Here is a 57221-nt window from a genome sequence, read left to right on the forward strand (position 1 = left end):
GGGTCGGGGGCGTGCGTTTGGGGCCGAGTGGGCCGAAACGCAGCGTGGGCGCGGGTCGGGGTGGCCGTTTGGGGACGAGCGGGCCGAAACGGCCTCCGCCGCGGTCAGCGGGTGCCGAGGGCCTCGTCCAGGCCGGTGATCGCCTGCTCCAGCAGCGTCGCCAGCCTCGCGCGCTCGGTGGTGTCGAGCCGGTCCAGTACGTCGGACTCCATCACGTCCGACTCCTGAATGACCTGCTTGAACAACTCCCACCCCGTCTCGGTGAGGGCGACCAGGATCCGGGTCCGGTTCTCCTTGTCCGGTGTCCGTTCGAGCAGCCCCCGCTCGCTCATCCGATCCAGCCGGTGCGTCATCGAGGACGGCGCGATGGCGGTCGCGTGCGCCAGGTACGACGGGGTCGTCAGCTGGCCGTCGGGCGCCGTCGCCAGGATCGAGATAACCGACCACTCGCCGGAGGAGAGCCCGACATCCTGCAGCTGGCGGGTGTACCACTGAGCGAGGCGACGGGACATCCCGTGCACCGCCGTGATGACACGCTGGACCTGTTCGTTGCCACCGGCCGCGACGTACGCCGCGACCTCCGCCTCGTACCGGGCGCGTTCACTGGGTCGATCACTCTGCACTGATCGGCTCATGAGCGACCAGTCTGCCACTGCCGGCCTGCCACGATGACCGGATGCGCACGCACCCCACGGCCACCGGCCTGCTCGATGTCGGCGAAGGACACCGCGTCTACTGGGAGGAATCCGGAAACCCCGACGGTGTGCCGCTGGTCTATCTGCACGGCGGGCCCGGCGGCAGCCTCAACACGGGTGGCTACCGGGACTGGTTCGACACGAGCCGTTTCCGGGTCGTCGGGCTCGACCAGCGCGGCTGCGGCCGGTCGACACCGCACGCGTCCGACCCGGCCTACGACCTGAGGGTCAACACGACGGCGCACCTGATCGGCGACCTCGAAGCGTTGCGCACCCACCTCGACATCGAGCGCTGGGTCGTGGCCGGGGTGTCCTGGGGCTCGACGCTCGGCCTCGCCTACGGCCGCGCGCACCCCGAGCGCACCATCGCCGTCAGTGTCATGGCCGTGACCACCACCGGTCGCGCCGAGGTGGACTGGATCACCGAGCAGGTCGGGCGGATCTTCCCCGAAGCGTGGGAGGAGTACGCCGGGTACGCCGAGCGCGCCGGGATCGGGTACCGCCGCGAGCTGGAGCGGGTGGTGACGGCGTACGCGCAGCTGCTCGCCGATCCCGACCCGCTGGTGCACCGCCCGGCGGCGCAGGCATGGATGCGTTGGGAGGACGCGCACGTCGGTCTGCTGCAGCCCACGACCCGCCACAGCGACCGGCCGATCGACTACCAGCTCGCGTTCACCAAGCTGACCGCCCACTACTGGAGCCACGACGGTTTCCTCCATCCGGCCTTGCTCACCGACCCGGGGGCCCTGCGCGAGATCCCGGTCGCGCTGATCCACGGGCGCACCGACATCAGCGGGCCGGCGGTGACGGCGTACGAGCTGCACCGCATGCTGCCGCGATCACGGCTGATCGTCGAGGAGACCGAGGGGCATGGCGGCCCGCTGATGGTCGCGGCCTGGCGCCAGGCGACCCTCGACCTGTCGCTCGATTGAGCGACAGGTCGAGGGTCGGGTCACTGCTAGTACGGCGTGGGCTGCCAGGCGACGTTCAGACCGGCGGTCTCGTCGCCGTCGACCTCGGCAGGCATGTCGCGCAGCCGGACGCCGGTGCTCTCCAGCGCCGCCCGGGCCTGCTCGTCGTACGGCGCGGCACGCCACTGGTCCACCATGTACTTGCGGGTCTTGAGGTAGTCGTAATAGCGCCGGCTGTGCTCGTCGTCGAGTCCGATGGCCGCGAAGATCGCCATCCTCTCCTCGACCTTCGGCGCGAGCTTCCACTTGGAGATCTTCTCCGGAAGGTGCGCCGGATCGGTGGTGCCCCCGCGGGGCCACCGCAGCAGGTCGCCGTTGGCGGAGTGGGTGATGCGCATGCTCCACACGCCGATGTCACCGGGCCTGTTCTTCAGGTAGAGGATCTCGCCCTTGGAGTGGTCCACGGTGTTCTGCGAGGCCTTGCGCAGGTTGAGTCCACCGGAGTACTTGGTGTGGTCCTGCAGATAGATGCCGAATCGCAGCTGGGTGTAGTCCGACTTCCAGTCCGGCCCGTTGCCGTCCTGCCGGTCGGTGTTGTCCTTGTGCCACCCGCGGAGCGTGGGGTTGATCGTGAACGCGCTGTCCCCGCCGTACATGAGGTTGTCGCTGCGCAGGATCTTCCGGGCGATCTCCGCCATCGCGCCGTCGGTGATGGCCGACCGCAGTCCCGGGCGGGCGAGCAGATCCCCCTTGCCGCCACCCCCGGCGCGGCACTGCTCGCGGAACTGCTCGATCTCCTCGTCGCTGTAGACGTTGCGGACGATCGTGAAACCGTCCCGCCAGAATCCGTCGACATCGACGGGTTGATTCAGTTTCGGCATCCGACTTCCCTCCTGAGACTGCAGATGTACGGTCCGATCCACGCTCCGGCCACGGTAGGACACGTCGCCAGCCGGCACACCGGGAAACGCCGTACTCGTCCCAGCCGTTTCCCAGGCCCGCCCCCGCCCATGCCCGGCCATGGCACCGCCGCGGGCACCTCCGTCACGTCTACCCTCAGCAGGAACCGCCCCGCCGTCAGCACCAGTGAGAGAGACGCCATGACCAGTTCGAATCTGTGGAACGACGTCGGCGCCATCGCCGCGTACGCCGGGGTGGGCGTGGGCATGATGCTCGTCGGCTACGCGCTCATCGACCTGCTCACTCCTGGCAAGCTGCACGAGCTGATCTGGGAGCAGCGCAACACCAACGCCTCGATCCTCGTATCGGTCAACGTGGTCTCGGTCGGCGCGATCATCGTGGCGGCGATCCGCAGCGCCCACGGCGACCTCACCGACGGCCTCATCCGCACCGCGGTCTTCAGCATCCTCGGCATGGCGATCATGGCGGTGTTCTTCGTCATCCTCGACCTCCTGACGCCCGGAAAACTCGGCGCGATGATGGTCGCCGCAGAGCGGCACCCCGCGGTGTGGGTCACCGCGGCCAGCCACCTGGCCATCGCCGCCGTCATCACTGCCGCGATCACCTGACGCGGCAGCGTGCAGGCGGCTCTCAGCCGATTAGGGCGCCCCCTGCCGCGCTGCTATTCTGGGGGTCGCCGTATACCGGCCGCGGATCGACAGCGCCCTGGTGGATATGCCCAGGAGCACCGCGCAACGAGTCACAGAAACGGAGTCATCCTCACGATGCCCCTGGAAACCGCCGTCAAGGCACAGATCATGTCCGAGTACGCAACGACCGAGGGTGACACCGGGTCCCCCGAGGTGCAGGTCGCGATGCTGACCCAGCGCATCAAGGACCTCACCGAGCACTCGCGTCAGCACCCGCACGACCACCACAGCCGCCGCGGGCTGCTCCTCCTGGTCGGCCAGCGCAAGCGTCTGCTGCGCTACCTCGAGGACATCGACGTCGAGCGTTACCGCTCGCTCATCAAGCGACTGGGTCTACGTCGCTGATCACCCACTTCACGCCAGCAGGCGGTCACCTTCGCGGTGGCCGCCTTCTGGCGTGTTCGGGGGTATGTCGACCCCGCCGGCCGCAGCCTGCGCGCTGCCGCCCGCGGGCCACATCGCCGTACGCCCCGAGATGAAGAAAACGGCCGCGGGCAACGACGATCCGACGGCCGGTCAGTAGAGAACAGAAGAGGAGACCCAATGGAGGGTCCAGAGATCACTTTCGCCGAAGCCACGATCGACAACGGCAGCTTCGGCACCCGCACCGTCCGGTTCGAGACCGGACGCCTCGCCAAGCAGGCAGGCGGCTCCGTGCTGTGCTACCTCGACGACGAGACCACCCTGCTGTCCACCACGGCCGCAGGCAAGCAACCGAAGGACCAGTTCGACTTCTTCCCCCTGACGGTCGACGTCGAGGAGCGCATGTACGCCGCGGGCAAGATCCCCGGCAGCTTCTTCCGCCGCGAAGGACGCCCGTCCACGGACGCCATCCTGACCTGCCGCCTCATCGACCGCCCGCTGCGCCCGACCTTCAAGAAGGGTCTGCGCAACGAGGTCCAGGTCGTCATCACGGTGCTGTCGCTCAACCCCGACCACCAGTACGACGTGCTCGCCATCAACGGCGCGTCCGCCTCCACGCAGATCTCCGGCCTGCCGTTCTCCGGCCCGGTCGGCGCCACCCGCGTCTCCCTCATCGACGGCCATTGGGTCGCCTTCCCCAACTTCTCCGACGCGCAGCGCTCGACCTTCGACATGGTCGTCGCCGGTCGCGTCGCCGGTGATGACGTCGCGATCATGATGGTCGAGGCCGAGTCCACCGAAGCGACCTGGGACCTGGTGAAGAACCAGGGCAAGACCGCTCCGACCGAGGAGATCGTCGCCGAGGGTCTGGAAGCGGCCAAGAAGTTCATCCGCGTCCTGTGCGACGCGCAGTCCGAGCTCGCCTCGCAGGCCGCGAAGCCGGTGCAGGACTTCCCGATCTTCCTGGACTACCAGGACGACGTCTACGAGGCCGTCGAGAAGGACGCCGCCGAGCAGGTCGCCGCCGCGTTCACGATCGTGGACAAGCAGGACCGCGAGGACAAGATCGAGGAGCTCAAGGGCGCCCTCAAGGCCGAACTGGCCGGCGAGGGCAAGCGCTTCGAGGGTCGCGAGAAGGAGGTGTCCGCGGCGTACCGCGCCTTGCAGAAGGCTCAGGTCCGCCAGCGGATCCTGCGCGACAAGGTGCGCATCGACGGCCGCGGTCTGGCCGACATCCGTGCGCTCTCCGCCGAGGTCGAGGTGCTCCCGCGGGTGCACGGCTCGGCGATCTTCGAGCGTGGCGAGACCCAGATCATGGGCGTCACCACCCTCAACATGCTGCGCATGGAGCAGCAGCTCGACACGCTCGGCCCGGTGTCGCGCAAGCGCTACATGCACAACTACAACTTCCCGCCGTACAGCACCGGTGAGACCGGCCGTGTCGGTTCGCCGAAGCGTCGCGAGATCGGCCACGGTGCGCTCGCCGAGCGCGCTCTGATGCCGGTGCTGCCGACCCGCGAGGAGTTCCCGTACGCGATCCGTCAGGTCTCCGAGGCGCTGAGCTCCAACGGCTCGACGTCGATGGGCTCGGTCTGCGCGTCCACCCTCGCCCTGCTGAACGCCGGTGTGCCGCTGCGCGCTCCGGTCGCCGGCATCGCGATGGGTCTGGTCTCCGCCGAGGTCGACGGACAGACCCAGTACGCCGCGCTGACCGACATCCTGGGAGCCGAGGACGCCTTCGGCGACATGGACTTCAAGGTCGCCGGCACGCGGGAGTTCGTCACCGCGATCCAGCTGGACACCAAGCTCGACGGCATCCCCGCCGACGTGCTCGGCCGTGCACTCACCCAGGCACGCGACGCCCGGCTCTACATCCTGGACGTCATGCACGAGGCCATCGACGGCCCCGACGAGATGAGCCCCTTCGCACCGCGTGTCATCACGGTGAAGGTGCCCGTCGACAAGATCGGTGAGGTCATCGGCCCGAAGGGCAAGATGATCAACCAGATCCAGGAGGACACCGGCGCGGACCTGTCGATCGAGGACGACGGCACGGTCTACATCGGCGCGACCGACGGTGCGTCGGCCGAGGCCGCGCGGGCCGCGGTCAACGCGATCGCCAACCCGCAGATGCCGGAGGTCGGCGAGCGTTTCCTGGGCACCGTGGTCAAGACCACGACGTTCGGCGCGTTCGTCTCCCTGCTGCCCGGCAAGGACGGTCTGCTGCACATCTCCGAGGTGCGCAAGCTCGTCGGCGGCAAGCGGATCGACAACGTCGAGGACGTGCTGAAGATCGGTCAGAAGGTGCAGGTCGAGCTCAAGGAGGTCGACCCGCGCGGCAAGCTCTCGCTCGCCGTCGTCGAGGACGCGTCGGCTGCTGCCGAGGCCGCCCCCGTCGCTGCCGCGGAGCCGGCCCCCGTGGCCGATGTCGCGCCGGCCGCCGGCGCCGTCGCCGAGCCCGTCGCCGAGGACACCACCCTGGCGGCCGAGGACGACGGTTCCGCGCAGGGCACCGGGTCCGAGGACACCGGTGGCCAGAGCGAGGGTGGCGAACGCCGTCCCCGCAGCCGCCGTCGTGGCGGCCGCGGTCGTGGCAACAGCGGTGGCGGACAGGGTGGCTCCAACGAGTCGAACCAGCCCGCCGGCGCCACGCCGACGGACGCCTGAGCCTCACCAGTCCCACACGCACGACCGGACGCCCGGTGCCCCCGAGGGGGTGCCGGGCGTCCGTGCGTCTGCGTCCGGTTGTCAGCATCGTGGTGGTGCCGGCGCCACTAATCCGCTGACAACCGAACGCCGCGTCCGCGCTTGTCAGCGTCGTGGTGGTGCCGGCGCCAGGAATCCGCTGACAACCGAACGCCGCGTCCGCGCTTGTCAGCGTCGTGGTGGTGCCGGCGCCAGGAATCCGCTGACAACCGAGGGGGACTCGGCCTGAGAGGATCTCCGGTATGCCCGTGGACCTGATCGTGACGTGCGCGGTCGGGTTCGAGGATCTGGTCCGCGGAGACCTGTTGCAGGAGCACGGCATCCGCAGCAGGTCTCTCGCACCGGGGGAGATCCTGCTGCAGGACGTCGCGGAGTCCGGCCTCGGCTTCCTCTCGTCGACCACCGCACTGGACCGGGTGGCCGTGCCGTGGGATCCGGCTGCCGCGCCCCAGAGCGTCGTCGACGTCGTACGACGGCTCGCGGAGTCGGTCGGCGTCGAGGCACCGGTGCGGTTCCGGGTGCAGGCCGCGGCCGACGTCCGCGAGCAGGTGATCGCCCGGTTCACCGACGTGGCCGGCTGGGTGAATGCACCCTCCGACTGGCAGGTCAATCTCGACGTCGAGCAGGGCGTGGCCCAGCTGGGGCCACTGGCGTGGGCGGCCCGCTTCGGCACGCTGCGACGCCTGCCGGCCGCGACCCCGGTCGCGGTGGTCGCGGGTCTACTGCGGCTGGCCAAGTGCGCGCCCCACGACCTCCTGCTCGATCCCTGCGCGGGAGTCGCCACCGTGTCGATCGTCGACTCGATCGACCGTCCGGATGGTCGGGGGATCGCGGTGGACCTGGACGTCGAGGCCGTCGACCTGGCCCGCCAAAACCTCATCGACCGCGGCCTGCAGGGACGCGTCGAGGTGTCTGCTGGCGATGCCACCCACCTGGCGGTGGAGGACCACAGCGTGGACAGGGTCGTCACCGACCTTCCGTTCGGGAAGCGGATCGGTAGCAACAGCAACAACATCGAGCTCTACCCGCGGGTGATGCGCGAGATCGAACGAGTGCTGACCCCGGGCGGCCGGTGCGTCCTGCTCACCGACGACAAGCGGGTCTTCAAGGACGCGCTGGCGCGCACTCGCGGACTGAAGATCGTGCGCGAGCAGGTCGTGCGGTACCACGGCGTCAACCCCTCGGCGTACGTCGTGACCCGCAGCCGCGCGCCGGGCCGCCGCGCGCGCTGAAGCGCCGTTTGCTAGGACTGTCCTATGCCTCCACCGCTGGTCCTCGGTCCGCTGCTGCGCCATGTCGGGGAGACGACGGCGACGGTCTGGGTCGAGACGGCCGCGGCCGGACAGGTCGAGGTACGGACCGAGGGAGGTGCATGGTCCGCGCCGACCTTCGCCGCGCACGACCACCACTACGCGATCGTGCTGGTCGAGGGACTGCAGCCCGGGTCGGTGCAGGACTATCGGGTGGCCGTGGACGGCGACGTGGTGTGGCCCGTGCCGGACGACGTCTACCCACAGTGTCGGATCGCCACCCTCGACCGCGACAGGCCGTCGCACTTCCTCTACGGGTCGTGCCGCACGAGCGTGCCGCACGACGAGGAGGGCACCAAGACGCACGGGGTCGACGCCCTACGCGCGTACGCCCTGGACATGGTCCGCGACCCCGCTCACTGGCCGGACTTCGTGCTCTTCCTCGGCGATCAGCTCTACGCCGACGAGACATCGCGTGCGATGCGCGAGTTCATCGAACGCAGAAGGGGACTGGACGAGCCGCCGGGACCTGAGGTGAAGGACTTCGTGGAGTACGCCGAGCTCTACCGGCTCGCGTGGTCCGACCCGGCGAACCGATGGCTGCTCTCGACGCTGTCCAGCGCGATGATCTTCGACGACCACGACGTGCGCGACGACTGGAACACCTCCGAGGCCTGGCACGAGGAGATGAACAAGCTGCCGTGGTGGCGCGATCGGATCACGGGTGCGCTCGCGTCGTACTGGATCTATCAGCACGCGGGCAATCTGGCGCCCGAGGAGCTGCGGCAGGACGAGATCTGGCAGCAGATCGCCGCCCACGACCCGGCCGAGGGGGAGCTGGACATCACCAAGGTGATCGACGCGTTCGGCGACCGGGTCGACCGCGATCCGGACAGCTATCGCTTCTCCTTCACCCGCGACCTGGGCGAGAGCCGACTGGTGGTCATCGACTCACGCAATGCGCGGGTACTGCGGCCCGGGGAGCGCGCGATGCTCGATCAGAAGGAGAGCGACTGGTTCGACGAGCAGCTGCGCGGCGACACCTCGCACCTGTTCGTGGGCACGTCGCTGCCGTTCTTCCTGCCGCCGGCGATCCACGACCTGGAGTCGATCGACGAGACGATGGCCGGCGGAGCGTGGGGCGGCCGACGGACGGCCCGGCTCGGCGAGAAGCTGCGCGAGGCAGTCGATCTGGAGCACTGGGCGGCGTTCGAGCGGTCGTTCGCGCACGTGCTGCAGCGCGTGGTGGAGGTGGCGCGCGGGCAGCACGGGAAGGCCCCGTCGACAATCACCTTCCTGTCCGGCGACGTACACAACTCCTACATCACGCAGGTGCAGCACGAGCGCTACCAGCTGGATTCGAGGATCCTGCAGGCGGTCTGCTCGCCCATCCGGAACCCGCTGCCCCGGCACGTGCGGATGCTGCAGGGCGCCCTGGCGAACTGGACGAAGTCCCCGATGCGACGTCTCGCCCGGCGACTGCCGCAGGTGCGGCTGCCGGCGTACGAGTGGGACCTCACGCACGGGCCGTGGTTCGACAACAACATGGGCGGGGTCGAGGTGCTCGGTGACCGGTTGCTCTTCACCTGGGCGCGCGGCGTGGTGTCGGATGGTCGGTACGACCAGCCTCGCCTGGACCGTGTCTCCACAGTGCTGATCGGCTGAGTGAGACTGTGCCAGAGGGGCATACGATCCACCGGCTCGCCTCGGCGATCGACGACGCCTTCGGCGGGAGCCGGCCGGCGGTGAGCAGCCCGCAGGGGCGATTCGCCGAGAGCGCCGCGATGATCGACGGCACGTATCTCGACAGCGCGGAGGCCTGGGGCAAGCACCTCTTCGTGGACTTCTCGGCCGAGCGGGTGCTGCACGTGCACCTGGGACTGATCGGCAAGTTCAGCGTGCTGCCGTACGACGACGTGCTGCCGCCGCCGCGCGGCGCCGTCCGGCTGCGGCTGGCGACCGACACGACGGTCGCCGACCTGCGCGGTCCGATCATCTGCGCGCTGCGCACTCCGCAGGAGGTGTCCGAGGTCATCGCGCGCACAGGTCCGGACCCGCTGCGTCCGGACGCGGATCCGGACCGCGCATGGGAGCGGATCCACCGCAGTCGCAAGGCCATCGGCCAGTTGCTGATGGACCAGGACGTGGTCGCGGGCATCGGCAACCTCTACCGCTGCGAGTTGCTGTGGCGTCACCGCGTCGATCCGTTCAAACCGGGGAACAAGCTGCGGGCGACGGTCTGGGACGCCCTGTGGGCCGACCTCGTGCGACTGATGAAGGTCGGTGTCGTCACCGGTCGGATCGTGACGGACGAGGCGCAGGTGGAGAAGGCGGAGGCGACGTACGCCAGCACCGGCGTGGCCGTCGTACGCCGCCCGAAGCACGCGGTCTACAAACGCACCGACGAACCGTGCCCGAGGTGCGGCACGAAGGTGCGCACCCAGGTGATGGCTGGGCGCAACCTCTTCTGGTGCCCGCGGTGCCAGCGTCACCGCACGGCCTGAGGCGCTCCCGACGCGGGACGTCCGCGTGTCCCGAGCTCGTGCGGGATGAGAATCCGCCGTCGTGGGCGGGAAGGACTCGTCACGCCCTCCTGCGCGATCAGAGCCGATAGGTTCCTGGAATGCCCCTGACCATCCGAGTGCACGAGACCGCGACCACGCTCTGCCCTGCCGAGCGAGCCGACCTGCAGCTACGGATCGAGGCGGAAGGCACGGACAAGCACGCGGTCGCCGAACGCGTGCGCACGGTGTTGCGCCTGCTGACCGACGAGCTCGCCGACCTCGAAAGCACCGGAGCGGTGCGCCGCTGGAGCAACGAGCAAGTGACCACCTGGTCCGATCGGCCCTACGGCCACGACGGGCTTCGGCGCCCGCTCACGCACCAGACCTCTGCCGATGTGCAGGCGCGGTTCGCAGACTTCGAACAGCTCGGGCACGCCGTGGAGCAGTGGTGTGAGATCGAGGAGGTGCGTGTCGAGCACGTGCAGTGGGAGTTGACGACCGCCACGCGCAACGACGCCAGCAACTCGCTGCGGGCTCAGGCGGTGCGGTCCGCCGACGAGCATGCCCACCAGTACGCGCGAGCGGCCGGCAAGCAGGCGATCGAGGCAGTCACCATCGCCGACAGCGGACCGACCCAGGGCGGGCCCGACTTCGCCAGGGCGGCGATGGCCGTGGCCGAGAGCGGCGGAGGAGCAGAGTTGAGGTTCGCCCCGCGGCGGATCGCGGTCACTATCGCGATCGACGTGGAGTTTCTGGCGCACTGAAGCACGCCCATCGAGAAGCATCCCGACGTCTCGCGCGGCGCGGTGAGCGCCGCCGGCGCGGCCGCCCGGGTCAGTCGCCCGCTGAGTCGCGCTTGTGGAATCGGTCGGCCAGCCGGGGGTCGTCCAACCACCACGGCCGGTCCGTCTGCGCCTCGGGCTCCTCGACCGACGTCCTGGGTGACGGCGCGGGATCGGTGCGCTCCTGGGCATCCAGTCGCGCGTCGACCTGCGCGGCCTCCACGGCATCGCTGCGCATCCACTGCACGAAGACCGCCGCGAGCAGAGGCACTCCGATGGCCTCGGCCACCCCGAGCAGGGCGCCGCCGGTGAACTTCTGGTCCAGAGACTTGCTGAAACCTGCGTGCGCGGGTGTGCCCCACCCGGGGAAGTCGGGCACGAGCAGCGAGGACGCCGTCATCACCAGGATCCCGGGAATCGCGTCGAGCAGCCCATCGACGAAGGCGAACAACGCGCGCACCGGTGCGGTCGCCCACCCGGGCAGCAGCTCCTCGGTGAGCAGCGGCAGCACCACGAGGACGCCCACCGCGAGCAGGTGCACCAGAAGCACGAATTCGCCGATCCCGGACGTGATCGCCCACTGCGCGTACCCCGTGAAGAACACCAGCACGATGCTGACGGCTGCCAGCACCGAGGCCAGGAGCGGGAACATCAGCACCCGCGCGACGCGTCCCTGCAACACGGCCACGGCGTCGGGGCGCACCCGGCGCACCAGCCCGACCGGGTCGCCGATCGCCAGGGCCAGCGGCGTCACCGAGGCGACCACCCCGACCTGACCTCCGAAGCACCACAGCAGGCTCGTGCGGTAGGCCCCGATCGGCCCGCAGGTCACGTAGATCAGCGAGCCCACGCCCGCCACCAGGTAGACCGCCGTGCGCCACCACGCCCAGCGCTCACCGCGCCGCGCCGCGAGCCCGACCATGGCGAGGTAGGGCGCCGCAAGCACCAGCGCCGCGACGACACCGGGCCACGACCAGGTCCAGGCGGTCAGCCACGAGCTCGGAGTGAAGGCAGGCACCCACCCATCCTCCCCGACGCTGCTGGGCGCGCGCCTACTGTGTCCCGTATGACGTCTCGCATCGCCCTCGTCACGGGAGCCACCGGATACATCGGTGGACTGCTCGTGCCGAAGCTGCTCGAAAGTGGTTGGCAGGTAAGGGTGCTCAGTCGCCACCCCGAAGCGCTCAAGACCCGGGAGTGGGCCGACCGGGTCGAGGTCGCGCAGGGGAGCGCGTCGGACCCCGACGACATGAGGGAGGCGCTCGACGGCGTCGAGGTCGCCTACTACCTGCTGCACTCGATGGACGGCGGGGGCGACTTCGTACGTCGCGACCGGGAGATGGCCCACGTCGTGGCGCAGGCGGCGCACAGTGCGGGCGTACGACGACTGGTCTACCTCTCGGGACTGCACCCGACCGGTGTCCTGTCGCCGCATCTGGGCTCCCGGGTCGAGGTCGGGGACATCCTGCTGGCGAGCGGCGTGCCGACCGCAGTGCTGCAGGCCGGTGTCGTCCTCGGGGACGGTTCGGCGTCGTTCGACATGCTGCGGCACCTGACTGAGCGGTTGCCGGCGGTGGTCGCACCGCGGTGGCTGCGCAATCGGATCCAGCCGGTGGCGATCGACGACGTGCTGCACTACCTCGTGGGCGCCGCTGACATGGCACCCGACGTCAACCGCACGTTCGACGTCGGCGGGCCCGACGTGCTCACCTACGCGGAGATGATGCGTGAGTACGCGCGCGTCACAGGCCTCGGATCACCCCTGATCGCAACGGTGCCCGTGCTCACTCCGCAGCTGGCGAGTCACTGGGTCGGTGCGGTCACGCCAGTGTCGGCGGGCATCGCGCGGCCGCTGGTCGGCAGCCTGGTGCACGAGGCGGTCTGCCACGAGGACGACATCCTGGACGTGGTCGGTCCGCCACTCGGCGGACGGACGTCGTACGACGACGCGATCCGGGCGGCGACCGCCGGATTCGATCCGCAGGGGTGGCGCCACCACGCGTACCAGGTGCTGGGCGGTGCCATCGGCATCGCGGGCGTCGGCGCCATCGCCGCCGGTCTCGCGCGCCGCAGGAGCTGACTTCGGACATGCACGGCGGGGCACAGGTGCCCCGCCGTGCATGTCCGAAAGTCGAGATCAGGCCGGCTGGCTGACCTCTTCATCGCGAACGGTGTCCGACTCCGCGGGGGAGTCGTCGTCATCGTCGTCGTGCACGTAGTGGCCGCCACGCAGCAGGCTCGCCACTGCCGCGATCAGCATCATCGCCGCGGCCGTGAGGAAGACGATCACCAGGCCGTCGTGGAACGGCCCGCTCAGCAGGTGCGGGAAGAACTCCTGACCCGTCAGGGTCTTGGCGTTCGCGGCCGGCACCTGCTTCAGCACCCCTGTGGGGCCGAGCAGTGACTGGATCGGATTGAAGCCGAGGAACGCCGCGAAGAGCGATCCGACCGGCGGCAGACCGGCGACCTGGTCGGCGACACCCGCCGGCACGTGCTGGGCGGCCAGGCCCGCGCGCATCTGGTCCGGCAGGTGCGAGGCCAGGCCCACGATCATGAGCGAGAAGAAGATGCCGATCGACAGGGACGTCCCGGAATTGAAGAACGTCGCCCGCATCCCCGACGCGGCTCCGCGCTGATTCGCCGGCACGCTGTTCATGATCGCGGTGGTGTTGGGAGCCGAGAACATCCCGGACCCGATGCCGTTGAGGAAGAGCAGCAGCGCGAAGACCGGGTAGCTGAAGTTCACCGGGATGAGGATCAGCCCGACGAACGTCGCCGCGGTCAGCACCAGGCCGCCGCTGGCGAAGGCGCGCGCACCGACCCGGTCGGACATGAAGCCCGACGCGGGTCCGGCGATCAGGAAGCCCACGGTGAGGGGCAGCAGGTAGATGCCGGCCCAGAGGGGCGTGCTCTCGTAGTTGTACCCGTGCAGCGGGAGCCAGATCCCCTGCAGCCAGATGATCAGCATGAACTGCATGCCACCGCGGCCGATCGAGGCGAGCAGCCCGGCGAAGTTGCCGGCCGCGAACGCCTTGATCTTGAACAGGCCCATCGAGAACATCGGGTCCTTCACCTTGGACTCGATGACGGTGAACGCGACGAGGAGCGCTAGACCGCCGATGAGTCCAGCGAGCACCCACGGGTTGGTCCACCCCATCGAGTGACCGCCGTACGGCTGGATCCCGTAGGTGATGGCGACCAGGATCGCGGTCACGCCGCCGGCGAAGGTGATGTTTCCGGGGATGTCGAGGGTGCCGCGACGCTTCACGCCGAGCTCGCGCAGCGAGGTGTAGGACCAGACGGTGCCGAGCAGACCGATCGGCACACTGACGAGGAAGATGGCGCGCCAGTGCCATTCGGAGAGCACGCCGCCGATGATCAGGCCGAGGAAGGATCCGGCGATGGCGGCGACCTGGTTGATGCCGAGCGCCATTCCACGCTGGTGGGAGGGGAAGGCGTCGGTGAGGATCGCGGTCGAATTGGCCATCAGCATGGCACCGCCGACGCCCTGCACCAGCCGTCCCAGGATGATCCACATCGCGCCCCCGCCCTGGTGCAACGGGTCCACCGTGAGGAAGAGGGAGGAGATGGTGAAGACCACGAAGCCCAGGTTGTAGATCTTCACGCGCCCGAACATGTCGCCCAGTCGACCCAGGGTCACCACCAGCACCGCGGAGACGACCAGGAATCCCATCAGGGTCCAGAGCAGGTAGCTGATGTTGCCGGCGCCGAGCGGGTCCAGCCCGATCCCGCGGAAGATCGCCGGGAGCGAGATGATCACGATCGAGGAGTTGATCGTCGCCATCAGCACGCCGAGTGTCGTGTTGGACAGGGCCACCCACTTGTAGCGCGGGTGCTCGGCCTCGTAACGACGGCGTACGCCGCGGGTGCGCTGCTCGCTGGGCGGAACTGCCTCGGACATGGGGCTCCTTCGGGATGGACCGCAGGGTGGGCCGGAGCACGTGACGCGGCGACCTTTAACTTAGGTAACGAATATACCTCCGCTATCGAACCCTGGGAACCAGCCCACCCCCTACCCTGGCGCCGTGAGCGAACTCATCCCCGTGGCCGTCATCGGATCCTCCGGCCGGATGGGGTCTGCCGCCGTGCAGGCCGTCGACGACGCACCGGACCTGGAACTCGTGGGCCGCTTCGATCACGGCGACTCGCTGGGCGACCTCGGTGGGGCGCGCATCGCGGTGGAGCTGACGACGCCGGACGCCTCGCCGGACAACGTCGCGCACTGCGTGGCGGCCGGGGTGCACTGCGTCGTCGGTACGACGGGCTGGTCGCCGCAGCGCGTGCGCACGCTCGAGGCGCAGCTGGGCGACCACCCGCAGGTGGGGGTGCTCATCGCGCCGAACTTCGCAATCGGCGCGCTGCTGATGATGGCGTTCGCGCAGCGTGCGGCCCGTTTCTACGAGTCCGTGGAGATCGTGGAGACCCACCACCCGGACAAGGTCGATGCGCCGTCGGGTACGGCGGCCCGGACCGCGTCGCTGATCGCCGCGGCACGTGCGGAGGCCGGGCTGCCCGGCGTACCGGACGCGACCCGCAGCGACCCGGACGGCGCTCGCGGTGCCCGCATCGACGGCATCCCCGTGCACGCCCTGCGGATGCGCGGGCGGGTGGCGCACCAGGAGGTCGCGTTCGGCGCGGCGGGGGAGGCCCTCACCATCCGGCACGACTCGTTCGACCGGATCAGCTTCATGCCCGGCGTGCTGGCCGCCGTGCGGGCGATCGGCGAACGGCCGGGTCTGACCGTGGGGCTGGAGCACCTGCTCGACCTGTGAGGTCGATCGGAACGGCGGGTCCGCTGTCGGGAGTCGACGCTACGGTGTGATTCCGATCACACCATGACCGTCATATCCGGAGGAGCCCGCCATGTCCACGAGTCTCAACCCGTACCTCAACTTCCAGGGTCGTGCCCGGGAGGCCTTGGAGTTCTACGCGTCCGTCTTCGGCGGCACGCCCGACGTCGTCACCTTCTCTCAGTTCCACATGGAGGTGCCCGCGGGCGAGGAGGAGAACGTCATGCACGGCTACCTGAAGACGCAGAGCGGCTTCGAGCTGATGGGGGCCGACGTCCCCAGCACGATGCCCTCGTCGCCGATCGGTGGGATGACGATCTCGCTCAGCGGGGAGGGCGGCGACGACGACGAACTCTCGGGCTACTGGAACAAGCTCTCCGACGGCGCCGACGTGGGCATGCCGCTCGAGAAGGCCCCGTGGGGAGCCAAGTTCGGGCAGCTCACCGACAAGTTCGGCGTGCCGTGGCTGGTGAACATCCAGTTGGACCAGGCCGGCGGCTGAGGTTCAGTCCTCGACGGGTCCGATCCAGGCTCGCAGGCGCACTTCGCGGGCGGCGCTGTCGCCGGGCAGCGCCCGCTCACGCCAGGCGCCGTCCGCGGACAGGCCTGCTTGCTCGGCGAAGTCGAGCGTCTGACGGTCGAGGGCCAGCACCCATCCCTCGACCTGCCCGAAGTCGCCGGCTCGGAGGGTGTCGACCGCGGCGTTGAGCAGCCGCGAGCCGTGGCCGGAGCGTCGGTGGCTCTCCAGCACGCCCCCGACGAGGATCTCGCCGGTGCCGTCGTGCTCGCTCGGCCCGATGGCGACGAAACCGACCAGGTCGGTGCCCTGCGTGGCCACCAGGAGCCGGTGCAGCGGACTCGGGGGGTCGGTGAGGGACTCGGCCCACACCTGCGCGAACGCCTCGGGCGTGAGCTGCTCGAGCAGCTCGGGCGACAGGAACATGCCGTACGCGGCGCGCCACAGCTGCGCCTGGACGGCACCGACCGCGTCGGCATCGGTGGCGCGGGCGGTGCGGACCGCGGCGTCGGGGGTGGGTGTCGGGTCAGTCATAGCTCACGGGGCCTTCGTCGAACGCCTGCGGCACCAGCCGCCGCGCAGTGGGGATGAACGGCAACCCGGTGGCCTCCTGCCGGGTCACCCAACGGGTCTCGGTCACCTCGTCGGACGTGCCCGCCTCGCCCGCGACGGGATGCGCGCGGAAGCACACCCCGAAGATCTGCTTGTGGTGCCCGTCGGGATAGGCGACCACGACGTCCGGGTCGGCGTACGCGGCCAGCACCCCGTCGATGGCGACCTCGAGACCGGTCTCCTCGCGGGCTTCGCGCACGGCGGCCTCCGACCAGGTCTCGCCGGCGTCGACGCCGCCGCCGGGCAGGCACCACAGCCCGTTGTCCTCGCGACGAGTGACGAGCAGCCGGCCCTCATGCATGACGGCGACACTGGCGCCGATCTTCTGACGCGCGCCGCGGGCGATGCGGGGACCGTGCACGACCTGGGTGCGGGGCTTGACCCGGTCGTAGGTAAGCACGGCCCACCCCTCGTGCTCCTCTCGGGAGGTCTCGCGCCAGGCCGGTGACTCGTCATAGGGCCAACCGGGGAAGGACGCGTCACCGGCCGGCTCCTGCGGGATGAGGGAGAGCAGCAACCGATCGGCGTAGGGAAGGGTGAGCGCGTAGACCTGTGCGCCGCCCACCACGAACACGTCCTCGTCCTGCGTGAGCAGGAGCGCCTCGTCCAGGCCGTGTGCCACTTCGATGCCGTCGGCTCGGAAGTCGCGATCACGGGTCAGCACGATCGAACGCCGCCCGGGCAGTGCGCCCATGGTCGCGAACGTCTTGCGACCCATCAGCATCGGGTGGCCCATCGTGGCGGCCTTGAAGCCGCGCTGCTCGCCGGGGACGTGCCAGGGCATGTCACCGTCCCGGCCGATCACGCCGTTGCGGGCGACCGCGGCGATGAGCGTGATCGTCATACGGCGATCGGGGCCTTGATGGAGGGTGCGGCCTCGTAGCCGTCGAGCTCGATGTCCTCCAGCTCGAAGGTGTCGATCTCCGTGCGTGCGGGGTTGAGGCGCAACGTCGGCAGCGGGCCGGGAGTGCGGCGCAGCTGTTCCCTCGCCTGCTCCACGTGATTGAGGTAGAGGTGCGCGTCGCCGATGGTGTGCACGAAGTCGCCGACCCCGAGGCCGGTGACCTGCGCGACCATCGAGGTGAGCAACGCGTAGGAGGCGATGTTGAAGGGCACGCCGAGGAAGACGTCGGCCGAGCGCTGGTAGAGCTGGCAGGACAACCGGCGTACGCCGCCCGCGTCGGGCGGCGCGACGTAGAACTGGAAGAGGGTGTGACACGGCGGCAGGGCCATGTCGTCGACATCCGCCACGTTCCATGCGGAGACCACGAGGCGGCGCGAGTCGGGGGTGGTGCGGATCGCGTCGATGATCCGCGCGAGCTGGTCGATGTGACCGCCGTCGGGAGTCGGCCAGGAGCGCCACTGGTGCCCGTAGATCGGTCCGAGGTCGCCGTTCTCGTCGGCCCACTCGTCCCAGATGGAGATCTTGCGCTCGTGCAGCCACCCGACGTTGGTGTCGCCGCGCAGGAACCACAGCAGCTCACCGAAGATCGAGCGCAGGTGCAGCTTCTTGGTCGTCGTGACCGGGAATCCGGCACGAAGGTCGAAGCGCATCTGGTGGCCGAAGACCGACAACGTGCCGGTGCCGGTGCGGTCGTCCTTGCGGGCGCCGTCCTCCAGGGTGCGCCGCAGCAGCGCGAGGTACTGATCCACGGCCCCGATGGTAGTGCCGTGCGGCGACACCCCCGGATGGCTCCCGATCGGATCTGATGTGACGCAGGTCACACAAACCTTCTGTAACGACTCCGGGGATGGGGCGATGTACCGGGTGATCGCGTCGCTACCCGGACCCCCGAGCGGGTAGCGACGCGATCTTTCATATCCCAGGGGTCGCACCGGCGCCGGGCCACCGCGGGATCGTGGCACCGCGTACGCCCGATAGCCTTCGCCCTATGACGTCCACTCCGTTCGGCCGCACTGTCACCGCGATGGTGACCCCCATGCGCGAGGACGGCGCCATCGACCTGGACGGCACCCAACGCCTGGCGGCGTACCTGGCCGATCACGGCAACGACGGCCTGGTGGTCAACGGCACGACCGGTGAGTCCGCCACCACGACCGACGAGGAGAACGTCGCCGTCGTACGCGCTGTCGTCGAAGCCGTCGGCGACCGGGTCGCGGTCACCGCGGGTGTGGGCACCAACGACACGGCCCACTCCTGCCGCGCCGCGGAATCCCTCGCGGCGGTGGGCGCCGACGCGGTCCTGATCGTGACGCCGTACTACAACAAGCCGACCCAGCTCGGCATCGTCGAGCACTTCCGCACGGTCGTCGAGGCGACCGGCCTGCCCGCCATGGCCTACGACATCCCCGGCCGCACCGGCACGGCGCTCGCGAGCGACACGATCCGCAGCCTGGCGCAGCTCCCGCAGCTGGTGGCCGTCAAGGACGCGAAGGGCGACCTGTTCGCCGCCAGCCGGCTGATGGACGAGACCGACCTGCTCTGGTACTCCGGTGACGACGTGCTCAACCTCCCCTGGCTCGCTCTCGGCGCCGTCGGAGTCGTCAGCGTGGTCGGCCACGTCGCCGGCAGCCAGTACGCCGAGATGGTCGCCGCCGTCGACCGCGGCGACCTGCCGCGCGCCCGCGAGATCCACACGACGCTGATACCCGCCATCGAGGCGGTCATGAACACCACGCAGGGCGCGATCATGGCCAAGGCCGCCATGAGGATGCTCGGCGTGATCGAATCCGATTTCTGCCGCCTGCCCTTGTTGCCGGCGGCGCCCGAGCACCTCGACATACTGCGCGAGGGCCTTCGCCGATCAGGAGTTCTGTGAGCCATCCCCACCCCGAACTGACCGCGCCCCCGCGCCTGCCCAAGGACGGCGTACGCATCGTCGCACTGGGCGGCCTGGGCGAGGTCGGTCGCAACATGACGGTCATCGAGTACGCCGGTCGGCTGCTCGTGGTCGACTGCGGCGTCCTCTTCCCCGAGGACCACCCGGGCGTCGACCTGATCCTGCCGGACTTCCAGTACATCCGGGAGCGGCTGAACGACATCGACGCCATCGTCCTCACCCACGGGCACGAGGACCACATCGGCGCCGTGCCCTACCTGCTCAAGCTCAAGCCCGACATCCCCCTGGTCGGTTCGACGCTGACGCTGGCCCTCATCGAGGCCAAGCTCAAGGAGCACCGCATCACGCCCTACACCCTCGGGGTCAAGGAGGGCGACCGCGAGCGACTAGGTCCCTTCGACTGCGAGTTCATCGCGGTCAACCACTCCATCCCCGACGCGCTCGCGGTCTTCATCCGCACGCCGGCCGGCACGCTGTTGCACACCGGCGACTTCAAGATGGACCAGCTTCCGCTCGACGGTCGGATCACCGACCTGCGCGCGTTCGCGCGACTCGGCGAGGAGGGTGTCGACCTCTTCCTCACCGACTCCACCAATGCCGAGGTGCCGGGTTTCACCACGCCGGAGCGCGACATCACGCCGGCCATCGAGCGGGTCTTCTCCGAGGCGTCCCGCCGGATCATCGTTGCGTGCTTCAGCTCGCACGTGCACCGGGTGCAGCAGGTCATCGACACGGCGTACAAGCACAAGCGCAAGGTCGCGCTCGTCGGGCGCTCGATGGTGCGCAACATGGGCATCGCCGCCGAACTGGGCTACCTCACGATCCCCGACGGGGTGCTCGTCGACGTCAAGAAGCTCGACGATCTGCAGGACAACAAGATCGTGCTTGTCTGCACCGGTTCGCAGGGCGAGCCGATGGCCGCGCTCTCCCGGATGGCCAACCGTGACCACCGCATCGACGTCGGTCGCGGTGACACGGTGCTGATGGCCAGCTCGCTGATTCCGGGCAACGAGAACGCGGTCTACCGCGTGATCAACGGGCTCATGCGCCTGGGCGCCAACGTCGTGCACAAGGGCAACGCCATGGTGCACGTCTCCGGGCATGCCAGCGCGGGGGAGTTGCTGTACTGCTACAACATCGTCAAGCCGCGCAACGTGATGCCGGTGCACGGTGAATGGCGCCACCTGATCGCCAACGGCGACCTCGCCGTCAAGACCGGTGTGCCCCGCAGCAACGTGGTGCTCGCCGAGGACGGCGTCGTCGTCGATCTCGTCAAGGGCAAGGCCTCCATCACCGGAGCGGTGCCCTGCGGGTACATCTACGTCGACGGGTCCCTGGTCGGCACCACCGACGAGACCTTGCTGAAGGACCGGCGGATCCTGCGTGACGAGGGATTCGTGACCGTCATCGTCGTACGCGACGCCGACACCGGGCAGATCGCGGCCGGTCCGCAGATCCAGGCCCGCGGATTCGCCGAGGGCGAAGCGGTGCTCGACGAGGTGCTGCCCAAGCTCGAGGCCGCCTTGGAGGAGGCCCGCCGCAAGGGTGTGACCGACTCCTACCAGCTGCAGCAGGTCATCCGGCGCACCGTCGGGTCGTTCATGGGCGGCAAGCTGCGCCGCCGCCCGATGATCATCCCGGTCGTCATCGACGCCTGAGCCATCACCCCACGAAGTTCTCCGCTGCGCTCCGATACTTCGTGGGGTGAAAAGAAGGCCCGGACCGATCAACGGTCCGGGCCTTCTTCACGAGCGATCTCAGATGGACAGGTGCTGTCCGACGAAGATCAGGTTGGCGTTGTTCACAGCGCCCTTGTTCATCGCGAACAGGGCCTGCCAGCCACCCTTGACGTTGTAACGCTCAGCGAGCTTGCTGAGGGTGTCGCCGGCCTGCACGGTGATGGTGCGGCCGGTCGGCTGCACGTGCACCTGCGGGGCCACGGCAACGTGACGGTGGGTGCGCACCTTGGGGGCGAACACCTGACGCTGGGTGTGCTTGACCGCGGGGCGCGAGGCGCTACGACCGGTGTGGGTGGTGGAACGCGGGGTCGGGGTCGCAACTCCGCCGCCGCTGCTCGCGCCGTTGCCACCGGTGAGGCCGGCCTTCTTGGAGCACACCGGCCAGGCGCCGGGGCCCTGGGAGGCGAGCACCTTTTGAGCAACCGCGATCTGTGCCGAACGGCTGGCGAGGTCCGCCCGGGGGGCGTACGCCGTGCCGCCGAAGCCGGCCCAGGTCTGGTTGGTGAACTGCAGGCCACCGTAGAAACCGTTACCGGTGTTGATGGCCCAGTTGCCACCGCTCTCACAAGCGGCGACGCGGTCCCAGACGGAACCGGAAGCAGCGTGCGCGCTTCCGGCAGTCGCGAGGCCGGTGCCCAGCATCGCGGTGCCAACGGCACCCACGGTGATCAGACGGGTCTTCGTGGAGATGTTCTTCATGTATGAACCAATGTCCCTTTCCTGACGCGCGCCTACGGAGTTAGCTGTCGGGTCGGGCGGTCAGGTGCCCTGCAGATGGTCTCTGCTTAACCCCAGTGGGTCTCCATGCATGGAGACCCGGATGGGTCCCCCGTCCTCGCCGTTCCCGGGACGTTCCCGGCAGATGGTGACACCGGGCGAGGTTAGGCGCAGTGTCACGAGGGCTGAATCGTGCCGTGGTGTGGCACGCCCCGAAGTTAGGCCGTTAGCACATCTAGTGCCGACGACCTGATGTGGATCACCGTACGTGCAGAGGCTGCGCTTGCCAAACCCGGCTGGTCGACCGGCCTGCCCTGTCTGTGGCGGCCCTGTGAGCGGACGCCTCCGTGCGCCGAATCTGTGAATGTGATAGTTAGGCAGGCTATGTCCGTAAGGGGTGGGATCGACCTCCGGTCGCGGGCGAGGTCACGCGCGCGCCGGAAGCCATGGTTCGGCCGCCTGCCTCATCGACGCAATCCGGTTGCGGCGACCCGGCGCTGGGCGCTCTCGCAGTCCCACCCGCGGCTCACGTGTCGATGTCCTGCGGCTGCCGCCGTGTGCCCTCGGGGGTGGCGCCGCGTCCGCCGATCGCCCCGTCCGCGACCCCTTCGCACCGCCAAAACGCGTCGAACTCCGACCGGTGGGAATCGCCGAAATGCCGGGTGACCGATGTCACGTCGGGATCTCAGCGCAGGCCGAGGACGCCGAGGGCACTGAGCGCGATGAGCCAGCTGACGAAGCTGCCGACCAAGAAGTACTCGGTGACCGCATCGATGCCGAGGCCGGAGATCTCCTGGCGCGCGGATCGGCGCGCCTGCAACTCGGGGAACCGGATGAGCCCCTTCGCGGCGATGACCAGCCCGGCCGCGGTGATCTGGCCTGCCAAGCCGAGCCCGAGGATGAACAGGCGCTCCATCGGGCCGAGCAGCCGGCCGCCGCGCAGTTCGTCGGAGGGCTGTGGCTGGCCCTCCGGCTTCACCGCGCCGATCGCGGTCAGCACCAGGCGCACCAGCTCGTTGCCGGTCGTGAGTTGCACCGCGCCGAGTCCGAGGACGAGCAGGAAGCGGTCCGGAGACAGGTCGTGCAGGGTGGCGAACGCGCTGTGTCGCAGCCAGTGCCCGAGCGCGCCGTCGGCATGACTCGCGCTGCCCGCGGCGATCATCGCCACGAGCACGCCGCCGCCGAGCAGGCACAACGCGAGGGTCTCGCCGTGTCGGCTGTGCGCGGCCCGCCCGGACAGCCAGCGCCAGGCCGCGGCAATCACGGCGGCGAAGACCAGCAGCACGATGTCGGCGACGTCGTGCAGATCAGCGAGCAGCGCGATCGCGAGGAGCACGAGCGGACTCACGGCGTACGACACCACGATCGAGCGGACCCGCACCAGGTCGCCGATGCCGACGGCGAGCAGCAGTGCACCGAGGATGCTCATCGCACCGAGGCCAGATCGTGGGCGGCGGTCACGATGATCTCCAGACCTGCGGCGCGGATGCGCTGGGAGATCGCGGAGGGCGAGATGTCCTCGGCGCGTGCGATCTCGGTGCGGGACTCGCCCGCCGCGAGGCGCTGCAGGATGCGCATGGCTCGTTCATCCAGCGATGAAATCAGCTGGTCCTGACACACCAGTGCCGCGTTGACCGCGCCGGCACTGGGCCCGTCGTCCTGCGCGGGGGCGTAGACCGTGCGTACGGCTTGGGTCGCGGGCCGGCGTTCGGCCGCCTGCGCCGCCTCGATGGCCTTGCGTGCCGCCCACCACGCAGGCCCGTCCTGAGTGCCTTCGCGGGCATCCAGCATGGTGGCGCCGCCCCAGCTGAGGCCGAAGCGCACCTGGGTCTCGGGCATCAGGTCGAGCCGGATGCGGAAGGCCGCGTCCAACGCCCCGCCGAGCGTCTCGTAACTGGCCTGGAACTCATCGCCTACCGTGATCCGCAATGCGGCGGTCGCGGGCACGAGCCGGCCCGTACGCCGCAGCGCGGCGCTGAGACGAGCGTGCAGCGCGTGACGGTCGGGGGCACCTCGGGAGTCGACGATGTCGCCGATCAACGTGGCGCACGGCGTCCCTGAAACAATGGGCTTCAGTTCCTGCATATGAAGATAATAGCTTCATATTGACGATATGAAGGATATTCCTTGAGGTATCTCGCACCGGCTGCGCTGATCACGCTCGTCGTGCTCGCGCTCGTCGCAGCCTGCGGCATCGCGGCCCGGTGGATCGACCGGGACGGTCTCACCCCGGTGGTGCAGTCGATCTTCCCCCTCTTCGGGCTTCTGGCGGTAGGGGTCTTCGTTCTCGCACTGGCCGTCGGCGCATGGGTGGGATTCTCCCGACCGATGCAGGTCCTGCTGGTGCTGCTGCTCCTGCTCGCCGCGGTCCCGGCGGCGCTCGCGGTGCCGACCCTGGTGTCCCATACCGTGCGCGGCCGGCCGGGTGATGAGGTGATCATGACCTCGAACATGGAGTTCGGCCGTGCGTCCACCGCCCCGATCATGGCCGCGGTCCGTGCCCATCACGTCGAGACGCTGGTGCTGGTCGAGGTCACGCCCGACGCCCTGCGCCGCCTCGACGCCGCGGGCCTGCGTACCTTGCTGCCGCATCGGGTGGGCGAGACGCGCACCGACTTCCGGGGCACCGTGATCGCGAGCAGCCACCCCCTCACCGAGGAGCGCTCGTCCGTCCCCGACGGGGGTGCGGGGATGCCGGTGGCGCAGGTGCGCACTGCGGCGGGCAGCTACCTCCTCCGTGGCGTGCACACCTACGCGCCGTTGCCGGACCTCGCGCCCAAGTGGCGCGCCGGCCTCGATGAGCTGCGGACGTGGCATTCCCGCCAGCCGGTGGGGGAGCCGTTGGTGATGGCCGGCGACTTCAACGCCTCGACCGCGATGCCCGCCTTCCGGCGAGCCGCGTCGGGGATGACCGACGCGCAACGTGCCACCGGCAGCGGTTGGGTGCGCACCTGGCCGAACGGGAGGTCCTATCCGCCGTTCGTCGCGCTGGACCACATCCTCCTGCGCGATGCCGACGTGGTCTCCTCCGGGAGTGTCACGGTGGCCGACACCGACCACCGGGCGGTCTGGGCGCGCGTCCGCCTCCGCTAGAGAGCGCCGGACGCGCGCTCGGTCACCAGGGGCAGGGCGCCGACAGGTCGCGCGGGTCGTCCGCCGCGGTCCAGCCGGTCGACTCGTCGTAGGTGTAGTCGAGCGTCGGTCCGGATTCCACCAACCGGCGTACGCCGTCGAGCAGTCGCCCCACGTGGTGCGCCCGGGTGGCCAGGCCGATGCTCGCCCGCACCGCGCTGGAGCCGTCGCCCAGGATGTTGTCGCACAGCAGGTGTGCGCAGAAGCGACCGTCGCGCACCGAGATGCCGTACTCGTCGGACAGCACCAGCGACACCAGGGACGGGTCGTATCCGGCGACCGTGAACGTCACGACGCCCACGTTGGGCCGGTCGTCGCCGAGGACGGTGACCAGGCGGACGCCCGGGATCTCGCGCAAGCCGGCGCGGAGTTGATCGAAGAGGGCGGACTCGTGCCGCTCGATCTCCTCGTGGTGGCGACGCAGCGTGGCGCACGCCGCCGCGAGCGCGATGGCGCCGACCGCGTTGGGGGTGCCGCCTTCGTGGCGGGCCGCGCCGGACTGCCAGGTGATGTGCTGGTGACGCACGCGCGCAGTTGCGCCGCCGCCCGGCAGGTACGGCGACGCGAGGTCCAGCCAGTCGCGTCGGCCGACGAGGACCCCCGCGCCGTACGGCGCGTAGAGCTTGTGCCCGGAGAACGCCACCCAGTCGGCGCCGAGGTCGGCGAGATCGATCTCCCGGTGGGGGGCGAGCTGCGCGGCGTCGATGACCGTCCGTGCGCCGTGCTCCCGTGCAGCGGCGATCAGTTCGCGCACCGGCCATACCTCACCGGTCACGTTGCAGGCCCCGGTGATGACGACGAGCTTGCCGCGCGCATCGCTCGCGGCCAGCGCCGAGCGCAGCAGCTCCACGGCGTCCGCCGCGCTGTTCGGGACGGCCAGGCGGGTGCAGTGGCGCCGGCCCCAGGGCAGCAGGGCGGCGTGGTGGGCCGATTCCCAGGCGAAGACCTGCGTGCCGCGCGGCACGCAGTGCGCCAGCAGGGCCAGCGCGTCGGTCGTGTTGCGGGTGAAGACGACCTCGTCGTCGGGGCGCGCTCCGACGAACTCACCCACGGTGACCCGCGCCTGCTCGAACCAGCCGGTCGTCACCCGGCTCGGCAGGCCGGCACCCCGATGCACCGAGCCGTACGTCGGCAAGGTGGCATCGACGGCGTCGCGGACGCTGACCAGGGCCGGAGTGGTGGCTCCGTGGTCGAAGTTCGCGGCGTCCACCACCGTGCGGTGCACGGTGGGCACGCCGAGTTCGTGCGCCACGGTGAGCGGCAGGTGGGCCTCGACCTGGGGCAGGCGGTGCGGCGGCAGGTCCCGGACGACGCTCAGCGCCGCTCGGGGTGCCCGCGGTGCGGCGCCGTCGTTCGGGATGGGGGAGCTCTGGTCGGTGTCGATGTCGTGCGGTGTGTTCGTTGCCTGGACGGTCACGGGCAGCCTCTCGCCGTGGGACCAGCGATCACCGGCTGCATGCCGATACGTCGGTCCGCGCTTGCCACGCGGCGGGTGCGGCGTGGCCGGGTCGTCACTCGGAGCACCCCACCGCGGAGGAGGGTTGCCGCTCAGCTAGCCGAGGCTTAGCGCTGAGACTCTTGACCTGCCAGGAGGCTAGCCGATCCCGCTTTCGGGTGTCACACGGCGATCCGCATCGTGGACTCGCGCCGCGCACGCGCCAGGTGGCCCCCGTGCAGCGGCGTTTGGGCCCGCTCGGCCCGAAACGGCCGGGGTGGGGTGGCGCGCCGACGTTTGGGCCCGCTCGGTCCGAAACGGCGAGGGTGGGGGTGGCGCGCGCCTGCGTTTGGGCCCGCTCGGTCCGAAACGGCCGGGGTGGGGGTGGCGCGCGCCGGCGTTTGGGCCCGCTCGGCCCGGAACGGCCGGCGGCCTCATCAGGTCTTGCGGCCCGGTTTTAACTGATATAAATTTGATATCACTTAAACCGAGGGAGGACGCCATGTCGCAGCACCTTCAACCCCAGGATCCCGTGTCGGACAGCGCCGATCCGACGGTGCAGCCGCCGTCGTCCCGCCCCGTGGGCCATGAGGGGCGGCGGGTCGACGTCGTCGAGCAACGTGCCTGGTCGGTCAACGGCTTCCTCGCCCTCGGCGCCGCGCTGGTCCTGGTGGTGCTGGCCGTCGCGAGCTTTCTGGCGACCGTGCCGGCGATCGGCGTCGTCCTGGCCGTGCTCGCGGTGCTCGTCGCCACCCCCCTGGTCGTGATCCAACCCGGGCAGACCAGGGTCGTGCAGTTCTTCGGCCGGTACGTCGGCACGGCCCGCCACGCGGGTCTGACCTGGGTGCTGCCTCTGACCACCCGTCGCAACATCTCGGTGCGGGTGCGCAACTTCGAGACCAACGCCCTGAAGGTCAACGACGCCGACGGCAACCCCGTCGAGATCGCCGCCATCGTCGTGTGGCAGGTGGCCGACACCGCCAAGGCCACCTTCTCGGTCGAGTCGTACGGCGACTTCGTCCGGGTGCAGTCCGAGTCCGCCCTGCGGCACGTCGCGACCACCCACCCCTACGACAACCCCAGCGGCACGGGTACGTCGCTGCGCGGCTCGACCGACGAGGTGTCCGAACAGCTCGCCCACGAGGTCGCGGCCCGCATCGCGGTCGCCGGGTGTGAGGTGCTGGAGGTGCGCATCAGTCACCTGGCATACGCACAGGAGATCGCCCAGGCGATGCTGCAGCGCCAGCAGGCCGCCGCGATCATCGCCGCCCGCGAGCGCATCGTCGAGGGCGCGGTGAGCATCGTGGAGATGGCGATCAACCGGCTGGAGGGGGAGAACATCGTCGAGCTCGACGAGGAGCGCAAGGCCGCGATGGTGTCCAACCTGCTGGTCGTGCTCTGCGGAGACCAGCGGGCCACTCCGGTGGTCAACACCGGCAGCCTCTACCACTGACACGCCGGTCGATGAGCGATTCGGATCCGCCCGCCCATGAAGGCGAGGACCGTGGGGACGACGGTCCACCGCAGCGGGTGCCCCCTCGTAGGTCGGTGCTGCTGCGTCTGGATCCGGCGGTCCACGAGGCGCTGACCCGGCTTGCGGAGGATGAGCTGCGCAGCGTCAACGCCGAGGTGGAGATGCTGATCCGCGAGGCGTTGCGCAAGCGGGGGCGGCTTCCCAAGGCGGCACGCCCGCTGCCTCGGCGCGGGCGCCCGCGCAGCGACGGAGGCTGAGGATTCCGCGGAGTTTCCGCGTGGGGCGCCTGTGACGGGTGTGACTGACGGCTAGCCTGTGCCCGTGCCGACCCGTCAAGCTCCGAGCAGCACCACGTCGCGCCAGCGTGCGTCCGGTGGCAAGCGTCCGGCGTCCCGGCGCCCTCCGGCACCACGCAAGACGCCCGCCGCGCGCCCGACCAAGGGCGCCAAGGACGGGGGCCTCCCGCTGCCGCTGCGTGCGGTCCGGGGCACCTGGATGGGGGTGGCCCACGTCGCCGGGGGAGCGGCCCGCAGGGTGGGGCACACCACGCACGACGTCGAGCCGGAGTTGCGGCGCGACGGCATCGGTTTCGCGTTGATCGCCATCGCCATCGTGGTCGCCGCCCGTGAATGGTGGGGACTGCAGGGCGTGGCCGGCGACGTCGTCCACGCCGTCGTCGCCGGCACGTTCGGTCTGGTCGGCCTCGCGCTGCCGTTGGTACTCCTGCTGCTCGGGGTGCACATGCTGCGATCGCCGCGCGGTCACCAGGGCACCAACCGGGTGATCACCGGACTCGGCATCCTGGCGATCTCGGCCTGCGGCCTGGCGAGCGTCGCGCACGGCACGCCGTCCCCGACGTACCGCGGTGGAGTGAGCGGAGCCGGCGGCATGATCGGTTTCCTGGCGTCCAGCCCGCTCGTCGCCGCGGTCCGCACGTGGGGCACCGTGCCGATTCTGCTGCTGGTCGGGTTCTTCGCCGTCCTGGTGCTCACCGGTACGCCGGTGCAGCAGATCCCGGAGCGTCTAGGCCATCTACAGGACCGGTGGTTCGGCGAGCGCGCGGCCGACGAGTACGACGGCCCGGTGGATGCGGTCGAGCACGACCTGCACGGCAACGAGATCGACGGACCGGGCCGCAAGCGCCGGTCGAGTCGCAGCGCACGGCGCGCCGCCGAGGAGGACGCACGCCGCGACGGTGACGAACCGTTCGAGCAGGCCGCCATCGTGGCGCGGACGACCAAGAACGGTCGCCGCCTGCGCCCGGGTCAGAAGGTCCCCGCAGGCGACGAGGTGGTCGGCGAGGAACTCCTCGACGCGCCGGCGGCCGCTGCCGCCGCGCCTGCACCCGCGCCTGCACCCACCCCCAAGCAGGACGCGGTCGCACTGCCCGGCACGAGGACGCCGGCTCCGATGCGGGTCAAGGAGGAACTGCAGGCGCCGCCCACCCGGCCGCTGCCGCAGCGCGTCGAACAGCTCGCGCTGGCCGGCGACGTCACCTACACCCTCCCGAACAGCGACCTGCTCGCACCGGGGACGCCGCACAAGACCCGCTCGGCCGCCAACGACCGGGTCGTGGAGTCGCTCACCCAGGTCTTCGAGCAGTTCGACATCAACGCCCAGGTGAGCGGGTTCAGTCGCGGCCCGACCGTCACGCGGTACGAGGTCGAGCTGGGCCACGGCACCAAGGTGGAGCGGGTCACCGCGCTGTCGAAGAACATCGCCTACGCCGTCGCCTCTGCCGACGTGCGCATCCTGTCCCCGATCCCCGGCAAGTCCGCGATCGGCATCGAGATCCCGAACGCCGACCGCGAGAAGGTCAGCCTCGGCGACGTCCTGCGCAGCCAGGCCGCCCGCTCCAACGAGCACCCGATGGTGATGGGCGTCGGCAAGGACGTCGAGGGCGGCTACGTCATCGCCAACCTCGCCAAGATGCCGCACCTGCTCGTCGCCGGTGCGACCGGCGCCGGCAAGTCCAGCTTCGTGAACTCGATGATCACCTCGATCCTGATGCGGTCGACCCCGGACGAGGTCCGGATGGTGCTGGTCGACCCCAAGCGAGTGGAACTGACCGGTTACGAAGGCATTCCGCACCTCATCACCCCGATCATCACGAACCCCAAGAAGGCCGCCGAGGCGCTGCAGTGGGTCGTGCGCGAGATGGACACGCGGTACGACGACCTGGCCGCCTTCGGGTACAAGCACATCGACGACTTCAACAAGGCCGTCCGTGCCGGCAAGGTGACCCCTCCGCCGGGGTCCGAGCGGGTCATCCACCCCTACCCCTACCTGCTGGTGATCGTCGACGAGCTGGCCGACCTGATGATGGTCGCGCCGCGCGACGTGGAGGAGTCGATCGTCCGCATCACCCAGCTCGCGCGCGCCGCCGGCATCCACCTCGTGCTGGCCACCCAGCGCCCGTCGGTCGACGTGGTCACCGGTCTGATCAAGGCCAACGTGCCGTCCCGGATGGCGTTCGCCACGTCGTCTCTGGCCGACTCCCGTGTCGTCCTCGACCAGCCCGGCGCCGAGAAGCTGATCGGGCAGGGCGACGCGCTCTTCCTGCCGATGGGCGCGTCCAAGACGATGCGCGTACAGGGCGCCTGGGTCACCGAGACCGAGATCGCCGAGGTCGTCGAACACGTCAGGGGTCAACTGAAGCCGCTCTACCGCGACGACGTCACCGTGGTCGCGGCGAAGAAGGAGGTCGACGAGGACATCGGCGACGACCTCGACCTGCTGCTGCAGGCGACCGAACTGGTCGTCACCACCCAGTTCGGGTCGACCTCGATGCTGCAGCGCAAGCTGCGGGTCGGCTTCGCCAAGGCCGGCCGGCTCATGGACCTGATGGAGTCGCGCGGGATCGTGGGCCCGTCGGAGGGTTCCAAGGCGCGCGACGTCCTGGTCAAGGGCGACGACCTGCCCGCCACGCTGTCCCTGCTGCGCGGCGATGACGTGGGAGCGCCCTTCGACGGTGCCTCGCAAGCGCCCCTCGGCGTGGCCGACGACGACGACCCCGGCGAGGACGCCTGGTCACTGACGGAGAACGGCCGGACATGACCGTCGCGGCCCCGCGGCGGCGTACCGGCCTGCGGGGCATCCTCGGCACCTATCCCAACGCCGTCCTGCTGATCATCCAGCTCGGCGGACTGCTCATCTATCCGTTCACGGGCGACAGCACACCCGGCCGTACGGCGTACTCCGTGGTGCAGTTGCTGGTGCTGGTCGTCGCGGTGGCCGCCGTCCGGATGACGCCGGCCCTCACCTGGATCTCGGCGACCATCGGGGTGCCGGCGCTCATCTTCAGCGTGCTGGACGTGCCCCTGCACGACGCGTACTGGGTCACGGTCGGGCTCGACGCGACGCACGCGATCTTCTACCTCTACACGGCGTACGCGCTGATCCGCTACATGTTCAGCGACAACGAGGTCGGCGCCGACGAGATCTACGCGACCGGTGCCTGCTTCACCGTGGTCGCATGGGCGTTCGCCTACCTCTACGGGCTGGTGCAGACCGTGTGGTCCGGCCAGTTCACCGCCGGCACGACGCACCACGGCCCGCTGACCTGGATCGAGCTGGTCTTCTTGTCCTTCACGACGATGACCGGCACGGGACTCAGCGACATCTATCCGGTCGGCGACCACGCCCGGTCCGTGGCGATGCTGGAGCAACTCGCCGGTGTGAATTATCTGGGCCTGGTGGTGGCCCGCCTGCTAGGGATGACCTTGACGAGGTTCCGCAAGGAACCGTGAGCGAAGGGCACGCGTATGAGTGACGACCGACCCAGGGGCGACGGACCGGATCCGACCAACCCGTACGGCCAGCCCGGCCGGAGCGAGCCCGGACGCGAGCCCGGACGTGGGGAGCCGGCTGGCGGTCCACCACGCGACGCCCCGCGTGAGGAACCGCGTGAGGACCCGCAGTGGCAGTCGGCCACCCAGCGGCGCGAGCACCCGGGAGGCGGTGCCCCCGGCGGTGGGACGCCCTGGTCGCAGGGCGGTCCGCCTCAGGGCACGCGGCCACCCGTCGTACGCCGGCGCGCCGGTGCCGGGTCGGCGTTCCTGGCTGCGCTCGTGGCCACCTTGGCCGGGCTGGCCGTCTCCCTGGTCGCCAGCTACGTCGCCTACCACCAGCGCACGATGTCCATCTATCCCCGGACCAATCTGCTCATCGGGGGATTGGCGCAGTGGCCGGCCTCAGGCCTGCGCAGTGCGATGGACGGCACGGCGAACGCCGGGACAGGACACTTCATCCTGGCCTTCGCGGTCGCCGGTGTGGTGCTGTTCCTGCTGCTGTGGGTGGCTCTCGCCTCCACTCCCGGCCGTCGCGGCTTCCTGGCCGTCCTGCTGGCCGGGTGGGGCGCGACGATGGTGGCCGGTGCGGTCGCGCTCGGGGTCGAGTACCTCGCCATCTCCCACCATGGACCGCTGGACCGGTTGTTCACCCTGGCCGTGAGCGGGGGCGCCGACTGGGGCATCAGGGTCGGGTGGGTGGTCGGTGTGATCGCCGCGCTCGGGCACGCGTTGCGCCGTCCCGACCGCTACGAGGTCTGAGCGGCACCGAGGCGCAGCCTCGGCCTCGTGCCCGATCAGCCGTCGAGGTCGGCGTACGTCGCAAGGCTGGGACCGCGCGTGGTCTGCAGTTCGCGCGCCACGTCCTCGGCGTCACCGAGAACGCGCAGCACGTTGCCGCCCGCGACCTTCACCAGGTCCTCGTCGGACCAGCCGCGATCGCGCAGGCCGCCGAACAGTCGCGGGTAGCAGCTGACGTCCTGCAGTCCCTCGGGAAGCTCCCGCACCCCGTCGTAGTCGCCCCCCACCCCGAGGTGGTCGACGCCCACCACCTCGCGCAGGTGGTCGAAGTGGGCGAGGACGTGCTCGATGGTGGCGGTCGGGCGCGGGTGGGAGGCGACGTGCCGCGCGGCGAAGGCCTCGTACCGCTCGTGGTCGTTGGGGTCGATGCCCTCGGTGCGCGCCGCCTCGCGGGCGTCAGCGCGCCATGCCGCGCACTGCGGCGACACGAAGTCCGGCACGAACGTCGCCATGATCACGCCGTTCCTCTTCCGCAGCGTCTCGAGGACGTCGTCGGGCGCGTTGCGGGGGCTGTCGCACACGGCGCGGGCGCTGGAATGGGAGAAGATCACCGGCGCCACCGACTCGGCCAGCGCATGGCGCATGGTGTCGGCGCTCACATGCGACAGGTCGACGAGCATGCCGATCCGGTTCATCTCCCGCACCACCTCGACCCCGAAGCGGCTGAGCCCGTGGTGTGCCGGCGTATCGGTGGCCGAGTCGGCCCACGGCACGTTCTCGTTGTGCGTCAGGGTCATGTAGCGGACCCCGAGCACGTGCAGCATCCGGAGCGCACCGAGCGAGCACCCGATGCTGTGCCCGCCCTCGGCGCCGAGGAACGACGCGATGCGGCCGGAGGAGAAGACGCGCCGCGCCTCGTCGGCGGTGCGCGCGAGGCCCAACCGGTCGGCGTACCGGCCGATCATCTGGTGGACGCCGTCGATCTGCTCCAGCGTCGCTGTGACGGCTGCGTCGCCGGCGAGCGTCGTCGGCACCCACACCGACCAGAACTGCCCGCCGACCAGGCCCGCGGCCAGGCGCGGCAGGTCGGTATGGGTGCGACCGTCGGTGCCGGCAGCGAGGTCGAGCCGGTCGAAGTCGTACCCCGCGAGGTCGCGCGCGGCCCACGGCAGGTCGTTGTGACCGTCGATGAGGGGGTGCTCGTGCAGGACGTCCGTCAGGTCTCGGGGCATCGGGCCATCCCATCATCCGCGATGGCGCCCGGCGGGGAGGGTCCGCGAAGCCAACTACCCTGTGGGGTATGTCCTCCCCTTCGCGCAGCGTTGCGCTCGTCACACTCGGGTGCGCGCGCAACGAGGTGGATTCAGAGGAACTGGCCGGCCGGCTGGCCGCCGGCGGGTGGTCCCTGGTCGATGACGCGGCCGACGCCGACGTGGCGGTGGTCAACACCTGCGGCTTCGTGGAGCAGGCCAAGAAGGATTCGATCGACGCCCTGCTGGAGGCGAACGACCTCAAACAGCACGGTCGTACGAAGGCGGTCGTGGCCGTCGGATGTCTGGCCCAGCGATACGGCAAGAAGCTGGCCGAGGAGCTGCCCGAGGCCGACGCCGTGCTCGGATTCGATTCCTACGAGGACATGTCGGCATCGCTGACCCGCATCCTCGACGGTGAGCGCCCGGAGTCGCACACGCCGGGAGATCGCCGCAAGCTGCTGCCGCTGTCGCCGGTGGCGCGCCAGGGGCAGGGCGTCGCGCAGCCGGGCCACGGAAGCCATCAGGGAAACACCCCGCTCAGCGCAGGAGAGATCGCCGGTCCGCCCCAGGACGTCACGATCGAGTCGCCCGCCGGGTCCCCGCGCGTCATCCGCGCCCGGCTCGACGGGCGCCCCTGGGCGCCGCTGAAGATCGCCAGCGGGTGCGACCGGCGATGCGCGTTCTGCGCGATTCCCATGTTCCGGGGCGCGTTCGTCTCACGTCGACCCGCCGACGTCCTGGACGAGGCGCGCTGGCTCGGGCAGCACGACGCGCGGGAGATATTCCTGGTCAGCGAGAACTCCACGTCGTACGGCAAGGACCTCGGCGACCTGCGGCTGCTCGATACGATGCTGCCGGAACTCGTTGCCGTGGAGGGTATCTCGCGGGTGCGCGTCTCCTATCTGCAGCCGGCCGAGATCCGCCCCGACCTGCTCGACGTGATGACCTCCACCCCTGGGGTGGCTCCGTACTTCGACATCTCCTTCCAGCACGCGAGCGGTCCGCTGCTCCGCACGATGCGTCGGTTCGGTGACCGTGAGTCCTTCCTGGGGCTGCTGGAGCAGGTGCGCGAGCGGTCGCCGTACGCCGGCATCCGCTCCAACGTCATCGTCGGCTTCCCCGGTGAGACCGAGGACGACGTCGCGGAGCTCGAGGAGTTCCTGCTGAACGCCCGGCTCGACGTGGTGGGCGTCTTCGGCTACTCCGACGAGGACGGCACCGAGGCCGAGTCGTACGCCGCAAAGCTGCCCGCCGACGAGATCGACGCGCGGGTCGAGCACATCCGCACCCTCGCGACCGAGCTCAACGAGCAGCGCGCCGCCGAGCGCATCGGCGAGGAGGTCGAGGTCCTCGTCGAGTCCTCGGAGTTGGACGAGGACTCCGGTGAGTGGGAGGTCCGCGGTCGCGCCGGCCAGCAGGGACCCGACGTCGACGGCGAGACGATCCTGACCTACGGCGACAAGGCCCGCCCGGCCGTCGGCGACCTCGTGACGGCCCGCGTCGAGGACACCCTCGGGATCGACTGGATCGCGAGCCCGTTGTGAGCGGAGAGCACCGCCTGGTGCCTCCGCCGCTCGTGCCCGATCCCGCGACCGCCCCGAGCACCGGGGTGAGCAACTGGAACATCGCCAACGCCCTGACCGTCCTGCGGATCCTCCTGGTGCCGCTCTTCGGGTGGCTGTTGCTCACCCACGGGGGTCACGACACGGCGTACCGCTGGGGTGCGCTGGGGGTCTTCTTCGTCGCGTCGGTCACCGACCGCATCGACGGCGACCTCGCACGGTCGCGCGGGCTGGTCACCGACTTCGGCAAGATCGTCGACCCGATCGCCGACAAGGCGCTCATGGGGATGGCGCTCGTCGGCCTGTCGCTGATCCACGAGGTCCCGTGGTGGATCACCGTGCTCATCCTGCTGCGCGAGTTCGGCGTGACGGTGCTGCGGCTGTGGGTGCTGCGGCACGGAGTGCTGCCGGCGAGCCGTGGCGGTAAGGCCAAGACGGCGCTGCAGGCACTCGGGATCGGGTTGTTCGTGATGCCCCTGGGCGGCATCGTGCACGTCGCGGCGTGGTGCGTGCTGCTGGTCGCGCTCGTCATCACGGTCGTGACCGGCGTCGACTACGTGTTCCGAGCGCTGCGGCTGCGCGCCGCACCGGTGCGCTGAGTCCCGTGTCGGGGGCGATCGATCCGGCCGTCATCGTCGCGGCGCTGCGGGCCGAGGACGCCACGGTCGCAGTGGCCGAATCGCTGACCGGGGGGCTCGTCGTGGCCCGGTTGGTGCAGGTGCCCGGCGCCAGCGCCGTGGTGCGCGGGGGAGTGGTGGCCTACGCGACCGACCTCAAGCACAGCGTGCTGGGCGTGGACGGCGGGCTGTTGGCCGCCGGTGGCGCGGTGCAGGCGCAGGTCGCCGAGCAGATGGCGACCGGCGTACGCCGGGTCCTCGGGTCGACGTACGGGCTCGGGACGACCGGCGTCGCGGGACCGACCGAGCAGGACGGCCAACCCGTCGGGCGTGCGTTCGTGGCGGTGGCGGCCCCGCGGGGCGTGCGGGTGCAGCAGCTGGACCTGCCCGGGGGCCGCGAGGCCGTGCGAGAGGCGTGCACCGTGGCGGTGCTCCAGCTGCTGGCCGCGCAGCTCGCCGACGCGGGTCGCCGGGATTAATCGACTCGACGAGGGCGTTCAGAGGGATGATGCTCCAGCTGCCCGTGGCCGGGCCTCGACACGTGTGTCGGCCCCAGTGGGTAGGCTGACGGACACGAAGCGGTCACCACGTACGCTGCGATGCCCGATCGCACCGGCCGACGACACGAGGACACTGGGAGGCGCTCATGATCTTGTTACGACGCGAGCTCGGTGATGTCCTTCGCGACCAGCGCCAGGACCAAGGCCGCACACTGCGCGAGGTCTCGGCCGCAGCCAAGGTCTCGCTGGGCTACCTCAGCGAGATCGAACGCGGTGAGAAGGAAGCCTCCTCCGAACTGCTGTCATCGGTCTGCTCGGCCCTCGGCATCCCCCTTTCGACGGCCCTGTCCCAGGTGTCCCAGCGCGTGGCAGCCGCCGAGGCCGTCGGCGCGCCGGTGCCGCTCCCGATGCACACCGAGCGCACCCCGGTCGTCTCCGCGGCCTGATCCGCGTCCTACGCACGGCGGGAGTTCCTGCGCGCTCGGTGGGTCGCGCACGGTTCTACCCCGATCTTGGGAGTACCTGCGCGCCGCTTAGGGCGCGCACGTACTCCCGATGTTTCCCCCCGAGGACATCACCGACCGATGGGGCGCTGACGTTTCCCGTCGTCCGTGGGTCCCAGCCCGCCCTGGCAGTGCGGGCAGTAGAACATCGTGCGGTCCTGAGGGGCCGTGCCGATCATCGCGACCCGGATGAGCGTGCCGCATCGCTCGCACGGCAGCCCGCTGCGACCGTGCACGTAGTTGTCGTCGAGCAGCCCGGTGCGCTGGGTGAGCGAGCGCGACGGGTCGTGCGCCGACTGCGCCAGCTGCCGTTGCGCCACGTCCACCAGGGCACGGATCTGCTCGGGATCGAGTTCGTCGATCGCCGTCCACGGATTCAGCCGGCGGGCGAAGAGGGCTTCGGCGGCGAAGAACGTGCCGATCCCGGCGAGGTTGCGCTGGTCCAACAACGCCTCGCCGATGGTGAGGGCAGGAGTTTGGAGCAGCCGGCGTACCGCCTCCTCCGGGTCCCAATCCGCGCCGAGCACATCGGGGCCGAGATGTCCGACCAGCCGGTGCTCGTCGCCGGTTGCAATCAGGTCGAGCATGCCGAGGCGCCAGCCGACGGCAGCCCAGGTGTCGGTCGCGAGGAGGGCACGGATGTCGGCGGCTTGGGCGAAGCGCGGTGTCACCTGCGGTGTCGGGCGCACCCGCCACGAACCCTCCATGCGCAGGTGGGAGTGGATCGTCAGACCCGAGTCCAGCCGATGCAGCAAGTGCTTCCCGCGACTGTGCACCCCGGTCGTGACCATGCCGTGCAACGGGCGGTCGGGGATGCTGGGCCAGCGCAACTCGGCGCCGACCAGCGGTTGGTCGCGCAGTGCGGCGTTCAGTCGGTCGGCCGCCTTCCAGACGACGTCGCCTTCGGGCACCTCGCCACCGTAACCGGCCGGCTCCCGCGGCCCTGACCGTGGTTGTCAGCGGATCCGTGGTGTCGGTGTCATTTTCCTGCTGACGACCGACGGGGTGGTGACCTGGTTGTCAGCGGATTCGTGTTGTCGGCGCCACTTTCCTGCTGACAACCGGCGGGGTGGTGACCCGGTTGTCAGCGGATCTGTGGTGTCGGCGTCACTTTCCTGCTGACAACCGGCGGAGCGGTCGGGTCAGCGGCGCAGGCGCAGGCCGCGCGGGGTGGTGTGGAAGCCCGCCTTCTGCAGTGCGTCGGTGAGCGGCGACTGGGCACCGAGCACCGCGTCACCGTCGGCGGTGTGCACGGTGAGCTGCCCGAGGGCCCCTTCGCGGACGGCGAGCACCAGTGCGTCTGCGGCAGCCTCCAGCTCCGACTCCTCGCTCGACCAGCTGAGCAGCGATTTGCCACCCCGTTCGATGTAGAGCGCGAGCACTCCGTCGACGAGGACCACGAGCGCACCGGCCTTGCGCCCGGGCTTGTGCCCGCCCTCGGCCTCGGGCCAGGGCAACGCGGCGCCGTACGGGTTGGCCGGGTCCGCGGCGGCGAGTACGACGGCCCGTGCTGCTTCGGTCGGCGCCGGGGCGTCCCACGGGTTGCGGTGGCTGGTGATGGGTTTCGCACCCGCGCGCAGCCGGTCGATGGCTCCGGAGGTGGCGAACTGAGCGGCACCGAGCCCTTCGACGAAGTAGCCGCGGCGCACCCGGCCGGTTTCCTCGGCCGATGCCAGCACCTTGTAGATGACGGAGAACCCACCGGGCACCCCTTCGGCTGCGACCGAACCGCGGGTGACCACGCCGTAGCGGTCGAGGAGCACCTCGGTGGTGGCCAGAGCACGGAGCGTCGCATCGGTGTCCGCTACCGGCAGTGCCGACCAACGTCCGGCGGAGGTCGGTGGGCCGCCGCGAGTGGGCATCGCCGGGCGGCCAGCGCCCATCGCGCGCAGACCCGACCCGGGCCGTGCGTACCGGGTGCGCCGCGGACCGGACGTCTTCGCCTTGTGCGCGGTGCGGCCGCCGGCAAGCAGCGCGCGCAGCGGTGCCAGCGTGTCGCCGGTGACCCGCCCGGCCCAGACGAGGTCCCACAGGGCTCCGACGAGCGCGGTGTCGTCGGTGGAGTGTGCGGCGTCGGACAGGGTGCGGAAGAAGTACGCGCCGCCGGCACCGAGCGCGTCCATCAGCGCGGTGTGCGCCTCGGTCGGCTCGAGGGTCTCGTCGGCCGGGGCGAGCGTGAGGTGCGCGGTTTCGGTCAGGTGCAACGAGACCCACCCGTCGTCGCCAGGCAGCGCGGCGTGGCCCTGCCAGAGCACCTCGCCACTGGTGGTGAGCTCGTCCAGCAGCCCCGGTGTGTAACCGACCACGCGGGCCGGGAGCACCAGAGTCTCCAATGCGCTGGCGGGTACCCGCGCGCCGGCCAGTTGCTCGACGGCACGCAGCAGACCGTCGGCTCCGCGGGCGCGGCCTTGGACGCCTTGCCACGACGGCATGAACCTGGCCAGTTCGACCGCCGGGACCGGCTCGACCTCGGCACGTAGCGATGCCAGCGAGCGGCGCTTGAGGATGCGCAGCACCTCGCGGTCGCAGAACTCCAGGGCCGCACCCTCGCCGGACTGCACTCCGGGGCGGAACTCGCCCTCGACCAGACGGCCCGCGCCGACCAGCCGCCGCAGCCCGTCGTGGACCACGGCGCGCCCCAGGCCGAAGGACTCGGCGGCCTCCATGACGGTGAAGGGGATGTGGGTGCGGGCGTAGCGGGAGAGCAACTCACCGAGCGGGTCGTCGACGGGCTCCAGGAACGCGCCCGGCACACCCGGCGGCAGGGCGACCCCGAGGGCATCCCGCAGCCGCGAGGAGTCCTCGATCGCGGCGTACCGCACGGTCCCGCCCCAGGAGGGCTCGATGAGTCGTCGGGTGCTGATCAGGTCGGCCAGCCACCCGCGTACGACCTCCACTTCGCTGTCGCTGCGCTCGGTGACCTCCTCGAGCGTCAGAGGTCCGAGCACGCGCAGCAGGTCGGCGACCTCCTCCGCGTTCCGGGCGCGCCGGCCCTCGGCGAGCCGCTGCAGCTCTAGCCCGGTGTCGGTGACGACTTGGGGATCGAGCAGGTCGCGCAAGGAAGCGCCCTCGCTGGTGCCGAGCAGGTCGGACAGCAGCGACGGGTCGAGCGCGAGCGCAGCGGCGCGGCGTTCGGCCAGCGGAGAGTCGCCCTCGTAGAGGAACTGCGCGACATACCCGAAGAGCAGGCTGGCGGCGAACGGCGACGGCCGCGGGGTGTCGACCTGCACCATCCGGATGCGGCGCGCACCGATGTCACGCATCAGCTGGGTCAGCCCCGGCACGTCGAAGACGTCCTGGATGCACTCCCGGACCGCTTCGAGCACGATTGGGAACGACGGGTAGCGACTGGCGACCTCCAGCAGCTGGGACGCCCGTTGCCGCTGCTGCCACAGAGCCTGCCGCTTGCCCGGCTGCCGACGAGGGAGCAGGAGGGCGCGGGCCGCGCACTCACGGAAACGCGCTGCGAAGAGGGCGGATCCGCCGATCTGCTCGGTGACCAGCTGGTGCACTTCTTCGGGGTCGAGCGCTACGATCTCCATCAGCGCGCTTCCGAGCGACTGCTCACCCTCGTCGAGATCCAGGTCGAGCAGCCGCAGCACGATGCCGTCGTCGCCGTGCATGGCCTGCACCTCGAGGCCGAAGCGCTCCCGCATCCGGGCGGCGATCGCGAGCGCCCACGGTGCGTGCACACCGGCGCCGTACGGGGAATGAATGACGATGCGCCAGTCGCCGAGCTCGTCGCGGAAGCGTTCGATGACGATCTGCCGGTCGTGGGAGAGCTGGCCGGTCGCCTCCTGCTGCTCGCGCAGATAGGCGATCAGGTTGTCGGCGGCCCACTGGTCCAGGCCGGCGGCCTTGACGCGCTCGTGCGCCTTGTCGTCCGGCAGTGCGCCGACCTCACGGACGAATGCGCCCACAGCGGCGCCGAGTTCGGCGGGTCGGCCGAGCGAGTCGCCCTTCCAGAACGGCAGTTTGCCGGGCTGGCCGGGCGCCGGGGTCACCAGCACCCGGTCGTGGGTGATGTCCTCGATGCGCCAGGTGCTGGTGCCGAGGGTGAAGAGGTCGCCGACGCGGGATTCGTAGACCATCTCCTCGTCGAGCTCGCCCACCCGACGGCCGGGTCCGTCGCCGGAGGCGAGGAAGACGGCGTACAGCCCGCGGTCGGGGATCGTGCCTCCGCTGGTCACCGCCAGCCGTTGCGCGCCCGGGCGACCGGACAAGCTGCCGCCGACCCGGTCCCAGACGATGCGCGGCCGCAGCTCGGCGAACTCCTCGCTCGGGTAGCGGCCCGAGAGCATGTCGAGCACCGACTCGAGCACCGTACGGGCGAGGGTGCCGAACGACGCCGACCGCTGCATCAGCGCGAAGAGCTCGTCGACGTTCCAGTCGTCCATCGCGCACATCGCGACGATCTGCTGCGCGAGGACGTCGATGGGGTTGGCGGGCACCCGCAGGGCCTCGATGCCGCCGTCGCGCATCCGCTCCACCACGACCGCTGTCTGCACGAGGTCACCGCGGAACTTGGGGAAGACGACGCCGTGGCTGACCGCGCCGACCTGGTGGCCCGCGCGTCCGACCCGTTGCAACCCGCTGGCGACGCTCGGCGGTGACTCGACCTGGATGACGAGGTCGACCGCGCCCATGTCGATGCCCAGCTCGAGAGAACTGGTCGCGACGACCGCCGGCAGGGTGCCGGTCTTGAGTGCGTCCTCGATCTCGCCGCGCTGCTCCTTGCTGACCGATCCGTGGTGGGCGCGGGCAAGAACAGCCGGCGCACCCCGCGAGCTGCCCGCCTGTGCCATCACCTCGGCCGGGGGCCGCGAATCACCCTCTGCGACAGCCTCGTCCGCCTCGGCCGTGCGCTCCTGCCAGATCTCGTTGAGGCGCGTGGTCAGCCGCTCCGCAAGGCGCCGGGAGTTGGCGAAGACCAGGGTCGATCGATGTTCGGAGATGAGGTCGACGATGCGTTCTTCGACATGCGGCCAGATCGAACTGCGCTCCCGCGGACCTGCCGCGGCGCCGGTCAGGTCGTCGGTGGTCTGGCCGAGCTCGGACAGGTCCGGCACCGGTACGACGACGTCGAGGTCCCACTCCTTCGTCGACGGCGGCTGGACGCAGGTGACCGGTCGGCCGCCGGCGAGGAACCGCGCGACCTCGTCGACCGGGCGGACGGTCGCCGACAGTCCGACCCGTTGAGCGGGGGTGTCGAGCAGCGCGTCGAGCCGCTCCAGCGACACCGCCAGATGGGCGCCGCGCTTGGTCCCGGCCAGTGCGTGGACCTCGTCGAGGATCACCGTCTCGATGCCGGTCAGCGACTCGCGAGCGGCCGAGGTGAGGAGCAGGAAGAGTGACTCGGGAGTCGTGATGAGCACGTCGCTGGGGCTGCGGGTGAACGCGCGTCGCTCCTGCGCCGGGGTGTCGCCGGACCGGACGGCGACCGTCACGTCGGGTGGTTCGGCGCCTAGCCGGGTCGCCGCGTGGCGCAGTCCCACCAGGGGGGCGCGCAGGTTGCGCTCGACGTCGACCGCGAGCGCCTTCATGGGGGAGATGTACAGGACGCGGCAGCGTTTCTGCGGGTCCTTCGGCGTCACCTCCGCGGTCATGCGGTCCAGCGCCCACAGGAACGCCGACAGCGTCTTGCCGGAGCCGGTCGGCGCGACGACCAGGGTGTGCGACCCGCTCGAGATCGCGTCCCACGCCCCGATCTGGGCGGCCGTGGGCTCGCTGAAGGTGCCCGTGAACCATGCCCGGGTGATGGGGGAGAAGCGGTCGAGGACGTCGACGCCGTTGCTCATGACCCCGTCAGCCTGCCATCCGCCACCGACAAGCACTCCGCCGGTGAGCCGACCGCCCGATCAGGTCTGCAGGAGGGCCGGCTGCTGCTGGGTGATGCAGTGGATTCCGCCTCCGCGCGCGAAGATCTCGCGGGCGTCGACCCCGACGACGTCGCGCCCCGGATAGACCTGCCGCAGCACGTCGAGCGCGCGGTCGTCGTGGGCGTCGTCGAAGGTGCAGGCGATGACTCCGCCGTTGACGACCAGGTGGTTGACGTAGCTGTAGTCGACCGGTCCTTCATCATCGGAAAGAGTTGCGGGAGCGGGAATCTCGACGATTTCGAGTGTGCGTCCGGCTGCGTCCACCGCGCCACGCAGACCGTCGATCAGCCACCGGCTGACCGCGTGGTCGGGGTGGCCCGGATCCTCCTGGGAGTGCACCAGCACCACACCGGGGGACGGGAAGGTCGCCACGATGTCGACATGCCCCCGGGTGCCGAACTCGTCGTAGTCGCGAGACAGTCCGCGCGGCAGCCAGAGGAACGTGTCGACGCCGAGGCACCGCGCGAACTCGGCCTCGATGGACGCCTTCGTCGCGCCCGGATTGCGTCCCGGGTCGAGTTGCACCGTCTCGGTCAGCAGCACGGTACCCTCGCCGTCGACGTGGAAACCCCCGCCCTCGTTGACGATCGGTGACGTGACCGCCTCGGCGCCCGCGAGCCCGGCGACGTACCGGCCGATCCGCGCGTCGTGCTCCCAGCTGGCCCAGGACTGTGCGCCCCACCCGTTGAAGACCCAGTCGACGGCGCAGAGGCGCGAACCGTCGGCCGACACGACGAACGACGGGCCGATGTCGCGCATCCATGCGTCGTCGAGGTCGGTCTGATGCATCTCGACGGCCGGGTCGAGCAGGTCACGCGCGATCGCCGCGTCGGCCGGTGCCACGACCATCGACACCGGTTCGAAGCGGGCGACGGCATTCGCGACCGAGGCCCAGGTACGCCGAGCCGCGTCGGCTTCCGCGGGGGTGTCGCCGAGCGTGTAACCCTTCGTGGGGAAGGCCATCCAGGTGCGTTCGTGCGGCGCCCACTCCGGCGGCATCCGCCAGTCGCCGGCGGCCTGCACCGTCACTGCTCGACCGTGCGCTGGTGCTCCGGACGGATCGGCGCCGCGAGCGACGCGTAGGTGTCGGGACGGCGGGTGGCGAGGAAGGGGAAGAGGTCGAGCCAATCGCGACGCTGGGCGATGTCGAGGTCGGCCACCAGCACGCACTGCTCGTCACGCGGCGCCTGCACGAGCACCCGGCCGTACGGGTCGGCGACGAACGACGTGCCGTAGAACGTGATCAGTCCCTCGCTGCCGCAGCGATTCGGCGCGATCACGAAGAGGCCGTTGGCGATGGCGTGCGCGACGATCGTGTGCTGCCACAGCGGCTGGGTGTCGAACTCCGGGTGGTCCGGCTCCGAGCCGATGGCGGTGGGATAGACGAGGACGTCGGCGCCGGCGAGCGCGTACGACCGCGCGACCTCGGGGAACCACTCGTCCCAACACGTCGGCATACCCAGCTTGATCGCCGGATCGTCGACGATCGCGACGGGATAGGCATCGTCGGCGGGTCCGGGACGGAAGTACTTGTCCTCGTAGTACCCGGCGGTGACGGGGATGTGGGTCTTGCGGGTGCGCTGCACCAGGTCGCCGTCCGGCGAGACCAGGATCGCGGTGTTGAGGCCACGGCCGTCCTCGGCGTCGGCGCGTTCGTAGAGGGAGGCGTGCACGTAGACGCCGTGCTCGCGCGCGGCGTCGCGCGCGAAGCGCATCGTCGGCCCGTCGGACAGGTCCTCTGCGGTCTGCGACGCCAGGCCGGAGGGGAGGGTGTCGGCGGGGTAGCGCGACAGCGTGAGCTCGGGCAGGAACACGAAGCGTGCGCCGGCGTCCGCGGCCTGACCGATGCCGTCGTGCAGCGTCTGCGTCAGGCGCGCGGCGTCGGAATCCCAGGCGTGCTGGACCAGTCCGACGCGGACCGGCGCGTCGGACGGAGCAAGCACCCTCGCGGGGGAGTCGGGGACGGCGGGAGCGGTGATGAGGCGCATGGGTGAAGTATCGCGCGTCGCTCGGGCGGGCCGCGCCGAGTCGGCTGCTTCGCGCGCGTCCGTCGGGCACGCCGACGGCTGTCAGACTGGCGGCGTGCGATTGAGCGAGTTCTGGCGACTGATGGACGACGAGTTCGGCTCGGGCTACAGCCGGGTGCTCGCGCGTTCGCACGCGATCCACGCACTGCACGATCGCAGCGCGGACGAGGCCCTGGAGGACGGCGTGGGCCCGCGCGAGGTGTGGCGGGCGCTCTGCGTCGACCTCGAAGTGCCCCCCGAGCGGTGGCTCGGCCGCGATCTGCCGGGCGCCGAGACGAAGGAGCCGTAGGCGTGAAGCGGATGGTGAACGCCGCTCTGGACTTCCAGGTCGACGGGCCGGCGAGGATCGTGTTGGCCGTCGCGGCCGCCCGGTGCAAGGGCCTGCAGATCGACGAGTCAATGCGGATTACGCGTGACGGCGACGAGATCGACGTCCAAGAGGTGGAGGACACTCACGACGGGGTGCTGCATCTCTTCGAAGCGACGCCCGGCGCGTACCGGATGCGTTACGAGGCAACGGTTTCCGGCTACGAGGAGGACGGCGATGAGGGCACCGGCGCGCAGCTGGGCAACCAGGTGCCCAGCAGGTATGCCGAGTCCGACCGGCTCTTCGGGGTGGCTGCCGAACTCTTCGGCGACCTGGACGGGGTCGAGCTGGTGCTCGCGGTGCGGCAGTGGGTGCAGCGGCGCACGGCGTACGTCTCGGGTTCGTCCCGGCCGACCGACGGTGCGCTCGACACCTTCCTGCTCGGCAACGGCGTGTGCCGCGACTTCGCGCACCTGGCCATCGCGATCCTGCGTGCCCGGGGCGTGCCGGCCCGGCTGATCGCGGTGTACGCGCCCGGTCTGGACCCGATGGACTTCCACGCGGTCGTCGAGGTCTACGTCGAGGGGGCGTGGCACACGGTGGACGCGACCGGGCTCGCGCCGCGGCAGTCGCTGCTCCGGGTGGCGACCGGGCGCGACGCCGCGGACACCTCGTTCATGACCAGTTTCGGCGGCCCGGTGACACTGCAGGCGATCACGGTCGGGGCGGTCATCGACGGCCAGCTGCCGCAGGACAATCACACGGGCCTCGTCCGTTTGAGTCGCTGACGAAGCGCGGTAGGCGACCCGCTCCGTGGGGTTTTGCGTCGGTGGCCAGGGCTGCAGTACTGGCCGAGGACGTAAACCGCGCACATCGCGCGGTCGGGGTGGTGCGGCGGCGGCGTTCGAGACGCGTCGACGTACGGCGTGTCGCTTCGTACGCGTGTTCGGTCGCTGGTCTACGATTTCCACAGGTGCCCTCCCGGGGAGCTGCTTGTCCACACGTGCTGGACCGAGCCCGGTGGCTGTCGGTGGGGGCGCCTAGCGTCTGACCAGATCTCACGTCACCGCACGTTGACGCAGGGAGAAGGTCGACGGCAGGCGCGACCACCTCGAGCAGAGAGAAGCACCCGATGAGTCCAGCACCGGCCGGCCCCAAGCCCGGCGAGAAGGTCAAGGCCCTCGATGCCGTCATGGCGCAGATCGAGAAGGCGCACGGCAAGGGAGCGGTGATGCGGCTCGGCGACGACGTTCGTCCGCCGATCGACGTCATCCCGACGGGTGCGATTGCGCTCGACGTGGCCCTCGGGATCGGCGGGCTGCCGCGCGGTCGCGTGGTGGAGATCTACGGCCCGGAGAGCAGCGGTAAGACCACCGTCGCGCTGCACGCGGTCGCCAGCGCACAGCGTGCTGGAGGCATCGCGGCGTTCATCGACGCCGAGCACGCGCTCGACCCCGAGTACGCCAAGAAGCTCGGCGTCGACATCGACTCCCTGCTGGTCAGCCAGCCCGACACCGGTGAGCAGGCGCTGGAGATCACCGACATGCTGATCCGCTCCGGGTCGATCGACATCATCGTCATCGACTCGGTCGCCGCGCTCGTACCGCGTGCGGAGATCGAGGGCGAGATGGGTGACAGCCACGTCGGCCTGCAGGCCCGGTTGATGTCCCAGGCGCTGCGCAAGATCACCGGTGCGCTCAACAACACCGGCACGACCGCGATCTTCATCAACCAGCTGCGCGAGAAGATCGGGGTGATGTTCGGTTCGCCGGAGACCACCACCGGTGGCAAGGCACTGAAGTTCTACGCCTCGGTGCGCCTGGACGTGCGCCGGATCGAGACGCTGAAGGACGGTACCGACCCGGTCGGCAACCGCACCCGCGTCAAGGTCGTCAAGAACAAGGTCGCGCCGCCGTTCAAGCAGGCGGAGTTCGACATCCTCTACGGCCAGGGCATCTCTCGCGAGGGTGGCCTGATCGACATGGGCGTCGAGCAGGGCTTCGTGCGCAAGTCCGGAGCTTGGTACACCTACGAAGGTGACCAGCTCGGCCAAGGCAAGGAGAACGTCCGCACCTTCTTGAAGGACAACCCCGACCTGGGGGATGAGATCGAGAAGAAGATCAAGGAGAAGCTGGGCATCGGCCCGCAGGTCGACAAGCCCGCCGACGCAGTGGCGGCGGCGCCCGCCGAGGTGCCGGTCGACTTCTGAGATGACGACGCGGGGAAAAACCTCGCCGGCCCCCGAGACCGACCCGGAGCCGAACCCGCATGACATCGCGCGGGCCATCGTGTTGCGTCAGCTCACGATGGCCCCGCGCAGTCGCCGGCAGCTCGAGGACAAGCTGCGCACCAAGGGGTGTGACGACGAGGTGGCGCGGGTCGTTCTCGACCGGATGCAGGAGGTCGGTCTGGTCGACGACGAGGTGTACGCCGGCATGGTCGTGCGCTCCCAGCAGGCCGGTCGCGGGCTGGCCCGTCGCGCCCTGGCCCACGAGCTGCGGCGCAAGGGCGTCGACGACGAGACCGCGCAGGAGGCTCTGGAGCAGATCGACGACGAGAGTGAGCGGGACCGCGCGCAGGCGCTGGTCACCAAGAAGCTGCGCTCGATGCACGGGCTCGATGCCGCCGTGCAGACCCGCCGGCTCGCGGGAATGCTGGCGCGCAAGGGGTATCCGTCGGCCCTCTCCTGGTCCGTCATCCGCGCGGCGGTCGAGGACGCCCCGGAGCACCAGCGCGACTGAGGCGGATGCGCGACAATCGGTCGATGTCATCGGTGCTCCCGTTGCTCGCGGCCTGGTTCGTCGCCGTGGCGATTCCCGGACCGGATTTCGTCGCGGTGTTGCGCACCTCGGCCGCCCATGGCCGACGAGCTGGTCTGTCGGTGGCCGTCGGCGTCGTCGGCGGGATGGCGTGCTGGGCCACGTGCGCGCTGGTGGGGCTGAGCGCCGTCATCGCCCGCTACGAGCACCTCTACCTGGCGATCCGCGCCACCGGTGCCGTGCTGCTCTTTCTCTACGGCGTCCGGGTGCTCATAGGGGCCATCCGGGGCCACCACCACGACCCCACGGCTGTCGATGAGGGTCAGCGGGCGCGGTACGTCCACCGGTCCTACTGGCGACTCGGCCTCTTCACCAACCTCGCGAACCCCAAGGCGGTCGTGTTCTTCGGTGCGCTCTTCGCCTCGCTCCTGCCGCACGGGCTGAGCGTCGCCGGACGTGCCGGCGTGCTCGGTGCGATCCTGGCGATCGGGCTCGGTTGGTACGTCGTCGTCGCCTCCGCCGCGTCGTCGGCCCCCGTCGTAGCCGCCTACCGCAGAGCCGGGCGCGCCATCGACATGGTCGCGGGCACGGTCTTCGCAGTGACGGGCATCGCGCTCGTGCCGCGCAACTGACCCGCGCGGCGTAACGTCGCACGGGTGACTGTCACAGCCGATGCTCTGAGCTCACTGCACGACGTCCTCGACGCCTCCGCCGTCGTCAGCGACCCGGATCTCATGGCGAGCTACCTGCACGACGAGGCCGAGTGGGCGCCGTACGGCACGCCGCTCGCGGTGGTCCGGGCCCGCAGCACCGCCGAGGTGCAGACGCTGGTCCGCTGGGCTGTCGAGCACCGCACGCCGGTGGTGCCACGGGGCGCGGGGACGGGCCTGTCGGGAGGCGCGAACTCGCTCGAGGGCTGCGTGGTCGTCTCGTTGGACCGGATGAACGCCGTCCGCGAGATCGACCCGCTCGAGCGGCTCGCGGTCGTGGAGCCGGGCGTCATCAACGACGACCTGCGCAAAGCGGTCGCGGAGCACGGTCTTTGGTATCCGCCGGACCCGGCCAGCTCGCCGTGGTCGACCATCGGCGGCAACGTCGCGACCAACGCCGGAGGCATGTGCTGCGTGAAGTACGGCGTCACCCGCGATTACATTCGCGCACTGGAGGTGGTCACCGGCACCGGAGAGGTGGTCCGGCTCGGCCGGCGGACGGCCAAGGGCGTGACGGGGCTGGACCTGATGGGGCTGTATGTCGGCTCCGAGGGCACGCTCGGCGTCGTCACCGAGGTCACGGTCCGGCTCCTGCCGCTGCCGGACCCGGGCCACACCGTCATCGGCTACTTCGACGATCTGGCCAGCGCCGGTCAGGCCGTCCGCGACGTCGCGGCGCATGGGCTGACGCCCGCCGCGCTCGAGCTCGTCGACCGGGTGTCGCTGCAGGCCGTGGATGACTACGCGCACCTGGGCATCGGCGGAGAGGCGAACGTCGTGCTCATCGGCCGGTTCGACGACGCCGGCGAGGCGGGAGCCGCCGGCGCCGCGGCGATGCAGAAGGCGTTCAGCGGAGCCGGGGCGACATTCACCGCGGAGGCGGCCGATCCGGAGGAGGCGGAGGCGATGATGGCAGCGCGGCGGCTGGCCTACCCCGCCCTCGAACGGCTCGGCGACGTGCTGACCGAGGACGTGTGCGTGCCCAAGGCGGCCGTCCCGCAGATGCTCGAACAGATCGCCACGATCGCCGCCCGCTTCGACACGACCATCGCCAACATCGCGCATGCCGGCGACGGCAACCTGCATCCGTTGATGATCACCGAACGCGGTGACGAGGCGGCGAAGGCACGGGCCCAGGACGCGTTCACCGCGATCATCGACGCCGCTCTGGCCGCGGGCGGCACCGTCACCGGTGAGCACGGGGTCGGTCTGCTGAAGCGAGCGGGAATGGAGCGCGAGCTCGGGCCGGAGGTCGTCGCGATGCAGCGCGCCGTCAAGGCGGCGCTCGACCCGCACGGCATCCTCAACCCGGGCAAGGCGATCTGACCGGCGCACGCACGCCGTACCCTGGAGCGCGTTATGCGCACGTACGAGGTCCGCACCCACGGGTGCCAGATGAACGTCCACGACTCCGAGCGGATCAGCGGTCTGCTCGAGCATGCCGGGTACGTCGACCGGCTGACCCTGGCGACGGAGGGTCGCCCCGAGGCCGCCGATGTCGTCGTCTACAACACCTGCGCCGTGCGCGAGAACGCAGCGGACAAGCTCTACGGCAACCTCGGCTCGCTGAAACCGGTCAAGGACGCCCACCCCGGCATGCAGATCGCTGTCGGGGGTTGTCTCGCGCAGAAGGACCAGGGCGCGATCGTGCAGCGGGCGCCATGGGTCGATGTCGTCTTCGGCACTCACAACGTCGGGTCGTTGCCGGTGCTGCTCGAGCGAGCTCGTCACAACGCCGAGGCGCAGGTCGAGATCCTGGAGTCGCTGGAGACGTTCCCCTCGACGTTGCCGACCCGGCGCGACTCGGCGTACAGCGGCTGGGTGTCGATCTCGGTCGGCTGCAACAACACCTGCACGTTCTGCATCGTGCCGGCCCTGCGCGGCAAGGAGAAGGACCGCCGCCCCGGCGACGTGCTCGCGGAGGTGCGCGCGCTGGTCGAGCAGGGTGTCGTCGAAGTGACCCTGCTGGGGCAGAACGTCAACACGTACGGCGTGGAGTTCGGCGACCGCCTCGCGTTCGGCAAGCTGCTGCGTGCGTGCGGGGAGATCGAGGGCCTGGAACGGGTGCGCTTCACCTCGCCGCACCCGGCGGCGTTCACCGACGACGTGATCGACGCGATGGCGCAGACCCCCAATGTGATGCCGTCGCTGCACATGCCGCTGCAGTCCGGCTCGGACCGGGTGTTGAAGGAGATGCGCCGGTCCTACCGATCGGCGAAATTCCTCGGGATCATCGAGCGCGTGCGCGCCTCGATGCCCGACGCCGCGATCACCACCGACATCATCGTGGGCTTCCCGGGGGAGACCGAGGCCGACTTCGGCGAGACCCTGCGCGTCATGCGCGAGGCGCGCTTCTCCTCGGCGTTCACCTTCCAGTACTCGATCCGCCCCGGCACTCCCGCCGCCGACCTCCCGGACCAGCTGCCGAAAGCCGTTGTGCAGGAACGCTTCGAGCGACTCGTTGCGGTACAGGAAGAGGTCTCGTGGGCCGAGAACCGCACGCTGGAGGGCCGGCAGGTCGAGGTGCTGGTCGCTCCCGGTGAGGGTCGAAAGGACGCGGCAAGCGGCAGGATGTCGGGCCGTTCCCGCGACAACCGCCTGGTGCATTTTGCGGTCCCGGATGGCGCCGAGCGCGCCCGGCCAGGTGACATGGTGACGGTCGGTGTCACGTACGGCGCTCCGCACCACCTAGTGGCTGACTCTGGGATCCAGGGCGGCGCCTACTCTGTACGGCGTACGCCCGGTGGAGATGCGTGGGCCGCGCTGCAGGGCGGCGCCACGCCGGGGGCGACGGCAAAGCCGACGGTGACCCTCGGGATGCCGACGGTGGGCGTGCCCGCACCCCGAGCTGCCGCTGACGGTCCCGGCTGCGCCCGCTAGCGCATCCAGCGTCCAGGGCGGGGGTCTGCACGATGCCCCGGTGGACTGCGAGACGATGACGGGGATGGCCCAGACGACAGCTCCTGCCCCCGCCGGATATCGGCGCGGCGACGCCGGATATCGGCGGATCACCATGTCGCTGTTCGCAGCCGGGATGACGACCTTCGTCGCGATGTACGCCGCTCAGGCCGTGCTGCCCGCGCTGTCGGACGCGTTCGACGTGTCGCCCGCGGGTTCCGCCCTAGCGGTGTCGGCGACCACCGGCATGCTCGCGCTGGCCGTGATACCCGCCAGTGCGCTCTCGGAGCGGTTCGGCCGCACCCGGGTCATGACGATCTCGGCGCTGTTGACCGCGGTGATCGGCATCCTGCTGCCGTGGGTCGGGTCGTTCGGGCTGCTGGTGACGTTGCGCGGGGTGCAGGGGATCGCCCTCGCCGGGGTGCCCGCAACCGCGATGGCCTACCTCGCCGAGGAGGTGCACGCCCAGGATCTCGGCGCGGCCATGGGGCGCTACATCGCGGGTACGACGGTCGGTGGCCTCGCCGGGAGAGTGGTTGCCTCGCTCACCCTGGACCTGTCCACCTGGCGCTGGGCGCTGGAGGTCGCGGCACTGGTCAGCCTCGCGTTCACCCTCGTCTTCGTGCGCTTCGCGCCACCGTCCGTCTACTTCCAGTCGCAAGCGGTCGGCGTACGCCGGACGGCGGGCGCCGTTGCAGGGCACCTGCGCAATCCTCGACTGCTCGCACTCTTCGGCACCGCGTTCCTGCTGATGGGCGGGTTCGTCTCGATCTACAACCTGCTTGGATACCGTCTGCTCGCAGAGCCGTTCAGCCTGTCGCAGACCGTCGTAGGGCTGGTCTTCCTGATGTACCTGTCGGGCACCGCCTCCTCGGCTGCGGCGGGACGGTTGTCCGACCGGTTCGGACGGGTCGTCGTCCTGCTCGTCTCCGAGGGGACCGCGCTCCTCGGCCTCCTCCTGACCTGGACCACAGCGCTCCCCGTCGTGCTGACCGGGGTGCTGCTCTTCACCGCCGGGTTCTTCGCGGCTCACGCGGTGGCGAGCGGCTGGGTCAGTCGCATCGCGCACGACCACCGGGCGGAGGCGAGCTCGCTCTACCTCTTCGCCTACTACGCGGGAAGCTCCGTCCTGGGCGCCGCGGCGGGACTCGCGTACTCGGCGTACGGCTGGTCGGGTGCCGTGGCCTACGTCGGCGTCACCTTCGCGGCCGCCATGCTCGTCGCGGTGTGGCTGGGAATCAGCACCCGCTGACACACGATCGGTTCGGACATGCACATCGAGGCACATGTGCCCCGAGGTGCATGTCCGAAACCATCAGTCGCCCTTCACGTTCACGATCTGCCGGAGCGTGTGCTGCACCTGCACGAGGTCCGCAGCATCGGCCATGACCTGATCGATGTCCTTGTACGCCTGCGGGATCTCATCGATGAACGCGTCGGTGTCCCGGTACTCGATCCCGACCATCGCCTCCCGGAGCTGCTCGTGAGTGAAGGTCTTGCGCGCCCTGCTCCGCGAGAAACTCCGCCCCGCTCCGTGGGGAGAAGAGTTGAGGGACAGCGGATCTCCCTTACCGACGACGACGTACGACGCCGTGCCCATCGACCCGGGGATCAGACCCGGTCGCCCGGACTCAGCGTTGATCGCGCCCTTGCGGGACACCCACACCCGCTTGCCGAAGTGCCGCTCGACCTCGGTGTAGTTGTGGTGGCAGTTGATCCGATCGGCCTCCTGGACCGCCGCCCCGACCCAGTCGGCGAAGCAGGTGACGACCCGGTCCATCATCTCCTCCCGGTTGAGCAGGGCGAAGTGCTGCGCCCACCGCAACTGGTCGATGTAGGACCGGAACTCGTCGGTGCCCTCCACGAGGTACGCAAGATCGCGGTGCGGCAACGGGATCCACCACTTGGTGCACAACTTCTGGGCCACCTTGATGTGGTGCTGGGCGATCTTGTTGCCCACACCACGGGAGCCCGAGTGCAGGAAGAGCCACACCCGGTCCTGCTCGTCGAGGCTGATCTCGATGAAGTGGTTACCCGAGCCCAGGGTGCCCAACTGCAGGCGCCACCGGCGCAGGTGGGACGCAGGATCGAAGCCGGACTTCTGAGCGAGCTGCTCCAAGTCGGTGATCCGGACAGCCGTGTGCTCCCTGGTGATGTCCTTGTTCTGCACGCCGGCGCTGAGCGGGACGGCTGCCTCGATCGCCCGCCGCACGGGCGCCCGATCGGGCGGCAGTTGCGACGCGGTGAACTGGGTCCGCACGGCGATCATCCCGCACCCGATGTCGACGCCGACCGCAGCGGGGATGACGGCTCCCAGGGTAGGGATGACCGATCCGACGGTGGCGCCCATGCCCAGGTGTGCGTCGGGCATCAGAGCGAGGTGCGGGTAGATGAAGGGCATCCGGGACGTCTGCACCGCCTGATCCCTGGTGGTCGGCTCCAGGACCGTGGCCCAGTTGAGCAGCTTGTCGTTGATCTTCTCCATGACGCGATGACTCCGTCCTGTAACGGGTGCGGGTGGGTGGTGGCATGCGAAAGGGCGCCCGGCCGGTCGGCTGGGCGCCCTTGCGACGTACGCGGGTGTCAGTCGGTTCGGCCCTCGTGCGCGCGGCGCTCGATCGGGCCGTTGTGGGCCTCGACGCGCGCGGACGCACTCCTGCGTTCCCCCTCGACATACGCCGAGAACGGGCCGGTGTGCTGAAACTGAGCGTCCATGCGGCTCAGTGTGGTGTCAGCGAGGACGACCCCGCCACCGAATAACGACGCGAGTCAGGTGTGTCTGCCGGGCGGGGTCGGCACGAAAAAGCTGGTGCGCTCCTGATAGTCGCGGTAGCCGTCGCGTTCCGCCATCGACTTCTCGAGGCGTCGTGCGCCGGTCGCGACGACGAGGAAGAAGACCATGGCGACCGGTGAGAGCACCGTGAGCACCCCCGGCCAGACCGATGCGGCGACGAGGTAGACGCCCACCCACACGCATGCGTCCCCGAAGTAGTTCGGGTGTCGGGTCCAACCCCAGAGACCGCGATCCATGATCGTGCCCTTGTTCGCAGGGTCTGCTTTGAACGCGCTCATCTGCGCATCGCCGATCGCCTCGAAGGCGATGCCGAACACCGTCACGAGGGCACCGACGACCGCGACGACCCACCAGATCCCGCGCGGATCGTGGGTGACGCCTGCGACCTGCACCGGCAGCGAGATGAACCACTGCGCGATCCACTGGGTCACGAAGACGCGACCGATGACGGCGCCGGTGCCCTTGCCCTCGAGCAACTCGGCGTACCGGGGATCTTCCTCGCCGCCACGGCTGCGCTTCCAGATGTGGTAGGACAGCCGGGCACCCCAGCCGATCACCAGCACTGCCAACGTGATCCGTCGAGCGATACCGCCAGTGCCGAGCACCAGCGCGACCAGCGCGACCAGCGCGAGCCCCGATCCCCAGATGACGTCGACCACGTTGTAGCGGCCCTTCGCGCGACCGACGAAGAACGTCACGGTCTGCAGGACCGCCAGCAGCAGGAGGCTGACGCCGGAGACCAGCAGGAAGTCACCCACGTGGGTCGCTCCAGCTCGCCGGTCGGACGGCGGGCAGTGCGCTCATGCCGGACCTGCGCCGTACGGCGGTGATCTGGTCGACCCCCATCCGCCCCTCCTGGAAGGCCAGCAACCCACCCGCGAGGTAGAGCTCCCAGACGCGCACGACCTCATCGCCGACGAGCTTGACGAGTTGGTCCTTGGCCGCGTCGAACCGGCGCTGCCAGGCACGCACCGTCCAGACGTAGTGCTCACGCATGGCGTGCACGTCGCGTACCTCGAGCCCGGCACGCTCTAGGAAGGCGACGGTCTGACCGACCGGGCGCATTGTCATGTCCGGTGCGATGAACGCCTCGATGAACGGGCCACCGCCTGGGTGTTCGTCGTGACGCGACATCTGCTGGATCACGACGTGCGCGTCGTCGGAGGCGCAGCGCGCCAGGGTGTCGGCGTACGCCGCGTAGTTGCGTTCGCCGACGTGCTCGCCCATCTCCAGCGAGGCCACCGCGTCGAACGGCTCGTCGGCGATCTCCCGGTAGTCCTGCAGGCGGATCTCGACGAGGTCGCCCAGGCCCCGCTCGGCGACGCGAGCGTCGATGAACGCCTTCTGCTCCTTGGAGATGGTGACTCCGGTCACCTGCGCGCCGTACGCTGCCGCGGCGTGCAGCGAGAGCGAGCCCCACCCGCAGCCGATGTCGAGGAAACGCATGCCCCGGCGGGCATCGAGCCCCGCCTTGCGGCACACCAGGTCGAGCTTGTCGCGTTGAGCATCCTCCAGCGAATAGTCCTGCGACTCCTCACCGTTCAAGTCGGCACCGGTGACGTAGGCACTGGAGTACGCCATGTGGTCATCGAGAATGAGGGAGTAGAAGTCGTTGGACAGGTCGTAGTGATTGTGGATGACGTCACGGTCGCGGCTGACCGAGTGCAGCCTCCCGCGGACGGCGATCTGAGTCCTGGGCGCAGGAAGCGGCCGCCCCAGCACGCCGAACTCGCGCGCGAGCCGAGTCGCGTCGGCCAGGGTGCGGGCGGACGGCCGTCTGGGTGAGACCCCGCGCGCCGCGAGCGTCGCCCTCACCCGGGAGAGACCCTCGACGAGGTCGCCCTCGACGTCGAGCTCCCCCGTCACGTACGCCTGCGCCGCGCCGAGTTCGCCCGCATGCCAGAGCAGCCGACGGATCGCCCGTGGGCTGGCCAAGGTCACATGCGGCGCGTCCAGGGGCCCGGCCGCGCTGCCGTCCCATGCCGTCAGCCGTACGGGGAGCTCGCCGCCCGAGAGCGGAGCGACGAGGGCGGCGATGCGACCCGCGACGTCAGCGCCGGTGGGGGAGCTCATACGTCGGCATCCTTGGTGAAGGTCAGCTGGTGCACGTCGAGGTAGTCGGCGCGGAAGCCGCCCTCGCTGTAGCGCAGGTAGAACCGCCACATCCGGCGGAACGTCTCGTCGAAGCCGAGCTGCTCGAGGCGCTCGTGCGCGGTGTCGAACGTCTCCGCCCAGATCCGCAGGGTCTCCGCGTAGCTCTGACCCATCGGAAGGTCGTCACGCAGCGAAAGCCCCTGTCGCGCAGCGGTATCGCGCAACATCTCGACCGACGCGAGGGCACCGCCGGGGAAGATGTACTTGTGAATCCAGGTGTAGGTGTTCTTGGTCTCCAGCACCCGGTGGTGCGGCATCGTGATGGCCTGGATGACCGCCGTGCCGCCGGGAGCGAGCACCTGGGTGATCTTCGCGAAGTACGTGTCGAGATACTCAAGCCCGACGGCCTCGATCATCTCCACGGAGAGCACCGCGTCGTACTGGCCGAAGGTGTCGCGGTAGTCCCGCAGCGCGAGGTCGACGCTGGCGCCGAGTCCGGCGTGGTCGATCTTGCCCTGCGCCCACGCGAGCTGCTCGCTGGAGAGCGTCACGGAGTCGACGCGCGCTCCTCGTGCTGCGGCTCGCAGGGCGAGTTCGCCCCAACCTGTGCCGATCTCGAGCACCCGGCTGCCTTCGCCGACGCCGGCCTGGTCGAGCATCCGGTCGATCTTGCGGTGCTGCGCGGACTCGAGCGACTGTGCGTCGACGGGACCGTCGATCAACGCCGCCG

Annotated in this window: 52 protein-coding genes and 2 riboswitches (1 of these 54 running past the window's edge); of the genes, 31 read left to right on the forward strand and 21 right to left on the reverse strand. The window is 70.1% G+C overall.

From position 1 onward, the window contains the following. Positions 1-104: 104 nt before the first annotated feature. A complete protein-coding gene (locus J4030_RS08335) occupies positions 105-635 on the reverse strand; it encodes a MarR family winged helix-turn-helix transcriptional regulator (RefSeq protein ID WP_208048768.1) in 531 nt (176 codons plus the stop codon). Between the two features lie 41 nt (positions 636-676). Here J4030_RS08335 and J4030_RS08340 point away from each other — a divergent pair, with 41 nt between their 5' ends. Continuing rightward, complete coding sequence (locus J4030_RS08340; protein ID WP_208048769.1) at positions 677-1627, forward strand: alpha/beta fold hydrolase; 951 nt, start codon at positions 677-679, stop codon at positions 1625-1627. Between the two features lie 26 nt (positions 1628-1653). Here the strand turns inward: J4030_RS08340 and J4030_RS08345 are convergent, their stop codons facing one another. Further along, positions 1654-2487, reverse strand: a complete 834-nt coding sequence (locus J4030_RS08345) for a hypothetical protein (RefSeq protein WP_208048770.1) — start codon at positions 2485-2487, stop codon at positions 1654-1656. Positions 2488-2706: 219 nt separating this feature from the next. Between J4030_RS08345 and J4030_RS08350 the strand changes: the two genes are divergently transcribed. The 7 genes from J4030_RS08350 to J4030_RS08380 all read left to right on the forward strand — a co-directional run bounded on the left by J4030_RS08350 (position 2707) and on the right by J4030_RS08380 (position 10803). Beyond that, positions 2707-3135 carry a DUF350 domain-containing protein gene (locus J4030_RS08350; RefSeq protein ID WP_208048771.1) on the forward strand — a complete coding sequence of 143 codons (429 nt, stop codon included), beginning with the start codon at positions 2707-2709 and terminating at the stop codon, positions 3133-3135. A 156-nt stretch (positions 3136-3291) separates the two neighbouring features. Continuing rightward, positions 3292-3561, forward strand: a complete 270-nt coding sequence (gene rpsO, locus J4030_RS08355; RefSeq protein ID WP_208048772.1) for a 30S ribosomal protein S15 — start codon at positions 3292-3294, stop codon at positions 3559-3561. 198 nt (positions 3562-3759) lie between these two features. Beyond that, positions 3760-6246, forward strand: coding sequence for a polyribonucleotide nucleotidyltransferase (locus tag J4030_RS08360; RefSeq protein ID WP_208048773.1), 2487 nt, complete (start codon positions 3760-3762; stop codon positions 6244-6246). Between the two features lie 281 nt (positions 6247-6527). Continuing rightward, positions 6528-7517, forward strand: a complete 990-nt coding sequence (locus J4030_RS08365) for a TRM11 family methyltransferase (RefSeq protein WP_208048774.1) — start codon at positions 6528-6530, stop codon at positions 7515-7517. Positions 7518-7541: 24 nt separating this feature from the next. Continuing rightward, a complete protein-coding gene (locus tag J4030_RS08370; RefSeq protein ID WP_208048775.1) occupies positions 7542-9200 on the forward strand; it encodes an alkaline phosphatase D family protein in 1659 nt (552 codons plus the stop codon). Between the two features lie 8 nt (positions 9201-9208). After that, on the forward strand, positions 9209-10039 hold the full coding sequence (locus J4030_RS08375; protein ID WP_208048776.1) for an Fpg/Nei family DNA glycosylase: 831 nt from the start codon (positions 9209-9211) through the stop codon (positions 10037-10039). A gap of 119 nt (positions 10040-10158) precedes the next feature. Further along, positions 10159-10803 carry an SIMPL domain-containing protein gene (locus tag J4030_RS08380; RefSeq protein ID WP_208048777.1) on the forward strand — a complete coding sequence of 215 codons (645 nt, stop codon included), beginning with the start codon at positions 10159-10161 and terminating at the stop codon, positions 10801-10803. A 70-nt stretch (positions 10804-10873) separates the two neighbouring features. Here the strand turns inward: J4030_RS08380 and J4030_RS08385 are convergent, their stop codons facing one another. Beyond that, positions 10874-11839 (reverse strand): cytochrome c oxidase assembly protein, encoded by a 966-nt coding sequence (locus J4030_RS08385; RefSeq protein ID WP_208048778.1) that lies wholly within the window; start codon positions 11837-11839, stop codon positions 10874-10876. A 48-nt stretch (positions 11840-11887) separates the two neighbouring features. Here J4030_RS08385 and J4030_RS08390 point away from each other — a divergent pair, with 48 nt between their 5' ends. Next, positions 11888-12901 carry an NAD(P)H-binding protein gene (locus J4030_RS08390; RefSeq protein WP_208048779.1) on the forward strand — a complete coding sequence of 338 codons (1014 nt, stop codon included), beginning with the start codon at positions 11888-11890 and terminating at the stop codon, positions 12899-12901. A 57-nt stretch (positions 12902-12958) separates the two neighbouring features. On the opposite strand, the gene J4030_RS08395 is transcribed toward J4030_RS08390, so the two are convergent. After that, a complete protein-coding gene (locus J4030_RS08395) occupies positions 12959-14743 on the reverse strand; it encodes an MFS transporter (protein ID WP_208048780.1) in 1785 nt (594 codons plus the stop codon). 124 nt (positions 14744-14867) lie between these two features. Here J4030_RS08395 and dapB point away from each other — a divergent pair, with 124 nt between their 5' ends. Together dapB and J4030_RS08405 are read left to right on the forward strand one after the other, a co-directional pair. Then, entirely contained in the window at positions 14868-15614 is a 747-nt protein-coding gene (gene dapB, locus J4030_RS08400; RefSeq protein WP_208048781.1) for a 4-hydroxy-tetrahydrodipicolinate reductase, read from the forward strand. A 91-nt stretch (positions 15615-15705) separates the two neighbouring features. After that, positions 15706-16134 (forward strand): VOC family protein, encoded by a 429-nt coding sequence (locus J4030_RS08405; RefSeq protein ID WP_208048782.1) that lies wholly within the window; start codon positions 15706-15708, stop codon positions 16132-16134. 3 nt (positions 16135-16137) lie between these two features. Here the strand turns inward: J4030_RS08405 and J4030_RS08410 are convergent, their stop codons facing one another. Genes J4030_RS08410 through J4030_RS08420 form a run of 3 tightly spaced genes read right to left on the reverse strand, consistent with a single transcriptional unit; the run spans position 16138 to position 18414 of the window. Then, on the reverse strand, positions 16138-16683 hold the full coding sequence (locus J4030_RS08410; RefSeq protein ID WP_208048783.1) for a GNAT family N-acetyltransferase: 546 nt from the start codon (positions 16681-16683) through the stop codon (positions 16138-16140). Continuing rightward, a complete protein-coding gene (locus tag J4030_RS18240) occupies positions 16676-17605 on the reverse strand; it encodes a dihydrofolate reductase (protein ID WP_208048784.1) in 930 nt (309 codons plus the stop codon). The genes J4030_RS08410 and J4030_RS18240 overlap by 8 nt, the downstream gene beginning before the upstream one ends. Beyond that, positions 17602-18414, reverse strand: coding sequence for a thymidylate synthase (locus tag J4030_RS08420; protein ID WP_208048785.1), 813 nt, complete (start codon positions 18412-18414; stop codon positions 17602-17604). The genes J4030_RS18240 and J4030_RS08420 overlap by 4 nt, the downstream gene beginning before the upstream one ends. Before the next feature lie 239 nt (positions 18415-18653). Here J4030_RS08420 and dapA point away from each other — a divergent pair, with 239 nt between their 5' ends. Together dapA and J4030_RS08430 are read left to right on the forward strand one after the other, a co-directional pair. Next, positions 18654-19541: a 4-hydroxy-tetrahydrodipicolinate synthase gene (gene dapA, locus J4030_RS08425; RefSeq protein WP_208048786.1), complete on the forward strand. Its 888-nt coding sequence runs from the start codon at positions 18654-18656 to the stop codon at positions 19539-19541. After that, positions 19538-21220: a ribonuclease J gene (locus tag J4030_RS08430; protein ID WP_208048787.1), complete on the forward strand. Its 1683-nt coding sequence runs from the start codon at positions 19538-19540 to the stop codon at positions 21218-21220. Before dapA ends, J4030_RS08430 begins: the two co-directional genes overlap by 4 nt. A 99-nt stretch (positions 21221-21319) precedes the next feature. Here the strand turns inward: J4030_RS08430 and J4030_RS18245 are convergent, their stop codons facing one another. From J4030_RS18245 to J4030_RS08445, 3 genes are all read right to left on the reverse strand, one after another. After that, on the reverse strand, positions 21320-22000 hold the full coding sequence (locus J4030_RS18245) for a transglycosylase family protein (protein ID WP_208048788.1): 681 nt from the start codon (positions 21998-22000) through the stop codon (positions 21320-21322). Between the two features lie 14 nt (positions 22001-22014). Then, positions 22015-22199: riboswitch (cyclic di-AMP (ydaO/yuaA leader) on the reverse strand. Positions 22200-22703: 504 nt separating this feature from the next. Further along, positions 22704-23447 carry a hypothetical protein gene (locus J4030_RS08440; protein ID WP_208048789.1) on the reverse strand — a complete coding sequence of 248 codons (744 nt, stop codon included), beginning with the start codon at positions 23445-23447 and terminating at the stop codon, positions 22704-22706. Continuing rightward, positions 23444-24103, reverse strand: coding sequence for a SatD family protein (locus tag J4030_RS08445; RefSeq protein ID WP_208048790.1), 660 nt, complete (start codon positions 24101-24103; stop codon positions 23444-23446). Before J4030_RS08445 ends, J4030_RS08440 begins: the two co-directional genes overlap by 4 nt. A 42-nt stretch (positions 24104-24145) precedes the next feature. Here J4030_RS08445 and J4030_RS08450 point away from each other — a divergent pair, with 42 nt between their 5' ends. Next, positions 24146-25111, forward strand: a complete 966-nt coding sequence (locus J4030_RS08450) for an endonuclease/exonuclease/phosphatase family protein (protein ID WP_208048791.1) — start codon at positions 24146-24148, stop codon at positions 25109-25111. Positions 25112-25133: 22 nt separating this feature from the next. Here J4030_RS08450 and J4030_RS08455 read toward each other — a convergent pair whose 3' ends face one another. Beyond that, positions 25134-26567 (reverse strand): aminotransferase class V-fold PLP-dependent enzyme, encoded by a 1434-nt coding sequence (locus J4030_RS08455; protein WP_307864619.1) that lies wholly within the window; start codon positions 26565-26567, stop codon positions 25134-25136. Between the two features lie 52 nt (positions 26568-26619). Further along, positions 26620-26734, reverse strand: a riboswitch (SAM riboswitch). Between the two features lie 353 nt (positions 26735-27087). Here J4030_RS08455 and J4030_RS08460 point away from each other — a divergent pair. The 5 genes from J4030_RS08460 (at position 27088) to J4030_RS08480 (ending at position 32609) form a co-directional block, all read left to right on the forward strand. After that, the gene (locus J4030_RS08460; RefSeq protein ID WP_208048792.1) at positions 27088-28038 is read left to right on the forward strand and encodes an SPFH domain-containing protein; all 951 of its coding nucleotides are present in this window, start codon (positions 27088-27090) and stop codon (positions 28036-28038) included. Positions 28039-28049: 11 nt separating this feature from the next. Then, positions 28050-28316: an Arc family DNA-binding protein gene (locus J4030_RS08465; RefSeq protein ID WP_243763070.1), complete on the forward strand. Its 267-nt coding sequence runs from the start codon at positions 28050-28052 to the stop codon at positions 28314-28316. A 238-nt stretch (positions 28317-28554) separates the two neighbouring features. Continuing rightward, positions 28555-31116, forward strand: a complete 2562-nt coding sequence (locus J4030_RS08470; protein WP_208049022.1) for a DNA translocase FtsK — start codon at positions 28555-28557, stop codon at positions 31114-31116. Next, positions 31113-31808, forward strand: coding sequence for an ion channel (locus tag J4030_RS08475; protein ID WP_208048793.1), 696 nt, complete (start codon positions 31113-31115; stop codon positions 31806-31808). The genes J4030_RS08470 and J4030_RS08475 overlap by 4 nt, the downstream gene beginning before the upstream one ends. 15 nt (positions 31809-31823) lie before the next feature. Then, positions 31824-32609, forward strand: a complete 786-nt coding sequence (locus tag J4030_RS08480; RefSeq protein WP_208048794.1) for a hypothetical protein — start codon at positions 31824-31826, stop codon at positions 32607-32609. A gap of 35 nt (positions 32610-32644) precedes the next feature. Here J4030_RS08480 and J4030_RS08485 read toward each other — a convergent pair whose 3' ends face one another. After that, complete coding sequence (locus J4030_RS08485; RefSeq protein WP_208048795.1) at positions 32645-33820, reverse strand: dipeptidase; 1176 nt, start codon at positions 33818-33820, stop codon at positions 32645-32647. A gap of 68 nt (positions 33821-33888) precedes the next feature. Here J4030_RS08485 and rimO point away from each other — a divergent pair, with 68 nt between their 5' ends. The 4 genes from rimO (at position 33889) to J4030_RS08505 (ending at position 36966) form a co-directional block, all read left to right on the forward strand. Beyond that, a complete protein-coding gene (gene rimO / locus J4030_RS08490) occupies positions 33889-35385 on the forward strand; it encodes a 30S ribosomal protein S12 methylthiotransferase RimO (RefSeq protein WP_208048796.1) in 1497 nt (498 codons plus the stop codon). Beyond that, positions 35382-36002: a CDP-diacylglycerol--glycerol-3-phosphate 3-phosphatidyltransferase gene (gene pgsA / locus J4030_RS08495; RefSeq protein WP_374221986.1), complete on the forward strand. Its 621-nt coding sequence runs from the start codon at positions 35382-35384 to the stop codon at positions 36000-36002. The genes rimO and pgsA overlap by 4 nt, the downstream gene beginning before the upstream one ends. A gap of 5 nt (positions 36003-36007) precedes the next feature. Continuing rightward, positions 36008-36499: a CinA family protein gene (locus J4030_RS08500; RefSeq protein ID WP_307864620.1), complete on the forward strand. Its 492-nt coding sequence runs from the start codon at positions 36008-36010 to the stop codon at positions 36497-36499. A 167-nt stretch (positions 36500-36666) separates the two neighbouring features. After that, positions 36667-36966: a helix-turn-helix domain-containing protein gene (locus tag J4030_RS08505; RefSeq protein WP_208048797.1), complete on the forward strand. Its 300-nt coding sequence runs from the start codon at positions 36667-36669 to the stop codon at positions 36964-36966. A gap of 128 nt (positions 36967-37094) precedes the next feature. Here the strand turns inward: J4030_RS08505 and J4030_RS08510 are convergent, their stop codons facing one another. The 4 genes from J4030_RS08510 to J4030_RS08525 all read right to left on the reverse strand — a co-directional run bounded on the left by J4030_RS08510 (position 37095) and on the right by J4030_RS08525 (position 44890). Further along, a complete protein-coding gene (locus J4030_RS08510) occupies positions 37095-37934 on the reverse strand; it encodes an Fpg/Nei family DNA glycosylase (RefSeq protein WP_208048798.1) in 840 nt (279 codons plus the stop codon). A gap of 231 nt (positions 37935-38165) precedes the next feature. Continuing rightward, on the reverse strand, positions 38166-42821 hold the full coding sequence (locus tag J4030_RS08515; protein WP_208048799.1) for an ATP-dependent helicase: 4656 nt from the start codon (positions 42819-42821) through the stop codon (positions 38166-38168). A 60-nt stretch (positions 42822-42881) separates the two neighbouring features. After that, positions 42882-43901, reverse strand: a complete 1020-nt coding sequence (locus tag J4030_RS08520) for an agmatine/peptidylarginine deiminase (RefSeq protein ID WP_208049025.1) — start codon at positions 43899-43901, stop codon at positions 42882-42884. Positions 43902-43927: 26 nt separating this feature from the next. After that, positions 43928-44890 carry a nitrilase-related carbon-nitrogen hydrolase gene (locus J4030_RS08525; RefSeq protein WP_208048800.1) on the reverse strand — a complete coding sequence of 321 codons (963 nt, stop codon included), beginning with the start codon at positions 44888-44890 and terminating at the stop codon, positions 43928-43930. A gap of 94 nt (positions 44891-44984) precedes the next feature. On the opposite strand from J4030_RS08525, the gene J4030_RS08530 reads away from it, so the two are divergent. The 8 genes from J4030_RS08530 (at position 44985) to J4030_RS08565 (ending at position 52855) form a co-directional block, all read left to right on the forward strand. Then, complete coding sequence (locus J4030_RS08530) at positions 44985-45218, forward strand: DUF3046 domain-containing protein (protein WP_208048801.1); 234 nt, start codon at positions 44985-44987, stop codon at positions 45216-45218. An 11-nt stretch (positions 45219-45229) separates the two neighbouring features. Next, positions 45230-46024, forward strand: coding sequence for a transglutaminase family protein (locus J4030_RS08535; protein ID WP_208049026.1), 795 nt, complete (start codon positions 45230-45232; stop codon positions 46022-46024). A gap of 344 nt (positions 46025-46368) precedes the next feature. Next, entirely contained in the window at positions 46369-47445 is a 1077-nt protein-coding gene (gene recA / locus J4030_RS08540) for a recombinase RecA (RefSeq protein ID WP_208048802.1), read from the forward strand. 1 nt (position 47446) lies between these two features. After that, positions 47447-47977: a regulatory protein RecX gene (locus J4030_RS08545; RefSeq protein WP_208048803.1), complete on the forward strand. Its 531-nt coding sequence runs from the start codon at positions 47447-47449 to the stop codon at positions 47975-47977. A 23-nt stretch (positions 47978-48000) separates the two neighbouring features. Continuing rightward, positions 48001-48627: a LysE family translocator gene (locus J4030_RS08550; protein ID WP_208048804.1), complete on the forward strand. Its 627-nt coding sequence runs from the start codon at positions 48001-48003 to the stop codon at positions 48625-48627. A gap of 24 nt (positions 48628-48651) precedes the next feature. Continuing rightward, positions 48652-50031, forward strand: a complete 1380-nt coding sequence (locus tag J4030_RS08555; protein ID WP_307864621.1) for an FAD-linked oxidase C-terminal domain-containing protein — start codon at positions 48652-48654, stop codon at positions 50029-50031. Positions 50032-50064: 33 nt separating this feature from the next. Then, on the forward strand, positions 50065-51585 hold the full coding sequence (miaB, locus tag J4030_RS08560; protein ID WP_208048805.1) for a tRNA (N6-isopentenyl adenosine(37)-C2)-methylthiotransferase MiaB: 1521 nt from the start codon (positions 50065-50067) through the stop codon (positions 51583-51585). Between the two features lie 64 nt (positions 51586-51649). After that, on the forward strand, positions 51650-52855 hold the full coding sequence (locus J4030_RS08565) for an MFS transporter (RefSeq protein ID WP_243763071.1): 1206 nt from the start codon (positions 51650-51652) through the stop codon (positions 52853-52855). Between the two features lie 63 nt (positions 52856-52918). Here the strand turns inward: J4030_RS08565 and J4030_RS08570 are convergent, their stop codons facing one another. The 5 genes from J4030_RS08570 to J4030_RS08585 form a co-directional block, all read right to left on the reverse strand. Further along, the gene (locus J4030_RS08570) at positions 52919-54088 is read right to left on the reverse strand and encodes an RtcB family protein (protein ID WP_208048806.1); all 1170 of its coding nucleotides are present in this window, start codon (positions 54086-54088) and stop codon (positions 52919-52921) included. Positions 54089-54186: 98 nt separating this feature from the next. Beyond that, positions 54187-54318 (reverse strand): hypothetical protein, encoded by a 132-nt coding sequence (locus J4030_RS18250; RefSeq protein ID WP_279538123.1) that lies wholly within the window; start codon positions 54316-54318, stop codon positions 54187-54189. A gap of 54 nt (positions 54319-54372) precedes the next feature. Then, on the reverse strand, positions 54373-55155 hold the full coding sequence (locus tag J4030_RS08575) for a DUF1295 domain-containing protein (protein ID WP_208048807.1): 783 nt from the start codon (positions 55153-55155) through the stop codon (positions 54373-54375). After that, entirely contained in the window at positions 55148-56470 is a 1323-nt protein-coding gene (locus J4030_RS08580) for a cyclopropane-fatty-acyl-phospholipid synthase family protein (protein ID WP_208048808.1), read from the reverse strand. Before J4030_RS08580 ends, J4030_RS08575 begins: the two co-directional genes overlap by 8 nt. After that, a protein-coding gene (locus J4030_RS08585) for a cyclopropane-fatty-acyl-phospholipid synthase family protein (protein WP_208048809.1) crosses the window boundary here: on the reverse strand, positions 56467-57221 show its 3' portion. It continues 514 nt past the right edge of the window; only the last 755 of its 1269 coding nucleotides appear in the window; the start codon falls outside the window, past its right edge — the gene reads right to left on this strand; it ends in the stop codon at positions 56467-56469. The genes J4030_RS08580 and J4030_RS08585 overlap by 4 nt, the downstream gene beginning before the upstream one ends.

Origin of the sequence: Allobranchiibius sp. CTAmp26 (assembly GCF_017565405.1) — a bacterium.
In the GTDB taxonomy this organism is placed as follows: Bacteria; Actinomycetota; Actinomycetes; order Actinomycetales; family Dermatophilaceae; genus Allobranchiibius.

Bases quoted from the DNA above. Each gene is read 5' to 3' on its own strand.
- J4030_RS08475 (WP_208048793.1), top strand. From the start codon at position 31,113: ATGACCGTCGCGGCCCCGCGGCGGCGTACCGGCCTGCGGGGCATCCTC.
- J4030_RS08525 (WP_208048800.1), bottom strand. From the start codon at position 44,890: ATGCGCCTCATCACCGCTCCCGCCGTCCCCGACTCCCCCGCGAGGGTG.
- J4030_RS18245 (WP_208048788.1), bottom strand. From the start codon at position 22,000: ATGAAGAACATCTCCACGAAGACCCGTCTGATCACCGTGGGTGCCGTT.
- rimO (WP_208048796.1), top strand. From the start codon at position 33,889: ATGTCCTCCCCTTCGCGCAGCGTTGCGCTCGTCACACTCGGGTGCGCG.
- J4030_RS08550 (WP_208048804.1), top strand. From the start codon at position 48,001: ATGTCATCGGTGCTCCCGTTGCTCGCGGCCTGGTTCGTCGCCGTGGCG.
- J4030_RS08345 (WP_208048770.1), bottom strand. From the start codon at position 2,487: ATGCCGAAACTGAATCAACCCGTCGATGTCGACGGATTCTGGCGGGAC.
- J4030_RS08485 (WP_208048795.1), bottom strand. From the start codon at position 33,820: ATGCCCCGAGACCTGACGGACGTCCTGCACGAGCACCCCCTCATCGAC.
- J4030_RS08335 (WP_208048768.1), bottom strand. From the start codon at position 635: ATGAGCCGATCAGTGCAGAGTGATCGACCCAGTGAACGCGCCCGGTAC.
- J4030_RS08440 (WP_208048789.1), bottom strand. From the start codon at position 23,447: ATGAGCATCCTCGGTGCACTGCTGCTCGCCGTCGGCATCGGCGACCTG.
- J4030_RS08535 (WP_208049026.1), top strand. From the start codon at position 45,230: ATGGTGAACGCCGCTCTGGACTTCCAGGTCGACGGGCCGGCGAGGATC.
- J4030_RS08405 (WP_208048782.1), top strand. From the start codon at position 15,706: ATGTCCACGAGTCTCAACCCGTACCTCAACTTCCAGGGTCGTGCCCGG.
- J4030_RS08340 (WP_208048769.1), top strand. From the start codon at position 677: ATGCGCACGCACCCCACGGCCACCGGCCTGCTCGATGTCGGCGAAGGA.
- rpsO (WP_208048772.1), top strand. From the start codon at position 3,292: ATGCCCCTGGAAACCGCCGTCAAGGCACAGATCATGTCCGAGTACGCA.
- J4030_RS08465 (WP_243763070.1), top strand. From the start codon at position 28,050: ATGAGCGATTCGGATCCGCCCGCCCATGAAGGCGAGGACCGTGGGGAC.
- J4030_RS08565 (WP_243763071.1), top strand. From the start codon at position 51,650: ATGGCCCAGACGACAGCTCCTGCCCCCGCCGGATATCGGCGCGGCGAC.
- J4030_RS08410 (WP_208048783.1), bottom strand. From the start codon at position 16,683: ATGACTGACCCGACACCCACCCCCGACGCCGCGGTCCGCACCGCCCGC.
- J4030_RS08505 (WP_208048797.1), top strand. From the start codon at position 36,667: ATGATCTTGTTACGACGCGAGCTCGGTGATGTCCTTCGCGACCAGCGC.
- J4030_RS08470 (WP_208049022.1), top strand. From the start codon at position 28,555: ATGGGGGTGGCCCACGTCGCCGGGGGAGCGGCCCGCAGGGTGGGGCAC.
- J4030_RS18250 (WP_279538123.1), bottom strand. From the start codon at position 54,318: ATGGACGCTCAGTTTCAGCACACCGGCCCGTTCTCGGCGTATGTCGAG.
- J4030_RS08360 (WP_208048773.1), top strand. From the start codon at position 3,760: ATGGAGGGTCCAGAGATCACTTTCGCCGAAGCCACGATCGACAACGGC.
- J4030_RS08365 (WP_208048774.1), top strand. From the start codon at position 6,528: ATGCCCGTGGACCTGATCGTGACGTGCGCGGTCGGGTTCGAGGATCTG.
- dapA (WP_208048786.1), top strand. From the start codon at position 18,654: ATGACGTCCACTCCGTTCGGCCGCACTGTCACCGCGATGGTGACCCCC.
- J4030_RS08545 (WP_208048803.1), top strand. From the start codon at position 47,447: ATGACGACGCGGGGAAAAACCTCGCCGGCCCCCGAGACCGACCCGGAG.
- J4030_RS08350 (WP_208048771.1), top strand. From the start codon at position 2,707: ATGACCAGTTCGAATCTGTGGAACGACGTCGGCGCCATCGCCGCGTAC.
- J4030_RS08445 (WP_208048790.1), bottom strand. From the start codon at position 24,103: ATGCAGGAACTGAAGCCCATTGTTTCAGGGACGCCGTGCGCCACGTTG.
- J4030_RS08395 (WP_208048780.1), bottom strand. From the start codon at position 14,743: ATGTCCGAGGCAGTTCCGCCCAGCGAGCAGCGCACCCGCGGCGTACGC.
- J4030_RS08580 (WP_208048808.1), bottom strand. From the start codon at position 56,470: ATGAGCTCCCCCACCGGCGCTGACGTCGCGGGTCGCATCGCCGCCCTC.
- recA (WP_208048802.1), top strand. From the start codon at position 46,369: ATGAGTCCAGCACCGGCCGGCCCCAAGCCCGGCGAGAAGGTCAAGGCC.
- J4030_RS18240 (WP_208048784.1), bottom strand. From the start codon at position 17,605: ATGACGATCACGCTCATCGCCGCGGTCGCCCGCAACGGCGTGATCGGC.
- J4030_RS08570 (WP_208048806.1), bottom strand. From the start codon at position 54,088: ATGGAGAAGATCAACGACAAGCTGCTCAACTGGGCCACGGTCCTGGAG.
- J4030_RS08520 (WP_208049025.1), bottom strand. From the start codon at position 43,901: ATGCCGCCGGAGTGGGCGCCGCACGAACGCACCTGGATGGCCTTCCCC.
- J4030_RS08480 (WP_208048794.1), top strand. From the start codon at position 31,824: ATGAGTGACGACCGACCCAGGGGCGACGGACCGGATCCGACCAACCCG.
- J4030_RS08390 (WP_208048779.1), top strand. From the start codon at position 11,888: ATGACGTCTCGCATCGCCCTCGTCACGGGAGCCACCGGATACATCGGT.
- J4030_RS08380 (WP_208048777.1), top strand. From the start codon at position 10,159: ATGCCCCTGACCATCCGAGTGCACGAGACCGCGACCACGCTCTGCCCT.
- J4030_RS08515 (WP_208048799.1), bottom strand. From the start codon at position 42,821: ATGAGCAACGGCGTCGACGTCCTCGACCGCTTCTCCCCCATCACCCGG.
- miaB (WP_208048805.1), top strand. From the start codon at position 50,065: ATGCGCACGTACGAGGTCCGCACCCACGGGTGCCAGATGAACGTCCAC.
- J4030_RS08370 (WP_208048775.1), top strand. From the start codon at position 7,542: ATGCCTCCACCGCTGGTCCTCGGTCCGCTGCTGCGCCATGTCGGGGAG.
- J4030_RS08460 (WP_208048792.1), top strand. From the start codon at position 27,088: ATGTCGCAGCACCTTCAACCCCAGGATCCCGTGTCGGACAGCGCCGAT.